At 62.2% G+C, this 44852-nt stretch carries 36 protein-coding genes and 1 pseudogene; 19 read left to right on the top strand and 18 right to left on the bottom strand.

All coding sequences use genetic code 11. From position 1 onward, the window contains the following. A partial coding sequence (locus RUW20_RS10055; protein ID WP_313952065.1) for a response regulator occupies positions 1-2985 on the top strand: 2985 nt, incomplete at its 5' end. On the opposite strand, the gene RUW20_RS10050 is transcribed toward RUW20_RS10055, so the two are convergent. Further along, entirely contained in the window at positions 2963-4414 is a 1452-nt protein-coding gene (locus RUW20_RS10050; RefSeq protein ID WP_313952064.1) for a deoxyribodipyrimidine photo-lyase, read from the bottom strand. The two genes, RUW20_RS10055 and RUW20_RS10050, sit on opposite strands and share 23 nt — an antisense overlap. A 47-nt stretch (positions 4415-4461) precedes the next feature. Here RUW20_RS10050 and RUW20_RS10045 point away from each other — a divergent pair, with 47 nt between their 5' ends. Genes RUW20_RS10045 through RUW20_RS10025 form a run of 5 tightly spaced genes read left to right on the top strand, consistent with a single transcriptional unit; the run spans position 4462 to position 8223 of the window. Beyond that, the gene (locus RUW20_RS10045; protein WP_313952063.1) at positions 4462-5022 is read left to right on the top strand and encodes a YqgE/AlgH family protein; all 561 of its coding nucleotides are present in this window, start codon (positions 4462-4464) and stop codon (positions 5020-5022) included. Beyond that, entirely contained in the window at positions 5015-5521 is a 507-nt protein-coding gene (gene ruvX, locus RUW20_RS10040; RefSeq protein WP_313952062.1) for a Holliday junction resolvase RuvX, read from the top strand. The genes RUW20_RS10045 and ruvX overlap by 8 nt, the downstream gene beginning before the upstream one ends. Next, the gene (gene pyrR / locus RUW20_RS10035) at positions 5493-6014 is read left to right on the top strand and encodes a bifunctional pyr operon transcriptional regulator/uracil phosphoribosyltransferase PyrR (protein WP_313952061.1); all 522 of its coding nucleotides are present in this window, start codon (positions 5493-5495) and stop codon (positions 6012-6014) included. The genes ruvX and pyrR overlap by 29 nt, the downstream gene beginning before the upstream one ends. Then, on the top strand, positions 6007-6966 hold the full coding sequence (locus RUW20_RS10030; protein WP_313952060.1) for an aspartate carbamoyltransferase catalytic subunit: 960 nt from the start codon (positions 6007-6009) through the stop codon (positions 6964-6966). The genes pyrR and RUW20_RS10030 overlap by 8 nt, the downstream gene beginning before the upstream one ends. A 3-nt stretch (positions 6967-6969) precedes the next feature. After that, positions 6970-8223: a dihydroorotase gene (locus RUW20_RS10025; RefSeq protein ID WP_313952059.1), complete on the top strand. Its 1254-nt coding sequence runs from the start codon at positions 6970-6972 to the stop codon at positions 8221-8223. 8 nt (positions 8224-8231) lie between these two features. Here the strand turns inward: RUW20_RS10025 and RUW20_RS10020 are convergent, their stop codons facing one another. Genes RUW20_RS10020 through RUW20_RS10005 form a run of 4 tightly spaced genes read right to left on the bottom strand, consistent with a single transcriptional unit; the run spans position 8232 to position 10566 of the window. Beyond that, the gene (locus RUW20_RS10020; protein WP_313952058.1) at positions 8232-8522 is read right to left on the bottom strand and encodes a DUF167 domain-containing protein; all 291 of its coding nucleotides are present in this window, start codon (positions 8520-8522) and stop codon (positions 8232-8234) included. 3 nt (positions 8523-8525) lie between these two features. Further along, positions 8526-9065: a YggT family protein gene (locus tag RUW20_RS10015; RefSeq protein WP_313952057.1), complete on the bottom strand. Its 540-nt coding sequence runs from the start codon at positions 9063-9065 to the stop codon at positions 8526-8528. Beyond that, positions 9065-9880, bottom strand: coding sequence for a pyrroline-5-carboxylate reductase (gene proC, locus RUW20_RS10010; protein ID WP_313952056.1), 816 nt, complete (start codon positions 9878-9880; stop codon positions 9065-9067). The genes RUW20_RS10015 and proC overlap by 1 nt, the downstream gene beginning before the upstream one ends. Next, positions 9877-10566: a YggS family pyridoxal phosphate-dependent enzyme gene (locus tag RUW20_RS10005; protein WP_313952055.1), complete on the bottom strand. Its 690-nt coding sequence runs from the start codon at positions 10564-10566 to the stop codon at positions 9877-9879. The genes proC and RUW20_RS10005 overlap by 4 nt, the downstream gene beginning before the upstream one ends. A gap of 68 nt (positions 10567-10634) precedes the next feature. On the opposite strand from RUW20_RS10005, the gene RUW20_RS10000 reads away from it, so the two are divergent. Next, the gene (locus RUW20_RS10000) at positions 10635-11681 is read left to right on the top strand and encodes a type IV pilus twitching motility protein PilT (protein ID WP_313952054.1); all 1047 of its coding nucleotides are present in this window, start codon (positions 10635-10637) and stop codon (positions 11679-11681) included. Positions 11682-11708: 27 nt separating this feature from the next. Beyond that, a complete protein-coding gene (locus tag RUW20_RS09995) occupies positions 11709-12845 on the top strand; it encodes a PilT/PilU family type 4a pilus ATPase (protein ID WP_313952053.1) in 1137 nt (378 codons plus the stop codon). Here RUW20_RS09995 and RUW20_RS09990 read toward each other — a convergent pair. From RUW20_RS09990 to RUW20_RS09980, 3 genes are read right to left on the bottom strand one after another with little or no spacing between them, the layout of a single operon-like run. Further along, positions 12838-13986, bottom strand: coding sequence for a class I SAM-dependent RNA methyltransferase (locus tag RUW20_RS09990; RefSeq protein ID WP_313952079.1), 1149 nt, complete (start codon positions 13984-13986; stop codon positions 12838-12840). The two genes, RUW20_RS09995 and RUW20_RS09990, sit on opposite strands and share 8 nt — an antisense overlap. A gap of 20 nt (positions 13987-14006) precedes the next feature. Next, positions 14007-14423, bottom strand: a complete 417-nt coding sequence (locus RUW20_RS09985) for a CopD family protein (RefSeq protein ID WP_313952052.1) — start codon at positions 14421-14423, stop codon at positions 14007-14009. After that, positions 14414-15322: an SDR family oxidoreductase gene (locus RUW20_RS09980; protein ID WP_409559340.1), complete on the bottom strand. Its 909-nt coding sequence runs from the start codon at positions 15320-15322 to the stop codon at positions 14414-14416. The genes RUW20_RS09985 and RUW20_RS09980 overlap by 10 nt, the downstream gene beginning before the upstream one ends. A gap of 39 nt (positions 15323-15361) precedes the next feature. Here RUW20_RS09980 and RUW20_RS09975 point away from each other — a divergent pair, with 39 nt between their 5' ends. Together RUW20_RS09975 and RUW20_RS09970 are read left to right on the top strand one after the other, a co-directional pair. Next, positions 15362-16432, top strand: coding sequence for a CDP-6-deoxy-delta-3,4-glucoseen reductase (locus RUW20_RS09975; RefSeq protein WP_313952051.1), 1071 nt, complete (start codon positions 15362-15364; stop codon positions 16430-16432). A gap of 11 nt (positions 16433-16443) precedes the next feature. After that, positions 16444-17604 (top strand): HDOD domain-containing protein, encoded by a 1161-nt coding sequence (locus tag RUW20_RS09970; protein WP_313952050.1) that lies wholly within the window; start codon positions 16444-16446, stop codon positions 17602-17604. A gap of 12 nt (positions 17605-17616) precedes the next feature. Here the strand turns inward: RUW20_RS09970 and RUW20_RS09965 are convergent, their stop codons facing one another. The 7 genes from RUW20_RS09965 to ilvD form a co-directional block, all read right to left on the bottom strand. After that, on the bottom strand, positions 17617-18321 hold the full coding sequence (locus tag RUW20_RS09965; protein WP_313952049.1) for an ABC transporter ATP-binding protein: 705 nt from the start codon (positions 18319-18321) through the stop codon (positions 17617-17619). Positions 18322-18337: 16 nt separating this feature from the next. Beyond that, the gene (locus tag RUW20_RS09960) at positions 18338-19114 is read right to left on the bottom strand and encodes an ABC transporter ATP-binding protein (RefSeq protein WP_313952048.1); all 777 of its coding nucleotides are present in this window, start codon (positions 19112-19114) and stop codon (positions 18338-18340) included. Between the two features lie 2 nt (positions 19115-19116). Continuing rightward, a complete protein-coding gene (locus tag RUW20_RS09955; RefSeq protein WP_313952047.1) occupies positions 19117-20193 on the bottom strand; it encodes an ABC transporter permease subunit in 1077 nt (358 codons plus the stop codon). Continuing rightward, positions 20190-21113, bottom strand: coding sequence for a branched-chain amino acid ABC transporter permease (locus RUW20_RS09950; RefSeq protein WP_313952046.1), 924 nt, complete (start codon positions 21111-21113; stop codon positions 20190-20192). Before RUW20_RS09950 ends, RUW20_RS09955 begins: the two co-directional genes overlap by 4 nt. Before the next feature lie 175 nt (positions 21114-21288). Then, positions 21289-22557: a branched-chain amino acid ABC transporter substrate-binding protein gene (locus RUW20_RS09945; RefSeq protein WP_313952045.1), complete on the bottom strand. Its 1269-nt coding sequence runs from the start codon at positions 22555-22557 to the stop codon at positions 21289-21291. 170 nt (positions 22558-22727) lie between these two features. Beyond that, positions 22728-23036 (bottom strand): c-type cytochrome, encoded by a 309-nt coding sequence (locus tag RUW20_RS09940; protein WP_313952044.1) that lies wholly within the window; start codon positions 23034-23036, stop codon positions 22728-22730. A 234-nt stretch (positions 23037-23270) separates the two neighbouring features. Next, a complete protein-coding gene (gene ilvD, locus RUW20_RS09935; protein ID WP_313952043.1) occupies positions 23271-25127 on the bottom strand; it encodes a dihydroxy-acid dehydratase in 1857 nt (618 codons plus the stop codon). An 82-nt stretch (positions 25128-25209) separates the two neighbouring features. Here ilvD and lgt point away from each other — a divergent pair, with 82 nt between their 5' ends. From lgt to ppc, 6 genes are all read left to right on the top strand, one after another. Further along, positions 25210-26007 (top strand): prolipoprotein diacylglyceryl transferase, encoded by a 798-nt coding sequence (gene lgt, locus RUW20_RS09930; protein ID WP_313952042.1) that lies wholly within the window; start codon positions 25210-25212, stop codon positions 26005-26007. Positions 26008-26046: 39 nt separating this feature from the next. Further along, complete coding sequence (locus RUW20_RS09925) at positions 26047-27432, top strand: malonyl-CoA decarboxylase (protein ID WP_313952041.1); 1386 nt, start codon at positions 26047-26049, stop codon at positions 27430-27432. Between the two features lie 51 nt (positions 27433-27483). Beyond that, the gene (locus tag RUW20_RS09920) at positions 27484-27957 is read left to right on the top strand and encodes a VOC family protein (RefSeq protein WP_313952040.1); all 474 of its coding nucleotides are present in this window, start codon (positions 27484-27486) and stop codon (positions 27955-27957) included. A 911-nt stretch (positions 27958-28868) separates the two neighbouring features. Continuing rightward, on the top strand, positions 28869-29723 hold the full coding sequence (gene ppk2 / locus RUW20_RS09915) for a polyphosphate kinase 2 (protein WP_313952077.1): 855 nt from the start codon (positions 28869-28871) through the stop codon (positions 29721-29723). A gap of 161 nt (positions 29724-29884) precedes the next feature. Beyond that, on the top strand, positions 29885-30826 hold the full coding sequence (locus RUW20_RS09910) for a pyridoxal-phosphate dependent enzyme (protein ID WP_313952039.1): 942 nt from the start codon (positions 29885-29887) through the stop codon (positions 30824-30826). Positions 30827-31027: 201 nt separating this feature from the next. Beyond that, positions 31028-33790: a phosphoenolpyruvate carboxylase gene (ppc, locus tag RUW20_RS09905; RefSeq protein WP_313952038.1), complete on the top strand. Its 2763-nt coding sequence runs from the start codon at positions 31028-31030 to the stop codon at positions 33788-33790. Positions 33791-33918: 128 nt separating this feature from the next. On the opposite strand, the gene RUW20_RS09900 is transcribed toward ppc, so the two are convergent. The 3 genes from RUW20_RS09900 to RUW20_RS09890 form a co-directional block, all read right to left on the bottom strand. Next, entirely contained in the window at positions 33919-37701 is a 3783-nt protein-coding gene (locus tag RUW20_RS09900) for a PAS domain S-box protein (RefSeq protein WP_313952037.1), read from the bottom strand. A gap of 191 nt (positions 37702-37892) precedes the next feature. Further along, positions 37893-39032 (bottom strand): ABC transporter substrate-binding protein, encoded by a 1140-nt coding sequence (locus tag RUW20_RS09895; RefSeq protein WP_313952036.1) that lies wholly within the window; start codon positions 39030-39032, stop codon positions 37893-37895. A 168-nt stretch (positions 39033-39200) separates the two neighbouring features. After that, a complete protein-coding gene (locus RUW20_RS09890; RefSeq protein WP_313952035.1) occupies positions 39201-41414 on the bottom strand; it encodes a putative bifunctional diguanylate cyclase/phosphodiesterase in 2214 nt (737 codons plus the stop codon). 338 nt (positions 41415-41752) lie between these two features. Here RUW20_RS09890 and RUW20_RS09885 point away from each other — a divergent pair. The 3 genes and pseudogenes from RUW20_RS09885 to RUW20_RS09875 all read left to right on the top strand — a co-directional run. After that, positions 41753-42313 (top strand): annotated as a pseudogene (locus RUW20_RS09885) (phosphoenolpyruvate carboxylase); the annotation flags it as partial. A 220-nt stretch (positions 42314-42533) separates the two neighbouring features. Further along, a complete protein-coding gene (locus tag RUW20_RS09880; protein ID WP_313952034.1) occupies positions 42534-43871 on the top strand; it encodes an ArsB/NhaD family transporter in 1338 nt (445 codons plus the stop codon). A 96-nt stretch (positions 43872-43967) separates the two neighbouring features. After that, the gene (locus RUW20_RS09875; protein WP_313952033.1) at positions 43968-44432 is read left to right on the top strand and encodes a CBS domain-containing protein; all 465 of its coding nucleotides are present in this window, start codon (positions 43968-43970) and stop codon (positions 44430-44432) included. Positions 44433-44852: the final 420 nt, after the last annotated feature.

Raw genomic sequence — 44852 nt, 5'->3', positions numbered from 1 at the left:
CCAGCGGCCGAATCGCCACCAGCGGTCGAGACGCCTGCAGCGGCGGACGCCGTCGCCGCGGATGAGGTCGCCGCTCCGCTTGCCGCCCAGGCGACTGCCGTGACCGAGGAAGCGGGGGTACGGGAACTCGATGAGCCGAGCGTGCGTGCGCGGCTCTCGATCGCCCCCGATCTCGCAGAGATCTTCAACGAAGAAGCGGGCACTCACCTGGCCACCCTGCACCACGAGTTTTTGGTGCTGGAAGCCAACCCTCTTGCTCCCACCGCACACGAAATGTACCGCGCGGCCCACACCCTTGCCGGGATCGCCGGAACGGTTGGTATCGAGTCGGTTAACCGCCTGTGCCTGGCACTCGAACACGCGCTGTTACGGCACAACCAGGCGGCCCATCCCGACAGCCTCGAAGCACTGGAAACCATCCGCCAGGCGATCGCCGTAGTCGCCCTGATGCTCGCGGATGTCGCCAGCGATCACGAGCCCAACGCAGAACCCTCGGTCGTCGAAGCGCTGGATGCGCTCTACCCGGAGCGCTCGGTCGAGCAGCTGGAAACACTTGCCGAGGCGGACGCCGCCGAGCGGGAATCAGCGCTGCCAGAACCGCCGACACCGATCGCCCCGGCCGAGCCGGAAGCCATGTCGGTCGCCGGCCCCGTCGCCATCGCGCCCCCGGAAATGCAGGACGAACTCGACGAGCAGCTGCTACCGCTGTTTCTCGAAGAGGCCGTCGACCTCACCCAAAGCATTGCCGCCCAATTGCGCGCCTGGCGAAGCAATCCGGCCGACGGCGAGGCGGTCCGGCGGCTGGCACGTTTGTTCCATACCCTCAAGGGCAGCGCGCGCATGGCCGGCGCGATGAATCTCGGTGAACTGACGCACGCCATCGAAACACGCATGGCCGAGGTGGAGGAGTCGAAGAGCGCGCCGCTGGAGCTGATTGACGACGTCGACAACGCCCTCGACGTGATGGTGCAGATTGTCGAAAGGTTGCAGCGCGGCGAATCTTCCGATGCCCCGGTCGAGGTACCCGATGAGGCGGCTCCCGATCAGGCGCCAACGCCTGTTGCGGGGGCCGATACCAGCGCCGTGGCTGCAGATCAGGGGGCACCCGCTGGCCAGCCGCAGCTACCAGAAAGCGAAACCGAGACCACCGAACAGCGAGCACTGCTGCGTGTACGTGCCGATCTGATCGACCGCCTGGTCAACGAAGCCGGGGAATTGTCGATTGCGCGCTCCCGGATTGAAGGCGAGATGCGTGCCATCAAGGGCTCCTTGCTGGACCTGACCGAGAACGTGATCCGTCTGCGCCGGCAATTGCGCGACATTGAGATCCAGGCCGAGTTGCAGATGCAGTCGCGCACGGCGCAGGTCGACGAGCGCCGTCAGAGCGATTTTGATCCGCTCGAGTTCGACCGCTTCACGCGTTTTCAGGAGCTGACGCGGATGATGGCCGAATCGGTCAACGACGTAGCCACCGTGCAGCAGAATTTGCTGAAAAATCTTGACGATGCCAACGCTGCCATCCTTGCTCAATCGCGTCTGAACCGTGAGGTGCAGCAGGAGCTGATGTCTGTTCGCATGGTGCCGTTCGCCACCATTGCCGATCGTCTTTACCGCATCGTCAGGCAAGCGGGCAAGGAAACCGGCAAACGGGCTAACCTGGAAATCAATGGCGCCCAACTACAACTCGACAGAACCGTCCTCGACAAAATGTTGGCGCCACTGGAGCACATGTTGCGCAACGCCATCGCGCACGGGCTCGAAGAAACGAAGGTACGGCTGGCCAAGGGCAAGCCGGAAATAGGCGAACTGACGCTGACGCTGACCCAGGAAGGAAACGAGATCATTCTCGTTTCCTCCGATGATGGAGCCGGGCTCGACCTGCAGCGATTGAGGGAGAAAGGCCTGGCCGCCGGCCTGTTGACCGCAGAGGATGCCGCGGACGAAGCGCAGGTCGTGGAGATGATTTTTGCCCCGGGACTGTCGACCGCCAGCGGCGTGTCGCGCCTGTCTGGTCGTGGCATCGGGATGGATGTCCTGAAGAGCGCGGTGACCAGCCTCGGCGGACGTATTGAAGTACTGTCGACGGCGCACCAGGGAACCACCTTCCGCCTTTATCTGCCGCTCACGCTGGCGGTTACCAAAGCCTTGCTGGTTCGCTCCGGCCACAACGAATACGCGATTCCCGCGGCCATGATCGAGCAGGTGCTCGATCTCAAGGAGAAAGGCCTGACCCGTATCCGCGAGGCCCACGCCGCCGAGTGGGCCGGGACTCAGTATCCCTTCCACTACTTGCCTCACCTCCTCGGCGACTCCCAGGCACTGCCCGAAAAACACACCCAGTACTGGGTGCTGCTGCTACGTAGCGGCGCCCGGAGAATCGCGCTGCAAATCGATGAAGTGGTGGGTAACCAGGAAATCGTGGTCAAGAACATCGGGCCGCAGCTGGCCCGGGTGATCGGTGTGGCGGGAGCCACAGTTCTCGGCAACGGCCAGGTCCTGCTGATCCTGAACCCGGTGGCACTGGCCAGTCGGACGCGCACGGCACACCCGGTCGCGCCGGTACCGACGGCACGCAACCCGGCCAGCACCGGCAGTACTATCGCCACCCTGCCAACGGTGATGATCGTCGACGACTCGCTGACAGTGCGCAAGATCACCAGCCGCTTGCTGGCGCGCGAAGGCTACCAGGTCATGACGGCCAAGGATGGCACTGACGCACTTGAGCAACTGGTCGCCGTGGTCCCCGACGTGCTCCTGGTCGACATTGAAATGCCACGCATGGACGGTTTCGAGTTCACCAGGAACGTACGCGCCGACAAGCGCCTGAAGAAGATTCCAATCATCATGATCACCTCGCGGACGGCCGACAAGCACCGCCAATACGCCTTCGAACTCGGTGTCAACCAATACCTCGGCAAACCCTACCAGGAAGACGAACTGGTACGCCTGGTGGCGGGACACGTCAAGGAGCAGCGAGGCGCTTGACGACCGCGTAGCGCGCCAGTGTTCGGCGCCTCGCCTGCTGATGGTCGACCATTGGCGCCGGCGTATCGCGCCCGACGATCACTGCGCAAGCGGCCTGTTCCAGCGCCGTCATGCGCCACGGCGCGTGAATGAACCGCTCCGGCACAGCGGCCAATTCCGGCAGGTAGCGGCGGATGAACCTGCCGGCCGGGTCAAAGCGCTCCGACTGGGTCACCGGGTTGAAAATGCGGAAATAGGGTTGCGCATCGCAGCCGCTTGACGCCGCCCATTGCCAGCCACCATTGTTCGCCGCCAGATCGAAATCATTCAACCGCCCTGCGAAGTAAGCCTCGCCACGCCGCCAGTCGACGCCCAGGTCCTTGGTCAGAAACGAGGCGACAAGCATGCGCAGGCGGTTATGCATGTAACCGGTGCTGTTCAGTTGCCGCATTGCCGCATCGACCAGTGGGTAGCCAGTTCGTCCTGCGCACCAGGCGGCGAACGCCTCGTCCGCGTCGGGCCCCTGCTCCCACTCGATCGCGTCGTAAGCCGGCTTGAATGCACGCTCGGCAACGTGCGGAAAACGGTCAAGAATCATGAAGTAGAAGTCGCGCCAGACCAGTTCGGAAAGCCAGGTCGCAGCGCCTTCACCGCCTTCGCGCAAGGCGCCCGCAGCAATTGCTTTCGCCACCAACTGACGAATCGACACCGTCCCGAAACGCAGGTGAAGCGAGAGATAGGACACTCCCTTCAGCGCCGGAAAATCACGTTGCTGGTGATAGCGCGCAATACGCCCGAGGAAGTCGGTCAGCAGTTTCTGGCCGCCGGACATTCCGGGCACAATGCCCAGCGCGCGCAAGTCGGTGCTGGCGAAGCCAATGTTTGCCAGCGAAGGCACGCCTGTGGCGGCCTGGTCCGGCGCCAGAGCTCCACAGGCTCGTCCTTCGTAAGACTGCCAGTCATCCTCGCTCAGCCGTTTGAGCCAGGCGTTCTTGTACGGCGTGAATACGGTAAACGGGCGCCCGGCGAGGGTCAGCACTTCATCCCCGTCAAGCACGGCCTGATCCTTGAACGACTCGAAGGCGATTCCGTCGGCGGCCAGGGCGTCGCGCACCGCGGCATCGCGTCGCTTCGCCTGCGGCTCGTAGTCGCGATTGACAAACACTGCCGACACGCCAAGTTCTTTTGCCAGTTGCGGAATCTCAGCAGCGGCCCAGCCATGGCGCACCAGCAAAGCGCCACCACGCTGGCGTAGCGCAGTGTCCAGCTCGACCAGCGACGCGCCGATGAACTCGACGCGGCGATCGCTGCGCTGCTCGAGCGCGTCGAGAATCTCGCGTTCGAAAATGAAAGCGCAATGGACGCGCCGTCCGCGCCGCAGCGCTTCGCCAAGAGCGGCGTGATCGGTGTCCCGCAGATCACGCCGAAACCAGACCAGAATCGAGTCCAAGATGGATTACCTTTGTGTCCGCCGCCGCCGCCGATTAGAATGAGACCATGCCAAGCATCAATCTGACTGATCATTTTCTCATTGCCATGCCGGCAATGGCGGATCCGTATTTCGCGAGGACATTGGTCTACATCGCCGAACACAATGAGCGCGGCGCGCTCGGGGTGATCGTCAATCGGCCGATCGACATGAGCCTGGGGACGCTGCTCGACAAGATCGAAGTTCCCCTTGAAGCTGAAGGCGTGGCCAACCTGCCCGTTTTCTTCGGCGGACCGGTGCAGACCGATCGTGGTTTCGTCCTGCATCGACCAGTCGGCCAATGGCAGTCTACGCTGGTCGTCAACGAGGACGTCGGCCTGACCAGTTCACGCGACATCCTGCAGGCGGTCGCCCACAGCGGGCAGCCGCAGGACGTCATGGTCACGCTTGGTTACTCGGGCTGGTCTGCCGGCCAACTCGAACACGAACTGGCCGAGAACGCCTGGCTGACGGTGGCGGCCAAGCTCCCCATTCTCTTCGAGCTGCCGTACGAAGAGAGACTCGCCTCCGCACTGGAACTGCTTGGAGTGAGCCTGACCAATCTTGCCGACCAGGTCGGCCATGCGTGAGCCGGACGGCCAACCGACAGGCGCCGTCCTCGCCTTCGACTTCGGTCAAAAGCGCATCGGCGTCGCGGTTGGCGAATGGCAGCTGTTACAAGCCCATCCGCTGACCACCATTCATGGCGAGTCCAACGATGCACGTTTCTCCGCCATCGCCGCGCTAATCCAGGAATGGCGGCCGCGCACGCTGATCGTCGGGCGACCGCTCGCGCTCGACGGCAGCGCGCACGCCATGACCGCTCGCTGCCAGCGCTTCGCCAAGCAGTTGCACGGCCGCTTCGGCTTGAGCGTCGATTACGCCGACGAACGGCTTTCGTCGATTGCGGCGCAGGAACAGCTGCGCGCGGCCGGCCACAACAGCCGCAGCGCCAGCAAGCATCTCGATGCCGTTGCCGCCCAGTTGATTCTGCAGGGCTATTTTGACAGCGTCGGCAGCAACGGCCCACACCTCCCTTCCACCGACCCCAAACCCGCCGATGACCGCCAAACCGCTGCCTGCAATTGAGCTCCCCGACGCCGAAGCACAATGTGTCGAACTCGCCGAACTGATCCGACCCCGGCTTCGCCCGGATACGGTACTGGTCGGCATTCACAGTGGTGGCGTCTGGATTGCCCGTCGCCTGCACCAACTGCTCCAGCAAGCCAACGAAATCGGCCTGATCGACGTCTCCTTCTACCGTGACGACTACGGCGAGAAAGGCCTGCATCCCCGGGTCAAGCCGACCTCGATTCCCTTTGATGTCGAGGGCCGGCCACTGATTCTGGTCGACGACGTACTGTACACCGGGCGCACGACGCGGGCGGCGATCAACGAACTGTTCGACTATGGCCGTCCGGCCAGCATCCAGCTCGCTGTTCTGGCGGACCGCGGCCAGCGACAATTGCCGATCAGCGCCGACTTCTGCACCTGGCGGGTCGATCTCGATCCATCGCAAGAGCTGGTGCTCTCGGCGGATGATGACGCTCACCTGCAATGGAGCCTTGGCGGGAATGCGTAACCCACAACTCAACGCCAACGGTGATCTGACGCACCTGCTGTCGATCGAAGGCTTGCCGCGTGAAGTACTCACCCAGATCCTGGACACCGCCTCGAGCTTCATCGAAGTGTCCGACCGCGACGTCAAGAAGGTACCCTTGTTGCGTGGCAAGAGCGTCTTCAACGTGTTTTTCGAGAACTCGACCCGCACCCGCACCACCTTCGAGATCGCCGCCAAACGCCTGTCGGCTGACGTCATCAACCTCGACGTGACTCGTTCCTCGACGGCCAAGGGCGAGACCCTGCTCGATACGGTGGACAATCTGATTGCCATGCACGCCGACATGTTCGTCGTCCGCCACGCGGCCAGCGGCGCACCGCACCTGATCGCCGATCATCTACGCCGCCTCGGACGGAACGACGTGCATGTGGTCAATGCCGGCGACGGAAGGCATGCCCACCCGACGCAGGGCCTGCTCGACATGTACACCATCCGTCACTACAAGAAGGATTTCGCCAATCTGACGGTGGCGATTGTCGGCGACATCCTGCACTCACGCGTCGCCCGCTCGGACATCAACGCGCTGATCACGCTGGGCGCTGCCGAAGTGCGCGCCATTGGTCCGCAGACGCTGCTGCCGACCGCGATCGATGGAATGGGCGTCCGTGTCTGCCATGATCTGCGCGAAGGCCTTCGCGACTGCGATGTAATAATCATGCTCCGCCTGCAGAACGAACGCATGAATGGCGCCCTGCTGCCTTCGGCCCGTGAGTACTTTCGCTGTTACGGGCTGACGCCGGCGATGTTGGCTTTGGCCAAGCCGGACGCCATCGTGATGCACCCCGGGCCGATGAATCGCGGCGTCGAAATCGACTCCGACGTCGCCGACGGACCACAAGCGGTGATCCTGCCACAGGTCACTTTCGGTATCGCGGTGCGCATGGCGGTAATGGGCATTCTGGCCGGGAACTGAGTGATGAACAGGCAAAATCTCCATATCCGGAATGCCCGGCTGATCGATCCGGAAAGCGGCCTTGACGCCCTCCTCGACCTGTTCATCGCCGACGGGCGCATTGCGGCGATCGCTCAGCCGCCTGCCGGCTTCTCGGCTGAGCGCAGCATTGATGCGACAGGGCTAATCGTCTGCCCGGGGCTGGTCGACCTGTCGGCTCGGCTCGGCAGCATCGAACCGGAACTTGGCGCCGCGGTAGCCGGTGGCGTCACTTCTCTCGCCTGCCCCCCCGACACCAACCCGCCGCTCGACGAACCCGGCCTGGTCGAGCGCCTGGTGCGGCGCAGCGAAACGCTTGGCTTGGCACACGTCTATCCGATCGGCGCCTTGACCCAGCAATTGGCAGGCCGGCGCTTGGCAGAAATGAACAGTCTGGCGAGCGCCGGCTGTATCGGTTTCTCGCAGGCCAACCAGCCGATCGACACTCAATTGCTGCTGCGCGCGATGCAGTACGCCGCCACTTTTGGTTACGCCGTTCGCCTACGGCCACAGGATCAGTTTCTCGCCCGCGACGGTGTCGCGCACGATGGCGAGGTCGCCTCGCGGCTGGGGCTGACCGGCGTTCCGGTATCCGCGGAGACCGTCGCCATCGCGACGGCTCTGCTACTGGCGTCTGAAACCGGCGTCTGCCTGCATCTTTCCCGGCTGTCATCAGCTGCCGGGATCTCCCTGATTGGCGAAGCGAAGCGTTCCGGAATGCAGGTCAGCTGCGATGTGTCGATTCATCATCTGCACCTGTCGGAGGCCGATATTGGCTACTTCGACAGCAATGCCCGCTTCGACCCACCCCTGCGCGCGGCGGGCGACCGTGACGCGCTGCGTGCCGCCGCCCGCGAAGGTCTGGCGGCAATCTGCTCCGACCACACCCCGATCGACGCCGATGGCAAGCAGCTGCCGTTCGCAGAAGCGTTGCCGGGCGCCACCGCGCTGGAGCTTCTGCTGCCATTGACGCTGCTATGGGCTGAGCAGGAAAACCTACCACTCGCCGACGCGCTGGCCCGCGTGACCAGTGATCCGGCAGCGATCCTTGGTATCGACGCCGGATCGCTGCGTATCGGCAGTCCCGCCGACGTTTGCGTCTTCAACCCCACGGAAACCTGGCGCGTGACGCCGGAGGCCTTGCGCAGCCAGGGGAAGAACAGTCCGTACCTGAATCGTGAGCTAAACGGCCGGGTGCACATGACGCTGGTCGGCGGACGGATCGTCTTCGAGGCCTGAACGTCCGCTCATTCCCCGAGCAGGCGCTGTTCCGCATCCGCCGGCGCACCCGTCACCAGCAGCAGTTTGCGCCGCGATTTCTGGCCGCTTTTGAGCTCGACCAGCGACTTGCGCAGATCCAGCCGCTGCGCGACGAACGCAATCAAGGCAGCATTGGCCCGACCGTCAAGCGCCGGCGCGGCGAGGCGTACTTTCAACGCGTCGCCATGCAACCCAGCGACTTCGCTGCTCTTGGCTCCGGGTTGGACATGAACGGTGAGGGTGATCGAGCCGTCATTCCGGCACAGCCAGTCGGCCACGGCTTACAGGAACATCAAGACCAGCTGCGCAAGGACAATGGCGATCAGCGGCGACAGGTCTACCGAGCCGATGGTCGGCACCACCCGCTGGATCGGCCGCAGGAAGGGCCTGGTCAGCTGCGAGACCGGCTGACTCAATGGCGAGTACGGACTGACCCAGGAGAGGACGGCCTGCACCAGCAAGGCACCAATCAGCAGGTAGATGCTGAAGCGTAAGGTCGCCAGTACAGCGTGCCAAAGCAACAGCGGAAGAAAAGGCCCGAGAGACCAAATCTCCACGCCGCCCTGCAGTGAAGCCGCAGCGAAAGCGAGCACCAGCTGCAACAGATAGGCGGGCAACAGACTCGCCAGATCCAGACCCCAGAGCCCTGGCAGCGCCTGGCGCAACGGCTTGACCAGCCAGTTGGTCAGGTCGACGACGAAAGCACCGACCTGATTGTTGAAGGAGACGCGAAAAACCTGCATGTAAAAGCGCAGCAGCAGCGCAAAGGTGAACAGGCCGGTCACCACCTGGAGCAGGAACAAGCCAGCCTGCGCCGCCATCAACTATCCTTTCCCAGCAGTTCGCCCAGCTCGCGGCTACGCGTGTTGGCGGCGAGGACGCCGGCGATGAAACCCTCCCGCACGGCAAGCTCCTCCATCGTCCGCAGGGCAGCCTCGGTGGTCCCGCCTTTCGAGGTGACGCGCTCTCGCAGCACGCCGGCCGCTTCATCGGACTGTACCGCGAGCTTGGCCGCACCGAGCACGGTTTCGATCGAAAGCTGGCGCGCCTGCGTCGCTGTGAGACCGAGTTCCTTGGCTGCCTCCTGCAACGCTTCAATGAACAGAAAGACGTAAGCCGGGCCACTGCCCGAGACGGCGGTCACGGCATCCATCTGGCTCTCCTCGGCCACCCACAGGGTGCTGCCAACGGCCTGCAGGATGCGCTCGGCGCCCAAGCGCTCGGCCATCGATACGGCCGGCAGCGCGCACAGCCCGGTGATCCCGGAACCGATCAGTGCCGGCGTATTGGGCATCGCTCGCACGATCTTTCCATACCCCCCCAGCCAGCGTGAGATGTCGGCGAGGCGGAGGCCGGCTGCAATGCTGATGATCAGTTGATTCCTGAGTCGCTTGGGGAGCGACGCACAGGCATCCCGCATCTGCTGTGGCTTGACTGACAGCAGCAGCGCATCGCAGTCGAGCGCGGCCGCCGTCGGTGATTCATAGCACCGAACGCCGTACACCAGCCGCAGCTTGGCGCGCCCCTGTGCACCCACTTCAATAACGGCGATGTCGGCGGTCGAGAAACCCGTCTTTACCAAACCACCGATCAGGGCATGGGCCATGTTGCCACCGCCCAGGAAAGTAATTCTCATGCTGTGCTTCTCTCACCAAAAATCGCGGTGCCGACACGCACCAGTGTTGCGCCCTCGGCGATCGCGGCTTCGAGGTCATGCGACATGCCCATCGACAGTGTATCCAGCGCGAGGCCGTCGGCCTGTAGTTGTTGGGAAAGTTCCCGCAGACGGCGGAAAGGGCGGCGTTGCTCCAGGAAGTCGTCAGAACGCGCCGGGATGGTCATCAGGCCCCGCAAACGCAGCCTCGGCAGTCCGGCAACAGCCTGCGCCAGCGCCGGCGCTTCCGCCGGAGAAACTCCACCTTTGGTCGCCTCACCGCTGACATTCACCTGCAGACAGACCGACAACGGGGGTAGCGATGCCGGGCGCTGCTCGGAGAGACGCTCAGCGATGCGCAGGCGGTCCACAGAATGCACCCAGTGGAAAGTCTCCGCAAGGACGCGAGTCTTGTTGCCCTGTAACGCACCAATGAAATGCCATTCAAGCCCCAGCGAACTTAGTTGAGCGACCTTTTGCACGGCTTCCTGGACAAAGCTCTCGCCAAACGCCTTCTGTCCCGCGACAGCCGCCTCGCGCACCCGGGTAGCCGGCCAGGTCTTGCTGACAGCGACCAGGCGAACGTCTCCGGGATCACGTCCATACTGCCGCGCCGCGTCGGCGATTCGCGCGAGAACGGCTTGCAGCTTAGCGGAAAGTGGGATCATAATCTGGCGTCGTGCAGTTACCCGGAGTATAGCACTGCGCCCAGCCCACCACCCGAGGACCGAACCGGATGGACATCACAGAACTACTGGCCTTCAGTGTCAAGAACAAGGCTTCCGACCTGCATCTGTCGTCCGGGCTACCGCCGATGATTCGTGTGAATGGCGATGTGCGCCGTATCAACCTGCCCGCCATGGAGCACAAAGACGTCCATGCCATGGTCTACGACATCATGAGCGACGGTCAGCGCAAGCAGTACGAAGACATTCTGGAATGCGACTTTTCCTTCGAAATTCCCAATCTGGCACGCTTTCGCGTCAACGCTTTTGTCCAGAACCGTGGGGCCGGCGCGGTCTTCCGGACCATTCCATCGAAAGTGCTCACCCTCGAAGATCTGAATTGCCCGAAAATCTTCAAACCCATTTCGGAGTATCCCAGAGGGATCGTTCTGGTCACCGGACCGACCGGCTCCGGCAAGTCCACCACCCTGGCTGCGATGGTCAACCACGTCAATGAGAACATGTACGGCCACATTCTCACCGTCGAGGATCCGATCGAGTTCGTTCATCAATCGAAGAAATGCCTGATCAACCAGCGTGAAGTCGGCCCGCATACCTTGTCGTTTCAGAATGCACTCCGCTCGGCACTCCGCGAGGACCCGGACGTGATCCTGGTTGGCGAAATGCGCGATCTCGAAACCATCCGCCTGGCGCTCACCGGCGCGGAAACCGGCCACCTGGTGTTCGGCACGCTGCATACTTCAAGCGCAGCCAAGACCATAGACCGGATCATCGACGTATTCCCCGCCGCGGAAAAAGAGATGGTGCGATCAATGCTTTCCGAGTCGCTACGGGCGGTCATTTCGCAGACCCTGCTCAAGACCAAGGATGGATCGGGACGTGTCGCCGCCCACGAGATCATGATCGGCACGCCGGCGATTCGCAACCTGATCCGGGAGGCCAAGGTGGCCCAGATGTATTCCGTCATCCAGACCGGGCAGCAACACGGGATGCAGACGCTCGACCAGAATCTGCTCGAGCTCGTCAAACGCAACGTCGTTGCAGCGCAAGAAGCCCGCAGCAAGGCCGCCAACAAGGATAGTTTCGCCGGCGTCTAAGCGCGACGGCCGATCAAGAGGACCAGCATGGAACACGATCAAGCCATAAACTTCATGCACGAACTGCTGCGCCTGATGACGCAGAAGAATGGCTCGGATCTCTTCATCACCGCCCATTTTCCTCCGGCAATCAAGGTCGACGGCAAGGTGATGCCGGTTTCCAACCAGCCACTCCTGCCGCAGCACTCGGCTGAGCTGGCGCGCTCGATCATGAACGACCGCCAGGCGACCGAGTTCGAAGAGAAGAAGGAATGCAACTTTGCCATCTCGCCGGCGGGAATCGGTCGCTTTCGGGTCAATGCGCTGGTCCAACAAGGCCGTGTCGCGGTGGTCTGCAGGACGATCAATCTAATCGTACCGACGCTGGATGATCTTGGACTGCCGCAGGTACTCAAAGACGTCGCGCTCACCTCGCGCGGTCTGGTGATCTTCGTTGGCGGCACCGGCACCGGCAAGAGCACTTCGCTGGCAGCACTGGTCGATCATCGCAACCGCAATACGCAAGGCCACATCATCACCATTGAAGACCCGATAGAGTTCGTCCACGAACACAAGAAATGCATCGTTACGCAGCGCGAAATTGGCGTAGACACCGACTCCTGGGAAGCAGCGCTGAAGAACACGCTACGGCAGGCGCCGAACGTGATCATGATGGGCGAAATCCGCGACCGAGCGACCATGGACTACGCCGTCGCCTTTGCCGAAACGGGGCATCTGTGCCTCGCCACGCTTCATGCCAACAGCAGTAACCAGGCGATCGACCGAATCATCAACTTCTTCCCCGAGGAGCGCCGCCACCAACTGCTGATGGACCTCTCGCTGAACCTGCGCGCCCTCGTCTCGCAACGTCTGCTGCCAAAGAAAGACGGCAAGGGAAGGGTGCCGGCGATCGAGATCATGCTCAACTCGCCACTGATCTCAGACCTCATCTTCAAGGGCCACGTACTCGAAATCAAGGACGTCATGAAGCGCTCGCGCGAACTAGGTATGCAGACCTTTGACCAGGCGCTCTTCGATCTCTACGAAGGCGGTCAGATCAACTATCAGGATGCCTTGCGCAACGCCGACTCACTGAACGACCTGCGCCTGCAGATCAAGCTGAATGGCAAGGAATCGCAGGACAGAGACCTGACCGCGGGCATCGGCCACCTGGACATCATCTAGACCCGCGATTGCTGCCGGCCACCATCTTGAATTCGTAAAGCCGGCATTCCAGCGCACCGTTGAACAGCGGTGTCTTCTTGCTGGGCGTCAGGCGAACCATTTTCGGCAAGCGCGTGTCCGCACTGATCAGGTAGCACTGCCAACCCGCAAACCTGCGTTTCAGCGCATGGCCAAGGAGCGGATAGAACGCCGCCAGTTCGTCCTCGCTGGACACACGCTCACCGTAAGGTGGATTGCTGACCATGATGCCACTGGCAGCAGGCGCGTCAATCTCGAGCAGGTCACCCGTGCCGAGGGTTACCGCCGGCAGCAGCCCTGCACGATCCAGATTGGCCAGCGTCGCGCGCACGGCTACCGGTGAGATATCGCTGCCAAAAATCCCTGCCTTGGCAAGCGGTTTCTCGGTCGCCTGCGCCGCATCATGCAGCTTTTTCCAGGCCGTCGGATCGAAGTGGCGCAGTCGTTGGAAAGCGAAATCACGCCTGCTGCCGGGCGCCACGCCCAGCGCCATCTGGGCAGCCTCGGCCAGGAAAGTGCCGCTGCCGCACATCGGATCGAGCAGGGCGATGCCGGGCTGCCAGCCGCTGAGGCGGAGAATGCCTGCCGCCAGGTTTTCCCTCAGGGGAGCCTCGACGGTTTTCTGGCGAAACCCGCGCTGGTATAAGGGCGCACCGGAGGTATCAAGGTAAAGCGTGCACTCGTCGCTACTGATGAAGCCCTGAACGCGCACGTCTGGCTGACGGGTGTCCACGCTTGGACGGCGCCCGAAATCACGACGAAAGCGATCACAAATGGCATCCTTGATGCGCAGGGTCACGAAGTCGATGCTCTTCAGTGGGCTTTTCACCGCATTGACGTCAACCCGGATGGTCTGTTCCGGAACGAACCACTTCGGCCATGGCGTGTCCAGGGCCAGGCGGTAGATGTCCTCCTCCTTGTCATAACCGGCCTGCGCCACCCGGCAGAGAATTCGCGTGGCGATGCGTGAGTGGAGATTGGCACGGTAGCAGTCCGGCCACTCGGCGATGAAATGCACCCCGCCGGAGATCTGCTTCAGATCACGCCCACCGGCTGCCACCAGGTCTTCCGCCAGCAGGGTCTCGAGGCCGCGTGGGCAGCTCGCAAAAAATGTTTCCACAATTGTCTCCCGAGGCGTGTGGACTAGAAGGGCTTCATTACGGCGAGGTAGATCGCCGCCAGCAGCAGCAGCACCGGCAACTCGTTGAACCAGCGGAACCAGACGTGGCTACGCGCGCAGCGACCAGCCCGGAAGTCGCTCAGCAGTCGACCGCAGTAGAAGTGATAGGCGATCAGCACGACCACCAGAGCCGTCTTGGCATGCAGCCATCCGCCGGAAAATCCGTAGCCAAACCACAACCACAGACCGAGAGCGACCGCCAGAAAACCGATTGGGGTCATGAATCGATAGAGCTTGCCGGCCATCAACAACAAGCGCTCACGCTCGGCGCTACTGCCGGCCTCGACCATCGCCAGATTGACAAAGATGCGCGGCAGGTAGAACAAGCCGGCGAACCAGCTGACCACCATCCACAGATGCAAAACCTTAACTACAAGCACTGACTATTCCTTTCAGCCCAGGCCGCAGCAACACCATCATCGACCCGTGCGTAGCGAAGTTTCACTCGCAGTTCCTTTTTGGCGCGCTGGCTGGTCAGTCGACGTGATTCACTCATGAACGATAACTGCAGGGGCGACAGCTTCTCCTGCGCCTCGCCACGCGACAGACGAGGCACCCTGGGCAAGCCGAAACGATCGGCAACGAGATCAAAATACTCACCCATCTTGATTTCAGAATCGTCACAGGCATTGTAGATGCGGTTGCTGCGCCCATAACGCAACGCGGCACAGGTCATCGTCGCCAGGTCTTCGGCATGAATATGGTTGGTGTAGACGTCGTCCGTCGTTCGGAGCGCCGCCGTTCCCTGCCGCAGGCGGGCGATCGGCAAGCGGTCAGGAGCATAAATTCCGGGCGCGCGCAGGATACTCACGACAACACCACGGCGGCCAAGAGCACGCAGTTGGCGCTCGGCATCGACACGCCGATGGGCACGGGCGGTGGCGGGCCGGACAGGGCAAGTCTCATCAATGCGCGCACCGGCGCAATCGCCATAGACGCCGCTGGTACTTATATACACGATTCGCTGTGGTAGACTCATTCCGCGAGCCAGTGCGGCAAGCAGCCAGCGGGTTCGGGTGTCGCGCCGATCACTTGCGGCACCGCTCCGGTTGACGGCGGGAGGCGGCGCGAGATGGACGACGATCTCGGCAAGACCGGCAATGCGCTGCAGGCTTTGCGGCTGATCCAGGTCAGCAAGGACGGGCTTGGCGCCCCTGTCGCGCCAGAAGGCGAGTTGTTCCGGGTCGCGCACCAGTGCAAAAACGCGGTAGTGGCCGAGCAGACGGGGCAGGAGACGGCGGGCAATATCTCCACAGCCGACGATCAATAGTTTTTGCACTGCGCAATTTTACCGGATTCGGCCATCCGCGGAGAGGCAATGGGTTTCGAGGTCAGCGTTCAGCCGAGCGATCACCGCTTTCGGGCCGAGCCCGGAGAGACGGTTCTTGATGCCGCCTTGCGGCAGGGGCTGAGCCTGCCGTACGGTTGCCGTGATGGCGTTTGTGGCTCCTGTCGGGGCGAGGTATTGAGCGGGCAGATCGACCACGGGAAAGCGCCTCTCGAGGTCCTCAGCACCGCCGACCGTCAGGCCGGCTTCGCCCTTTTCTGCTGTGCCACCGCCAAGAGCGACCTGCGCATCGAGAGCAGAGAGGTTCGCTCGCTCGACGACATTCCGGTCAGGACCTTGCCGGCGCGCGTTCAGCGTCTCACGCGGGCAGCTCCGGACGTGATGCTGATCGAGCTCAAGCTGCCGGCCAACGAGCGCCTGCAATTTCTCCCCGGGCAATACGTGGACATCCTGCTCAAGGAGGGCAAGCGCCGGGCTTTTTCCCTGGCCAACCCACCACACCAGGACGACTTCCTCCAACTGCATGTCCGCCACGTGCCTGGCGGGCAGTTCACCGGCCACGTCTTCAACACCATGAAGGAACGTGACCTGCTGCGTCTAAGGGGGCCGCATGGAAGCTTTTTCCTGCGTACCGACTCCGAAAAGCCGATGCTTCTGGTTGCTGGTGGAACGGGTTTTGCGCCGATCAAGGCCATTGTCGAGCAGGCCATCGCGGAGGGTTGCAAGCGACCGATGGACCTTTACTGGGGAGGCCGTGGTCGCGCCGATCTCTACCTCCTGCAGCTTGCCGAACAATGGCCCGCGCAGCATGCAACGATTGATTTCATCCCGGTGCTATCGGACCCGCCGGCGGGAGATCACTGGAACGGTCGAACCGGCCTCGTCCATCAAGCGGCGATGACGGACCATCCTGACCTCTCCGGCTATCAAGCCTATGTCTGCGGGTCACCGGCGATGGTTGCCGCCGCCAGGCGGGATTTCCTGACGCGCTGCCACTTGCCGGCAGACGAATTCTTCGCTGATTCCTTCGACTATGCCGCCGATGTGCGCGAGGCGATCGATACGCTCACCTCTTTGGATACAACGGTCGGCCACCTATGAATAACTTCGTCATGTCCCGTCAGCCCCTGCTCAATCGCCAGAGCAGGATAATCGCCACACGTCTGACGCTCCATCTCGGCACCGCAGCAAGCATGCAGGATGCGGCAGCCGCCCTCGGCGCCCTGGATGATGTCTGGCCCCGCAGTGAAAAACCGATCTTCGTCAATTGCGGGCACACCGACTACAACGCAGGCTTGCTCGACTGGACGCCACCCGAGAACGCTACCATTGAACTGCCGGCAGCCAGTCTGGTCGGCCCCAACGGGCCTGACCTGATCAGTGCGCTGCAAACCTGGCAACCGACCGTCTGCCTGAATTTCGATCCCGAAGCGGCACAAGCACTGTCAAGCGGCGTACCGTTTCGCTTCATCGGTTTCGATGCTCAGCGGTTTACGCTTGAGCAACTCAAGCTGTTGGCCGCCCGCACGAAAACCTACGGAATGGGCGTCGCTTTCAATGTCGCCAGTACCCAGGATTTTCTCGCGTGTCTGGATGCCGGCATCACCTCCGCCAGCGGATGGTTTTTCACGTCCCCGACAAGCGTACCGGCGAAGAAGCTCAACCCGGCACAGACGAACATCGTGCACGTACTCAACCTGGTGCGCGGAAACGCCGAAGTCAAGGAAATCGAAGCGGCACTCAAGAACGATGTCGCGATGTCGTACAAACTGCTGCGTTACATCAATTCTGCCGGTTTTGGCCTTTCCTGCGAGATTCAGTCATTCCGCCACGCGGTGAGCATGCTCGGCTACGACAAGCTCAATCGCTGGCTGTCGCTGTTGCTGGCGACAGCGAGCAAGGACCCGATGGCACCGGCCTTGATGTACACGGCCCTGGTAAGAGGGCGACTGATGGAACTGCTGGCCACCGACCTGGTCGACAAGTCCGAGTACGACAACCTGTTCATTACCGGCGCTTTTTCGCTGCTCGACGTACTGCTCGGCGTCGGTATCGAGGATGCGCTCGAGGCGATGCGACTCCCCGAGCCGATCTGCGACGCCCTGCTTGGCAACGGAGGGCGCTATCAACCCTTCCTCGAACTAGCACTGGCCAGCGAGCAGAACGATGGCGAGGTAGTCGCAGAACAGGCGGCAATGCTTGGCCTGACAACCGACCAGTTCAACCGGGCACAGCTGCAGGCCCTGTCCTTCGCCGATGCGATGGACTTCTAGAACCGCCCTCCCCTACTCGCCGAGATAGGCCGCCCGAACCTTGGGATCGGCGAGTAGCTTTTTCGACTCGTCGGTCACCGTTATCTCGCCGCTCTCCATGACGTACCCACGCTGACTGACTTCCAGCGCCAGCTTGGCATTCTGCTCGACGAGCAGAATGGTCATTCCTTCAAGAGCGACCGTACGAATCACCTCAAAAATCTTCTGCACCATGATCGGAGCCAGACCCATCGAAGGTTCGTCGAGGAGCATCAACCTGGGCTTGCTCATCAGCGCACGGCCGATCGCCAACATCTGCTGCTCTCCTCCGGAAAGCGTTCCCGCCATTTGCTGCGCCCGCTCCTTGAGGCGTGGAAAGTGCCCAAACACGTGCTCGAGGTCGCGCTCGATCGCCGCCTTGTCGTTGCGCGCGTAGGAGCCCATGCGCAGGTTCTCGACGCAGCTCATGCGCGGGAAAACGCCTCGCCCCTCGGGAACCAGGGCGATCCCTTCGCTCACCAGCTGATGCGGCGGCAAGGACACCAGCTCCTTGCCTCGATAGCGAACACTGCCGCCAGCTGGCGTGAGCAGTCTCGCCAGGGCGCGCAAGGTACTGCTCTTGCCGGCGCCGTTGGCACCGATCAGAGCTACCATCTCGCCTTCATTGACATGAAAAGTGATGCCGCGAACGGCCTGGATCCCACCGTAGGAAACGCGCAACCCGGTAACTTCAAGCATGATTTGTTCGGTCCCTTCAGGCCACCGAGCCGCCGAGGTAGGCCTCGACGACACGCGGATCGTTCTGCACCACTGACGGCACGTCTTCGCAGATCTTTTCGCCGTAGTCGAGTACCGCGACCCGGCCGCACAGGCCCATGACCAGTTTGACGTCGTGCTCGATCAACAACACCGTCACACCATCCTTGCAGATGCCCTCGACCAACACCCGCAGGGCTTCGGTTTCCGTACCGTTCATGCCCGCAGCAGGTTCATCGAGCGCCAACAGCTTCGGCTCGGTGGCCAAAGCGCGGGCGATCTCAAGTCGACGCTGATCGCCGTAAGACAGGTTCTTGGCGTAATCATGCGCCCGTTCATGGATACCGACATAGTGCAACAACTCCTCGGCGCGGCGAGCAATCTTCGCCTCCTCCGCCATAGTCGCCCGGTTGCGGCTTATCGCTCCAATCACTCCGGCATGCGTGCGCAGATGGCGACCGACCATCACGTTCTCGATCGCGGTCATATTGCCGAACAGGCGGATGTTCTGAAAGGTCCGGGCAATGCCGACTTCAGCCGCCTTGTGCGGCGCGTCGGCTGCGAGTAATACGCCGTCAAAGATGAAGTGACCGCTCTCATTCTTGTAAAGACCCGTAAGACAGTTGAAAAACGTCGTCTTGCCGGCGCCGTTGGGGCCGATCAGGCCGTAGATCTCGCCCCGCCGAATGGTCAGCGAAACGTCGTGCAATGCCTTCACGCCGCCAAAATGCTTGGCAACTGCATGTGCCTCGAGAAGTACCTGGTGTTCGCTCATGGTCAATCCGAACTCTCTGCAAGTTCGCGCCGACGCTGCGGCGACGGCCATAGACCCGCCGGCCGGAAGCGCATGACAAGCACCAGCGCCAGCCCGAAGATCAGCATCCGCAGGCTTTCCGGATCAATGATGCTGCGCCCGAAGATGGCGTCTTGCAGCGGTTCGATGCCATAGCGCAAGACCTCGGGAAGAGCGGTCAGCAGGATGGCTCCGAGAATTACCCCGGGAATATGTCCCATCCCACCCAGAACGACCATCGCCAGAATGGTGATCGATTCCATCAGCGAGAAACTCTCGGGACTTACGAAACCCTGCATCGCCGAGAAAACACCACCGGCGACGCCGCCAAACGAAGCTCCCATGGCAAAAGCCAGCAGCTTGATGTTGCGGGTATTGATCCCGCAGGCCTTGGCAGCGACTTCGTCCTCACGAATGGCTTGCCAGGCCCGACCAATGCGCGAATCCTGCAAGCGCACGTTGACAATGATGACCACGATCGCCAGGGCTACCAGGAAGAAGTAGTACTTCTGCGGGCCAGAAATCTGCAGGCCGAGGAGGGTACTGGTCTCGGCAAACGAGAAATCTCCGATGCGAATCGGATCGATGAGGGTGATCCCCTGCGCGCCATTGGTGACATTGATCGGCGCATTCAGGTTATTCAGAAAGATGCGGATAATCTCACCAAAACCGAGCGTGACGATCGCCAGATAGTCACCACGCAACTTGAGCGTCGGCGCGCCAAGCAACATGCCGAAGAGGCAGGCGATGGCAGCCCCGATCGGCAAGATTACCCAGAATGGCAAGTGAATCCCGAAGTGTGGCGATGCCAGCAAGGCATAGACATAGGCACCAACCGCGTAAAAAGCGACGTAACCCAGATCGAGCAAGCCCGCGTAGCCGACGACGATGTTCAGGCCAAGTGCCAGAAAGACGTAAAGAATCGCGAAATTTGCGATGCGCACCCAGGCCTGGCCGCCAAGAGCGGCAACGAAAGGCACGGCCAACAGGACCACGCCGATCAGCAAAATGCCCAGCCAGTGGCGCTGCCAAGGAACCGCTTTTCTGACTTGGCCGTTCATGCGCGGTCTCCCTCACGCTCGCCAAACAGGCCGGAAGGACGAAACATCAGAACGACGATCAGAACAATGAACGCGAAAATGTCCTGGTAGTGGCTGCCGAGGAAATCACCCGTCAGCTGACCGATGTAACCGGCACCGAGAGCCTCAATCACCCCCAGCAAGATCCCACCGGCCATGGCGCCGGCGAGGTTGCCGATACCGCCCAGAACGGCCGCTGTGAATGCTTTCAGGCCAAGCATGAAACCCATCTGATAATGCGCAATCTCGTAGTAGGAACCGACCATGCAACCAGCGACGGCGCCCAACGCCGAGCCGATGATGAAGGCCATGGCAATGACGCGATTGATATCGACACCCATCAACGAAGCGACCTGCGGATTCTGCGACGTCGCGCGCATGGCCATGCCGATACGCGTACGGTGCACCAGGTAAATCAAGCCGAGCATGACCAGGCCGGCAAGGGAAACTATGGCCACCTGCACGTTGGTGAAAGTTGCTCCGCCGATGCTGTAGATGTGTTTCTCGATCATCGGCGGGAAAGTGATGTAATTGCGACCCCAGATGATCATCGCCACGTTCTGCAGGACCATCGACATGCCGATTGCCGTGATCAGCGGCGTCAGTCTCGGGGCACCTCGCAAGGGACGATAGGCAACACGTTCCAGCAAGAACCCGAGCACCATGCAGACCAGCACCGAAACCAGCAGACCGATGCCAAGAATGAGCAGCGGCGCCATGCCGGAGCCCGCCAGGGAAACAATGACCGTGAAAGCGACCATCGTTCCGATCATCACCACCTCGCCATGAGCGAAGTTGATCAGACCGATGATGCCGTACACCATCGTGTAACCGAGAGCGACGAGCGCATAAACGGCGCCCAGAGTGAGGCCGTTGATCAGTTGCTGGAGGAGAGTGTCCATGGTCGGGCTTTCCGCAACAAGGTGCTTGTGGCGAACCAGAGGTTCGGACTCATGGCGCCAGGAACCGGGCGCTCTGGCGCCAGGCCCGGCTCATGGTGAGCGGATGCGGATGCAGATGCAGGAAAATCGAGGGAATGGCAGCACAGCCGCCACTCCCTCGACAACAGATGCCCGATTACTGCTTGGCTTCCGCAGCGGGCGCTGCCGCCGGCATCGGGGCTGCGGCTGGCATCGGCGCTGCCGCTGCCGAGGCGCCACCTTCGCTCTTCAAAGTAACCAGCTTGCCATCCTTGATTTCGAAAACCGTGATCGCGCCGTTCTTGATGTCACCTTTTTCGTCGAACTCGATCTTGCCGGTGACGCCATCGTATGAGGTCTTGGAGACTTCCGGCAGATACTTGGCCGGGTCGACCGAATTGGCGCGTTTCATCGAGTCGATCAGGACCATCACCGCATCGTAGCTGTACGGCGAGTAGATCTGGATCGGGCCGTACTTGCTGGTGAACTCGGCGAGGAACTTCTGGCCATTCGGCAGCTTGTCTGCCGGCAGGCCCGCTTGCGTACAGATCACACCTTCCGACGCGGCGCCGGCCAGTTTGATCAGCTCGGGCGAGCAACCGCCGTCACCCGTGGTGAATTTGGCCTTGATGCCCAGTTCCTTCATCTGCTTGAGCATCGGGCCGCCAACGGCATCCATGCCGCCGAGGAAGATCACGTCAGGATTCTTGGCCTTGATCTTGGTCAGAATCGCCTTGAAGTCGATCGCCTTGTCATTGGTGAACTCACGGGCGACCACCGTCGCGCCGTTAGCTTTGGCAGCTTTCTCGACCTCGTCCGCCAGCCCCTGACCATAGGCCGTACGGTCGTCGATGATGGCAATTTTCTTGGCGCCCATGTCCTTGGCCGCGTAGGTCCCGATCACCGAACCCTGCTGAACATCGTTGGCCATCACCCGGAAAGCGGTAGCGAAGCCCTGCTGGGTATACTTGGGATTGGTTGCCGACGGTGAAATCTGTGGCAAGCCGGCCTGATTATAGATCGACGAGGCAGGAATGGTAGTCCCCGAGTTCAGGTGACCGACAACGCCGGCGACGTGGGCATCAACCAGTTTCTGGGCCACGACAGTGCCCGTTTTCGGGTCGGCCTGATCGTCCTCGCCGAGCAGTTCGAAGGTGATCAGCTTGCCGTCAATCGTGATCTTCTGGGCGTTGGCGTCATCGACCGCCAGACGAGCGCCATTCTCGTTGTCCTTGCCGAGGTGTGCAATCGGTCCGGTCAGCGGCGCGACGTGGCCAATGGCGACAACCATTGCCGGCACCGCCGCCGGCGCAGCTGCCACGGGAGCCGGAGCTGCTGCTTTGGGCTCTTCCTTCTTGCCGCAACCAATCACGGCCACCGACGCGGCCAGAGCGATGAGTACACCGGGTATACGTACTTGGTTCATAGGTTTCATCTCCGATATTGTGTTTTTAATGGGGTAGCCAACGGGCGATTGTCCAAGCACGCCAGCACCTTGTCAACATGCATATTTCCTGCCCGCGATGCATAGTCGATGTCCTGCGGCCTCGCACAAAAAAGAAAACCGGCGCCTGGCCGGTTTTCTTCATTCAACCACTACTTCAGGCTGAGGATCCACTTGGCCAGCTTGTTGGCCTCCTCGGGAGTAACCTTGTTAGGCGGCATCGGGACCGGACCCCAGGTGCCCTTACCACCCTTGATGATCTTCTCGGCGAGCATGGGCTCATCCGCGGCGGTGTACTTCTTGGCCACATCCTTGTAGGCCGGGCCAACGACCTTCTTGTCCACCTGGTGGCAGGTCAGGCAGTTCTTCGATTTGGCCAGCGCTTCGGCGTCTTGCGCCTGTACGGCGCCAGCAGACATGACCCCGGCAGCAGCCAGCAGACTCACGTAGATTGCTTTCATGCTCTTACTCCGTTCAGAAAAATGGTTTGAAACGTTTCGATAGTATTTCACTTTGGCAAGCTTGCAAAGTCTCTTGATTCGTATCGCCAATACGTCAAGCGGCAGCAAGCATCTAACGCATCGGCGGGACAGACCGTTGACAGCGCTACCAGTTGGTCTCCGGTGTCGATACCGGGACCGCAGCCATCGCGGCCAGAGGCCAAGCCGGAAATCGACGATCACGACCCGCGGGAGTCAGCGTTTTTTCAATTGCTCGAGATCACGCACAGCACCGGTTGCGGCCGAGGTGGCCATCAGGGCATACGCCTGCAGCGCTTTTGAGACGACCCGCTGGCGCTCGGCCACCGGCTGCCAGGCAGAATCGCCTCTGCCGTCCATCTCGGCCCGACGCCTGCTCATCTCGGCATCGGAAATGGCCAGATGAATGCGACGTCCCGGGATGTCGATCTCGATCGTATCGCCCTCCTGAACCAGCCCGATGGCGCCGCCTTCTGCTGCCTCCGGCGAAGCGTGCCCGATCGACAGCCCTGAGGTGCCGCCGGAAAAGCGGCCGTCGGTAAGCAGCGCGCAAGCCTTGCCCAGCCCCTTGGATTTCAAATAGGAAGTCGGATAAAGCATTTCCTGCATGCCGGGGCCGCCTTTCGGCCCTTCGTAGCGGATGACCACCACATCACCCGCCTTGACCAGATCGGCAAGAATCGCCTGCACGGCGTCATCCTGGCTTTCGAATACCCGCGCCTGGCCGGTGAATACCCAGATACTCTCGTCAACGCCAGCCGTTTTCACGATGCAGCCGTCGGTGGCCAGATTGCCATAGAGCACGGCCAGACCGCCGTCCTGCGAATAGGCGTTGGCCTGACTGCGAATGCAGCCGTGTGCGCGATCGAGGTCCAGATCGGGATAGCGCCGATTCTGCGAGAACGCCGTCTGCGTCGGGATGCCCCCGGGAGCAGCCCTGAAGAAATCAATCAAGGTCGGCGCCTTGGAACGGACCACATCCCAGGTGTCGATTGCCTCGCCAAGCGTTTTTGTGTGCACCGTCGGCTGGTCGCGATGGATCAGTCCGGCACGGTCGAGTTCGCCGAGAATCGCGAAGATGCCGCCGGCACGGTGCACGTCCTCGATATGGTAATCGGGCGTCGCGGGTGCGACCTTGGCCAGGCAGGGCACGCGGCGCGAAATACGGTCGATGTCATCCATGGTGAAGTTCACCCCACCCTCCTGTGCCGCCGCCAGAATATGCAGCACGGTGTTGGTAGACCCACCCATCGACACATCCAGCGTCATCGCATTCTCGAACGCTTCGAAACTGCCGATCGAGCGCGGCAGCACCGACGCATCTTCCTGCTCGTAATAGCGACGGCACATGTCGACGATCTGGCGCCCCGCCCTCAGGAAAAGATCCTTGCGGTCGGCGTGGGTGGCGAGAACGGTACCGTTGCCGGGGAGCGAAAAGCCGAGCGCTTCAGTCAGGCAGTTCATCGAGTTGGCGGTGAACATCCCGGAGCACGAACCGCAGGTGGGGCACGCCGAGCGCTCGAACGCTTCGACCTCGTCGTCTGAGCAGTTGCTGTCGCCGCCCTTGACCATCGCATCAACGAGGTCGATGGCGATCACCTTGCCACCCCAGTCGACCTTGCCGGCCTCCATCGGACCACCGGAGACAAAGATGGCCGGGATGTTCACCCGCATCGCCGCCATCAGCATGCCCGGGGTAATCTTGTCGCAGTTCGAGATGCAGACCATGGCGTCGGCGCAGTGCCCATTGACCATGTACTCGACCGAATCGGCGATCAGGTCGCGCGAGGGCAGTGAATAGAGCATGCCGTCGTGCCCCATGGCAATGCCATCGTCGATGGCGATGGTATTGAACTCCTTGGCGATACCGCCAGCGGCCTCGATCTCGCGCGCCACCAGTTGCCCCATATCCTTGAGATGTACGTGACCCGGAACGAACTGGGTGAACGAATTGACCACCGCGATGATCGGCTTGCCAAAATCGCCATCCTTCATGCCGGTAGCGCGCCACAGAGCGCGTGCGCCGGCCATGTTGCGGCCGTGGGTCGAGGTGCGGGAACGATAGTCAGGCATGGCCGATCTCCAATCCAGAACGCGCCCAAGAGTGGCGCGATATAATTCCGATTCTATCCGAAAGCCCTCTGGTGTTCGTGCCGTGTTGATCCACCCTCAGTTCGACCCCATCGCACTTTCGCTCGGCCCGCTCAAGGTTCACTGGTACGGGCTGATGTACCTGGCGGCCTTTCTCCAGTTCTGGTGGCTTGGCCGGCACCGCATCCGGACCCATCGCCAGTTGTCGACAAGCGGGTGGACCGTGCGCGAACTTGACGATCTGCTGTTCTATGGTGTGCTTGGCGTGATCGCCGGTGGCCGTCTGGGCGAGGTGCTGTTCTACCAACCGAGTTACTACCTCGCCCATCCACTGGAGATTCTCGCCGTCTGGCAGGGGGGCATGTCGTTTCACGGCGGCTTCCTCGGCGTACTTGTCGCGATGTGGCTGTACGCGCGGAAGACCAGCAAGACCTGGCTCGACATCACCGATTTCATCGCGCCCCTGGTGCCGCTCGGGCTAGCCGCCGGACGCATCGGCAACTTCATCAATGGCGAGCTGTGGGGGCGTGTGGCTGATCCGTCCCTGCCATGGGCAATGGTGTTTCCGTGGGTCGACGACCTGCCCCGCCATCCGTCGCAGCTCTATCAGGCGGGGCTCGAAGGTGTCGTTCTGTTTGTTCTCCTGTGGCTGTATTCAAGCCGGGAACGCCCGCGTGGTGCCATTTCGGGCGTCTTTTTGATCGGTTACGGCTGCCTGCGCTGGGTCGCCGAGTATTTCCGCTCACCCGATGATGGTATCCTTGGCCTGTCGTACACCGTCAGCATGGGGCAGTGGCTCTCACTGCCGATGGTCATGGCTGGCCTCGTCTTTGTCGTTCTCGCTCATCGCCAACGCATCTGAATCGGACGCACCGCTTGTCGCGGGACGAAGGAGAAAGGAATGTCAGAAGGTTTTGTTGTCCGAGGGCTGCGTCGGGTGCGCAAATTCCTCGGTAATGCTAGCGGACCGCAGGCGCTCGAGGGCAAACACCTGGGCCGCGTTCGCGACCTGCTTAGTGAATGCGCCGGCGGCACCGGTGGTGAGGTTTCGGTCAGGCAGCGCGCCGCCCTGCTGTGCGAAACTTATCTGCACCTCAATGACGAAGGTCGCGCCACTTTTCTGCGCACCATTGCCAACGAATTCGGCCCAGACCCGCAAAGTGTCGGCCAGGCACATGCCGACTATCAGGCGGCCATCGGCACCGACCGCCAATGGCAAGCCGAGTCCGCTCTGCGCAACGCCATGCGCTCATCGCGACTGCGCATCCTGACCCAGTTCAATGCCTTGCCGCAGGGCGTCAAATTCCTCGTTGATCTGCGCGCCGACCTGCTGCGTTTCCTGCATACCGATCCTGCCTTGCGCCCGCTCGACCGGGAACTCGAGTCGCGACTGAGCGCATGGTTCGACGTCGGCTTTCTCGAACTGCAACGCATTACCTGGAACTCGCCGGCAGCGCTGCTGGAAAAACTGATCCAGTACGAGGCGGTGCATGAAATTCGCTCATGGAGCGACCTCAAGAATCGACTCGATTCCGATCGTCGCTGCTACGCCTTTTTCCATCCACGGATGCCGATGGAGCCGCTGATCTTCGTCGAGGTCGCGCTGACCGACCACCTTGCCGACAACGTCCAAACGCTGCTCGACGAACAGGCACCGGTGTTCGATGCGCACCAGGCCAGCACGGCCATCTTCTACTCGATTTCCAACACCCAACCGGGCCTGCGTGGGGTCTCATTCGGCAATTTCCTGCTCAAGCGGGTGGTCGACGATCTCAAACGCGACTACCCGCGTCTCGACAGCTTCGCGACGCTTTCGCCGTTACCGACCTTCCGGCGCTGGGCGGAGAAGACTCCGGAAGCCTGGCGAACGGCTTTCAGCGATGCCGACCTGGAACGGATCAAACGCCGTGTGCCGCCCGAAATGGCGCCGATTGCCGACATCAGCGACCTGGTCAAACTGTTTTCCGTGGATCGATGGGCCGACGACGAACGTCTGGCACACGCCATGCAAAACGGCTTGACGCGTCTTGCGGCGCGCTACCTGCTGACCGCCAGCAAGGGTGACCAGCCTTACGACCCGGTCGCCCGCTTCCATCTCGGCAACGGTGCACGCATCGAACGGCTCAATTATCTGGCCGACACGTCGGCACGTGGCAGCCAGCAGTCATACGGGATGATGGTGAATTATGTGTACGACCCTGATAGTATCGAAGAGAACTTCGAAGCTTTTTCACGCGGTGGCGAGATTGCTGCAGCCACCGCCATACGCCGTTCTGCTCGCGACTGATATCGCGTGACGAGAACTCCTTTACCCCCTGTCACAGAGAAAGCACACCCTATGACCTCACGCCCCTTCAAAGTCCTCGGCATTCAGCAAATCGCCATTGGCGCCCCTGACAAGATGAAACTGCGCAAACTATGGGTCGACATGCTTGGCCTCACTATCACCGGCAACTTCGTCAGCGAGCGCGAGAACGTCGACGAAGATATCGCCGCGATCGGCTCCGGCCCGTTCAAGGTCGAAGTCGATCTGATGCAGCCGGTCGACCCGGAAAAGAAACCGGCCGTGCATGTGACGCCGCTCAATCACATCGGCCTGTGGATCGACGATCTGCCAAAGGCGGTGGAATGGCTGTCAGCCAACGGCGTGCGCTTTGCGCCTGGCGGAATCCGCAAAGGTGCCGCCGGCTTTGACATCACGTTCATGCATCCAAAGGCGAACGACGAGTTCCCGATTGGTGGCGAAGGTGTGCTGATCGAAATGGTCCAGGCCCCGCCAGCGGTGATCGAAGCATTCGCCAAACTCGGCTGAGCGCAGCCTCGGCGACACCGCCTGCCAGCGGAAGCGGCCCGGCAAGCGTCGTTGCGTCAGCTAGAGCGGTCCGCAAGCGCCAGCCCCCGGCTGGCGCTTTTTTGTGCACTTGCCGACGGGCGCGGCACGGTGGGCGACGGCGGCGATCATCTTGTCGCCCGCAACGGACCCCAATGGCGCTCGCTCACGCCAAGTCTCGACTCGAACCGTGCCTGCAGTCTTCCCGCAGCTATTGACAGCGGAGCGCTTTCCGGCGCACATGTCGTCATATGACAAACGACCCGCCACCGCTTTTCCCGCGACACAGAGCCTGTTGCACGTTTTGTGCGCAACACTGTTCATTTTTGCAGAGGAATGCATGATAATTGCCGGCCACCGCCATTCCGGCGCCAAGAGGAAACGAAGCATGCCGACAGTTCATGGCCGCATCGAGTTGTCCGCGCTCCCCGAGCATGTGGTCGCGACGGTGGCCCGAGTCCCTGCGTCCAGGTCGTTCACGGAACCGTGATCCGAGCGGGAAAGCCGCGTCGTAGCGGATGGCCTCGGCCGTCGCCGCCCCTACGGTTTTCCGCTGCAGCGTCACTGGCCAGGAAACAATACATCCTCATGAGCTGCGGCTCCCTGCCAGGACGCGCTTTCATCTCTTACCCGTTTCTAGCCACACCAAGGAGGCATCAATGAGTGAAGAAGTCAAAGCCGTGCCAGCAGAGGTCCTACCCCCGAGCGACCCCGCCAAAACGGAAAGCGTAACCGCGGCGCAACCCGCGCCTCCACAAACGACCCCGGCCAAAGCTACAACCAAGGCAGCACCCAAGACAGCTGCCAAACCGGCTGCAAAAGCCGAAGCAAAGGCCGACCAGCCGAGCAAGGCGGCGAAGAAAGAACCCGTAAAAGGCAAGGAGGGAAAAGCAGTGAAAGAGAAACCGGAAGCGCCCGAAGCCGGCACCCAGAAGAACAAAGAGAACGAAAGCGTTCTCAGCACGCGCAAGAAGCCGCTCAAGACGAAGGATTACGAAAAGGCCCTCGGCAAACTGCAGGTCGAACTCGTCAAGCTGCAGGAGTGGATCAAGTTCAAGAAACTGAAGGTGGTCGTGCTCTTCGAAGGGCGCGACGCTGCCGGCAAGGGCGGCACCATCAAACGCATCACCGAGAGCCTCAGCCCGCGGGTCACCCGGGTCGCCGCACTGCCGGCACCGACCGACCGCGAGACGGGCCAGTGGTATTTCCAGCGCTACGTTCAGCACCTTCCCGCCGGCGGCGAAATGGTGCTCTTCGATCGTAGCTGGTATAACCGCGCCGGCGTCGAACGGGTGATGGGTTTCTGTACCGACGAGGAATACCGCGAGTTTCTGCGCAGCTGCCCGGAGTTCGAGCGCATGCTCGTGCGCAGCGGCATCATCCTGATCAAGTACTGGTTCTCGGTCAGCAACGAGGAGCAGGAACGACGTTTCCAGAAACGGATTTTCCATCCCGAGAAGCACTGGAAACTGAGCCCGATGGATCTGCAGTCGCGCGCGCGCTGGGTCGAATACTCGAGGGCCAAGGACAACATGTTCGCGCACACCGACATCAAGCAGGCCCCCTGGTATGTGGTCGACGGCGACGACAAGAAGCGCGCCCGCCTGAACGTGATCACCCATCTGTTGAACATGGTCGACTACGAGGATCTGACGCCAGAGCCGATCGTCCTGCCGCCCCGGCAGGAAGAACGCGGCTATGTGCGTCCGCCGATGTCGGATCAGACCTTCATTCCCGAAGTGTATTGAGGAACTGAGCTACCGACTCACCGTCTTGCCGTCGCCCCCGGTTTGCAGAGTCGGCCGGCAAGACGGCAGGCGGTGAACAAACCCGGAGCGGCGACGGCAGACTCCAACTCCGCCGAATGCACGCCGTCGTTCCGGGAACTCCTCGCCAGACCACACCCATCGTGCCCCTTCACATTGCAACGCCGCTGATCGAGTCGCGAGCGCTGAGCACCGCGGCGCGCTGTTCGGCGTGGCTGAAGCTCGAAGCAGTGCAGCCGCCGGGATCGTTCAAGATTCGCGGCATCGGCGCCGCCTGCGAAGAGTACGAGCGGCGCGGCGCGCGCCGCTTCGTTTCTTCTTCCGGGGGCAATGCCGGCCTGGCGGTCGCCTATGCGGGCCGCTGTCTGTCGATTCCGGTCACCGTCGTGGTACCGGAAAGCACCTCCGCACGAGCCAGGGAACTGCTTCGACTGGAAGAAGCGGAAGTCATCGTTCATGGCGACTCCTGGCATGAGGCCAACGTCTTCGCCTTGTCGATCGTCGAGGAATCCGACGCCTTCCTCCATCCCTTCGACGATCCCTTGCTGTGGCATGGACATGCCAGCCTGATCGACGAGGTCGCGCGGTCGGCACTGGTGCCGGATGGTGTCGTTTTGTCGGTCGGCGGAGGCGGCCTGCTCTGCGGTGTTGTCGAAGGGCTGCGTCGAAACGGTCTCGCCCATGTCCCGGTGGTCGCGGTCGAAACCGAAGGCGCCGCGTCCTTCAACCGATCGCTGCACGCAGGTCAGCAGGTAGCACTCGAGCGCATCACCAGCGTCGCCACTTCGCTCGGTGCCAAACGCGTTTGCGACAGGGCGTTTTACTGGTCGAAGGAACATGACGTGCGCAGCGTCGTCGTCTCGGATCTCGCCGCGCTCGAGGCCTGCGAGCGCTTTCTCGCGGATCACCGGCTGCTCGTGGAGCCTGCCTGTGGCGCAAGCCTGGCCTTGGCATACGACACCTCGCCAGCGCTCGCCGGCCTGGGCCAGGTCTTGTTCATCGTCTGCGGCGGCGTAACGACCACCATCGATCAGATCCGCGAATGGTTGGTGAGTGCACGGCGCAGTCAGCACGGGACGCAATAGGCGACGCGCATTGCGCGCCGCATCCAGGACGTCGCACAGGCTGCGCTGGTCGCACACCCTGCACGTCCCCTGCGCCGCTTGCCGCAAAGCACTGCCGCGCAAGCGAGACAACAGGAATGGTTATAATCTTCGCTGTCCCCCGCGCCATCTGCGATCGCCGTCGGCGCCCTGCCTGACCCCTTCCCGCGAAAAGATCGAGACATGAGTTCTAGCCCTGCCCAACCCGACAAGGACCTCCCCCTGCGCGACGACATCCGGCTGCTTGGCCGCATTCTCGGCGACACCGTGCACCAGCAGGAGGGAAGCGACGTATTCGACGTCGTCGAGCGCATCCGCCAGAATTCGGTCCGTTTCGATCGCGAGCTGGACGAAGCTGCCCGCGCCGAGCTCGATGTCATGCTCACCGAGCTGCCGCGCGACACCATGCTCGCGGTCATCCGCTCGTTCACCTATTTCCTGCACCTGGCCAATATCGCCGAAGACGAACACCACGTCCGCCGCCGCCGCGCGCACGAGATGATCGGATCGCCACCGCGTGACGGCAGCCTGGCGCTTACCCTGAACCGGCTGCAGGCTGCCGGCATCAGCGCCGAAGCGCTGCGCGGCTGCCTCGAACACGCCCTGATCTCGCCGGTGCTGACCGCGCACCCGACCGAGGTCAGCCGCAAGAGCATCCTTTTCTGTCAGCACGAGATCAGGGGCCTGCTCGACGACCGTGACCGCCTGCGTCTGACGCCGGCCGAACTGGCGCAGAACGAAGTGGCGCTGCGCCGCGCCGTGCTCACCCTGTGGCGAACGCGCATGGTGCGCTCGACGCGCCTGGCGGTGATCGACGAGGTGAAGAACGGCATCAGCTATTTCGACGAGACGTTCTTCGTCGAACTGCCACGCCTCTACTGCCAATTCGAAGACCAGCTCGGCCAGGCATATCCCGACCAGGACTGGTCGCTGCCGAGCTTCTTCCGGGTCGGCTCGTGGATCGGCGGCGACCGCGACGGCAATCCCTTCGTCACCGCCGAGATCCTGCGTGAAACCGTGCGCCGGCAGTCGATCGCCGCCTTCGATTTCTACCTTGGCGAGATCCACGCACTCGGTCGCGAACTGCCGCTGTCGCATACCCTGGTGGACGTCTCCGACGCACTCGCAACTCTCGCCGAAGATTCGCCCGACCACGCGCCACAGCGCCTGGACGAACCCTACCGGAGGGCGCTGACCGGCATCTATGCACGGTTGGCAGCAACCTCCACGAATCTCGACCAGCACGAGTCGCCGGAGCATGCCGTCGGCGTCGCTGAAGCCTACGCCGTTCCCGCCGAGCTGGTCGCCGACCTGCGGGTGCTGGTCGATTCACTGACCGCCAATGGTGCCGAACTGGTGGCCGGTGGCCGCCTGCGCAACCTGGTCCGCGCCATCGGCGTTTTTGGTTTCCACCTGGCGCCGATCGATCTGCGCCAGAATTCCGAGGTGCATGCGCGTACGGTCGGCGAACTGCTGGCGCGGGCACAGCGTTGCGCTGCCTATGGTGAGCTCGACGAGGCGGCACGAATCGAGTTGCTGAGCGCCGAAATCGGCAACACAAGACCACTCTACTCGCCCTATCTCGAGTACTCGGCCGAAACCGTCGGCGAGCTGGCGATCTTCTTCGCCGCACGCGAACTGCGCCAGCGCTACGGTGACGCAGGCTTGCCGAACTGCATCATCTCGAAGACCGACGGCGTCTCCGACCTGCTCGAAGTCGCCCTGCTGCTCAAGGAAGCCGGGCTGCTCACGCCAGGCGAAGGGCCACAACTCGCAGTCAACATCATCCCCCTGTTCGAAACCATCGACGACCTGCAGCGCGCGCCCGAGGTCATGCGGCGACTGTTCGCGCTGCCCGCCTACCGCGCGCTGGTCGCCTCACGCCACGACGAACACGAGGTCATGCTTGGCTATTCGGACAGCAACAAGGACGGCGGCTTCCTGACTTCCGGTTGGGAGCTGTACAAGGCTGAAATCGGCTTGACGCAGGTATTTGCCGAACACGGCATTCGCCTGCGCCTCTTTCACGGCCGCGGCGGCAGCGTCGGCCGGGGCGGCGGACCGAGCTACGACGCGATCCTGGCCCAGCCACCAGGGGCGGTGGCCGGCCAGATCCGGATCACCGAGCAGGGCGAAGTGATCGCCTCCAAGTACGCCAACCCGGAAGTCGGCCGCCGCAACCTCGAAATCCTCGCCGCAGCGACCCTCGAAGAAACCCTGCTCGGCATCGACCGCGACGATCTGCCGACCGCCGATTTCCATCAGGCGATGGAAGAGCTATCGACGCTGGCCTTCCGCGCCTATCGCGAGCTGGTTTACGAGACGGACGGATTCACCCGCTACTTTCGCGAATCGACGCCGATCCTCGAAATCGCGACGCTCAACATCGGCAGCCGGCCGGCATCGCGCACGGCATCGGAACGGATCGAAGACCTGCGCGCGATTCCCTGGGTGTTCTCCTGGGCGCAATGCCGGCTGATGCTGCCCGGCTGGTACGGCTTCGGCAGCGCCGTCAAACGCTGGCGCGAGCAACAGCCCGGCGGCCTGGGACTGCTGCAGGAGATGCACCGGCACTGGCCGTTCTTCCGGACGCTGCTATCGAACATGGACATGGTGTTGGCCAAATCCGACCTCGCCATCGCCTCGCGTTACGCCGAACTGGTCAGCGATGCCGAACTGCGCACGAGCATCTTCGCGCGAATTCGTGAGGAATGGCACCTCACCCGCGACGCCCTGCTGGCGATCAACGGCCAGCATGAACTGCTCGCCGATAACCCGCTGCTGCAGCGCTCGATGCGCAACCGTTTTCCGTACATCGACCTGCTCAATCACCTGCAGGTCGAAACCCTGCACCGGCTGCGCGCCGGAGAAGACGACATCCGCCTGCAGCGGGGAAGCCTGATCACCATCAACGGCATCGCCGCCGGGCTGCGCAACAGCGGCTGACCTGACCGTGGCATCGCAGGCCATCGACACTCTCCCGCGCGAAGCTCAGCCCCGTGCAGCTCTGGCGGCAGGCATCGGCGCCGTTCGCCCTCGCCACAACAGCTCCACCGTTCGAGCAAGCAACCCGTTCAAGCATGCGTTGATGATGGCGGCGCAGCGGCGCTGCGCGGCAGTGTGAAGGTAAAGACGACGCCACCCCCGGGTGGGCTGTCGAGCTCGACCGTCCCGCCAAGCACGCCGGTCACCAGATTGTAGACAATGTGCAGCCCCAGACCACTGCCCCCCTGGCCCAGCCGGGTGGTAAAGAAGGGCTCGAAGACGCGCTTGGCGTGGTCTGGCGGAATACCTACCCCGTCATCGACATACTCCAGCCGGACGTGCGCGGGATCGACCGCGCGGGCGCGAATCCGAATGCATCCCGAGGCCACCCCTTGGAAGCCGTGGAGCAGGGAATTTTCTACCAGGTTGGCGATGACCTGCTCAAGCGGGCCAGGGTAGCTGTCCAGTTCCAGGTCGGGCGGGATGTCCAGCTCAATGCGATGGGCGGTCCGCTTGAACTGCGGTCGCAGCGCGATGACCAAACCCTCGACAGCTTCGTGCAGGTCGAAGCGCCGGCGGCGCACACTGGTCTGATCGACGGCAACCTGCTTGAAATTGGTGATCAAGTCGGCGGCGCGGGCGGTATTACGTTCCAGGAGATCGACCGCCTCTCGGCCCCGCTCCAGAAAAGTGCTCACCTGGGAGCGGCGAAGTGAGCCGCTTTGCGCAGCGACAGCGAAGCTGTTCAGCTCCTTGCCCAGTGCACTGGCAACCACGCGGGCGTTACCCAACGGCGTATTGAGCTCGTGGGCCACGCCGGCCACCAGGTGGCCGAGCGCCGCCAATTTTTCCGATTGCACCAATTTCTGCATCGCCTGACGCAGTTCGTCGGTGCGCTCGCTCACCAGTTCCTCGAGATGTTCCCGATGCTGCTGCAACTCCTCTTCCGCGTGCTTGCGTTCGGTAATGTCCGAACCAACGCTTAAGACTTCGACTCCCTTCCCGTGCTCGTCCAAGACCGCCTTGTTGGTCCAGGCAACCCAGACGCGCTCCCCGTCGCTACGCATGTTCTCGTTGACGTTGTAGGCGTAACTCTCCGGGTGCAGGCAAATATCGTCCATCAGCGTGCTTAGATCCGGACCCGTGCCGTCGTCTGATGGCACGATCGTTCCCACCACGTGGCGGCCAACAATTTGCTCCTGTGCATAGCCAAAGAACTTCAGACCAAATTCGTTAACGAAGGTAATCACGCCTTGTGGTGTCCAGCGCAGGATGATGCTGCTGGCGTTTTCGACCAGCTCTCGGTATTTGTGCTCACTCTCCCGGAGCGCCTTGTCAGCCTGTTCGCGTTCGCTCCGGAGGCGAAGCGTGGCGATACCAAAGGCGAGGTCACCGGCCAGTTCGCAAAGGAAACTGACCTCGTCGGGAGCAAATGCGTCGGGCACGGACGAGTAGATGGCCAGGGCCCCGAAGATGCGGTCGCCGGCCCTCAAGGGCAGCGCACATACGGCAGCATAAGCAAGCGCAGCCGCTTCGTCGCCGCGGGACCCGTGCCCTGAATCGTCGGAAGGATACCGAACGATACGGGGCTGTCCGCTACGAATGGCGCTGCCGACGGAAGCGCTGCCAGGCTCGTCGTCAGCGCGGCTGATGCTTGTCAATTGCAAGTAGCTGTCCTCGCATCCAGCATGGGCCACCGCCCGAACGCTTCGCGACTCGTCGTCCTCGGCGTAGGCCACCCACGCCATCCGGTAAGAACCCAAGCGCACGGCGATATCGCAGACTGCGGTCAGCAACTCGACTTCCTCGTCGATCCGAATCAAGGCCTGATTGCAGTCACTGAGCATGCGCAGTTGCCGGTTGCTGCGCTGGAGCGCCTCGTCTGCACGTTTGCGCTCGGTGATGTCCCTGCCGACGCCGACAACGGCGGTAATGTGACCGTCTTCGTCCACCACCGCCTTGTCGGCCCAGCCGAACCAGCGCCAACCCGCTTGTGTCAGCGCACGTTGCTCGTGGTAGTCGCGGTAGGGTGGCCGAAAAAGGTCGTCCATCGCCTTGGCCGTCGACTCCCGGTCGTCTTCATGAACCAGCGGCATGAAGGTCCTGCCCAGCAGTTCCTCTTCGCTCTTGCCGAAGGCCTGGCAATACGTCGGACTGACGAACAGGAAGCGGGATTCTGGATCGATCTTGACGATCAGGTCGGTCTGATGGTCAACCAGCAGGCGGTATTTCTCCTCGCTCAGGCGCACGGCTGCCTCGGCCCGCTTGCGCTCGGTAACGTCGAGGACGGCCCCAACCGTACGTACTGCGTGGCGCGCGGCGTCTTCGCCGGCAAAAAAGGTTCGCGAACGTCGGATCAACCAGTGGATCTCGCCATTCCGGATGATCCGATGCTCGACCTCGTATAGCCCATCACCGGCCGGGTCGTGGGCGCGGCGAAACGCAGCGCCGATGATCGCGCGATCGTCTGGATGCACGCTGGCGAGGAAGGCAGGCAAAGTCACCGGATCATTGGCGCCCAAACCGTGGAATTCCCGCAGTTCGGGCGACCAATAGATGACACCATTGACGTGGTCGTGATCGAGAATCCCCAGTTGGGCAACGCCGACGACCTGGCGCAAGCGCTCCTCGCTCTTCTCCAGCGCTTCCTCGGCCCGCTTGCGCTCGGTGTTATCCACCGCTACACCGGTCACCAGCCCCTGCTCACGGCCTTCCATCTGCGGCATGAAGTAGATGTCGAAAAAAATGTCGCCCACCCACGTGCTGAATTGCTGCGCCTGGCCGGCAATGGCGCGGCGAGCAGGCGCGCAGATCTCCGGATAGGCCCGGTAAAGCGTGAACAACGACTGGCCGACAGCTTCTCCCGCAGCCACCCCGATGCGTGCCAGGCCCTTGCCTTCACTGAGAGTGAAAATGCCTTGCGCGTCGATCTGGAAAATGACCAGCGGGGCGTTGCTGATCACCGACCGATAGCGCGCCTCGTTGCTTGCCAACTCCCGCTCGCGCTGGTGAATCGCCAGCGACATCCGTTCGAGGTCAGCCGCCAGATTGTCGAACTCCCGGATATTTGAAAGCGGCCACGGCTGATCGTAGTTGCCTTCGGTGATCGCATGCGCCTGATCCGCGTAGCGTCCGATGCGCCCGGCGAGACCGCGAGCCAGTGCCAAAGCGACGAAGAGGGTCAGCAACAAGGCCACCGCCGCGCCGACGGCCAACAGCCACAGAGTCGACCGAAACGGCCGGAAGGCCTTGGCCCGCGGCTGCGCAACGAGAACGACCCAGTCGACTTGGGGAACGCTGACCGGAGTACCCACAAAGGCCTCCCCGTCCACCTCGAAGCCGCGCGTCTCAAGGTGCCCGCGCAGGGCATCACGCACCATGGGCAGGTGGCCGAGACTGAGCTGCTGACCACTCAGACCCACTTGTGAATGGGCGACGATCTGTCCCTGGCGATCGAGAATCATCGTCAATATCCCCGACTCGGCGGGCAAGGTGCCGATGAATCGCGACAATTGGTTGAGCGCAATTTCGCCGACCAGCACTTGCCTGTCCACCGGGATCGCCAAGCTCACGGCCTGGTGGCCACTGACCGCGGAGAGAAAGGTATCCGACCACATCGCTTGATTCCGCTGGCGCGCCTCCAGCAGGGCTGCCGACCGGGAAAGGTCGAGCTTTAGCAGATCGCCACGCCGGCCGCGCTCCGCCTGTGGCAGGCCAACTGCCGAGACAAGGTCGTTGACGTCGGCAATGTAAATCGCTGCGAAAACGTCGCCCGTACCGGCGTGGGCGTCGAGCGGGCCGAACCAGTGCGCTGGCGGCTGATCGCCGCGCTCGCGCAGGTCCTCGGCAACGGCGCGCAGTTCGCGGCCCACGCCGAGCAGGTGGGCCTCGATTCGACCGGCGATCGAGTGCGCCAGCCCCTATCTCGGCTTTCGAGGTCAGCCTGCAGTTGCGGCAGAAGCACCAGCAGAATGAGCACTGCGACGACGGTCAGCGGCACCACTGCCACCAGAACGATTCGCTGCGCCAGCCAAAGCCGGAGCGCTCGCGCAGCAGGCATGGTTTACTCGACCATCACGAACTGGCCATCGCGCACGACAGTGATGGTGAGGCTTCGCGTCACGTCACCAAAGTCGTCGAAGACGATCGGCTCCTGGACTCCCTCGAAACGTCGCGCCGCGAGAACGGCGTCCTTGACACTCTGCCCCGCCAAGCGCTGGGCAAGGGCATCGAGCACCACGTTGGCGGCGTCAAAAGCGATGACGCCACCGAAGCCCGGTTCGCGATGAAAGCGATCGCGGTAGGCATGGGAGAAAGCCTGGTAGCCCGGCGCGCTACTGTTACGGTCGAAATTCTGCGCCACGATTACGCCCTCCACGGCCCTGCCTCCCAGTTCGATCAGCCGTTCCGTGGCTGCCCATTCAGAGGTGATGATTGGCACGCGACTATCCAGTTTGCGGAGTTGCTGGCAAAGCAATGCCGTATCCATCGAGTTGGCAACGATCAGCAGGCCGTCGGCTTGCGCTGCCAACAGTTCTTTCGCCAGAGGTAACAGAGCCAGATCTCCCGCCGACTCGAAGCCGACAAGCTTGACTATCTCGCCCCCGCCTTTGCCGTAGGCAGCGCGGAACCCGGCCAGCCAGCTTTCCGTATAGGACTTGTTGCGCAGATCATAGGCCACTGCCAGGCGTCGAGTCGTCTGCTGGCCGACGTGGTAGGACGCGAAGCGGCTTGCGTTGACCGGCGCCGCGGCATTGACTCGGAAAAAGTAGTCGTCGAGGCCGGAGAGATCGCTGGTCGAAGCGGTCGGACTCATCAGCAGAACCTTGGCCTCGCTGACGATGGGAACCACGGCGACGGCCATGGCGCTGGTCATCGGTCCGACGATGGCGAGCACGCCGGCAGCGATCAGTTCGCGTACGGCGCGCTGCGCCTCCTGCTCTTGCTGTTTGTCGTCTTTGACCAGCAGTCGTACCTGGCGCCCGGCGACGCCACCCGCCTGATTGCGAAGCTCAACTGCCAGCAGAACAGCGTCTCGCCCCGCGATACCGAGGTCGGAAACCCTGCCGGAGGTGCCACCGACAAAGCCGATGATGATCGGTTCCGGCGGTGCGCAACTCGCCAGCATCAACATACCGACGACGATCGTCGCAAGAGAGCGCAGGCTGGCTTGCACTCGTCCCACAAATCGTTCTCTGGTCACGGTTCGCTCCCCACGTTCACTACGCACCGCTACGCGGAAATCCACGGCGGGCGAACACGCGCGAAGAAGCAGATGCACTGACCACGCGCACAATCACGTCACCAACGGCCCAAGCTAGGTAACGGCCCTGACATAAAGAACCCTGGGGCTCGTTGCCTGCGCTGGCTTCTAGGCGCGCTGGCGCAGCCACGTCATGAGTTCTTCCGCGGGCATTGGACGCGCGTACAAATAGCCTTGCGCGGTGGTGCATCCCAGAGCGTGCAGGAAGGCTGCCTGTTCATCCGTTTCCACCCCTTCGGCCACCAGGGCGACGCCCAGCCTCTTGCCAAGACCGACAATGGTTTCTGCAAAGAGTCCGCCTTGACCGTCGTCGATTCTGCTAACGAACGAGCGGTCAATCTTCAAGCAGTCAAAGGGTAGCGCCTGCAATTGCCCCAGCGACGAGTACGAAGTACCGAAGTCGTCGATAGCGATCTGAATGCCCAGGCGCTTGAGTGCTTGCATGCTTTCCAGGACCACCTTGGGTTCGTCCATGGCGATGCTTTCGGTAATTTCCAGTTCCAACAGCGACGGTGGTACGCGATGGCTGGCGACGATATGTGCCACTTCGCCAACGAAGTCAGCTTTGCGAAACTGCGGCATGCTGACGTTGACCGCCATTCTGAGCTGCGCGAATCCCGCCGCCGCCAGCTCAACGTGCTGGGCACAAGCCTGGTCCAGCACCCAGGCACCAATCTGGACGATCAGGCCGGAGTATTCGGCAAGCGGGATGAAGACGTCCGGCCCATGGACGAAACCGCCGTCATCGTCGGGCCAGCGCACCAGGGCCTCGACGCCGCTGACCGTGCCACTGGCGAGCGAAATCTGTGGCTGATACCAGACCTGCAACTTGCGCAGCTCAAAGTCGCGACGCAGACTGCGAATGACCTCGAGCCGCCAGCGGGTGTTGTCTTCCATTTCCGCCAAATAGTACTCGTGGTACGTAGAGTGGCTGCGCTTCGCACGATTGAGGGCGATGTTGACCCGTTTGAGCAAGGCGACGCCGGAATCGGCGTCGCTCAACTGGCGACACAGGCCGACGGTGACGGTAACCGGGAGTTCATACTCCCGAACCGCGAACGGGACCAGGAACAAGGCGCGCAGCGCGCTGACGTTGACCGCGTGCTCGGGGCCGAGCACGCCGAAAACATCGGCACCAATGCGCGCCACTCGGCACCCCGGTTCCAGGGTGGCCTGCAGGCGCGTGGCCACTGCCCCCAGCAGCAGGTCGCCGGTATCCGGACCGAGGCCATCGTTGAGATCGGCGAAATGGTCGATGTCGACCAGGGCGACGACGGCGTCGGACGGCGCGCACCGGGCGCCATCGAGCTCGATGATGAATTGCTGACGGTTGGCCAGACCGGTCAGCGGATCGTGATAGGCTAGATGATGGAGGCGCTCGACCAGCCTGACATTGCGAAAGCAGGCGGCGATATTGGCCACGAAAATTTCCAGCAACGGGCGATCCAGGGTATTGAGTGCCTGCCCGGAGTCGAGGAAGATGGCCGCGTCCTGGTGGGGCGCCGCTTTGAGGTAAAGCACGGTGTAGTCAGGGCCAAAAACGTGTTGGCCACGGGTCACGCTGCTCATGATCGCCGAGACGATGCGTTCGTCGGGCAGCGTCTCCAGCGGCTGGGCGATATGGCGTGCATGCCGGCCAGCGGCGGCGACGACGAAGCAGCGCTCGCCCTCGCCGCCGAAGAGCCCGCCGCGCTGGGTGCAGACCACACCATCTACCGACAGTTTGAGCAGCGCAGCCAGTTGGGTGAGGATGCCTTCGGCGAGGCTGGTGACGGCGCGTTGTTCCATCAGATCGGCAGCGGCACCGACGATCAATTCGAGGCCTCGCCGGTGCTCCGCCAGCGAATGCAGCTGGTCGTAGGAGCGCAGGGCGGCGCTGACCATGGTAATCAGCCGGGTATGCGTCAGCTCGGCCTTGGTACGGTAGTCGTTGATGTCGTATTCGTGGATCACCGTCACTTCGGGCGCGTAGCCGGGTTGACCGGTGCGCAGGATGATTCGGCATTCGGACAGATCCATCTGGTCACGGATGAATCCCACCAGGTCCAGGCCGGCGCGCTCGGTTTCCATGACGACGTCCACCAGCGCCACCGCGACATCCTGATGCTTCCGCAACTGCTCCCGCGCCTGAAGTCCATCATGGGCGTGCAGCAGCTGCAGCGGCCGCCCGAGAACGTGCAGATCGTGCAAAACGAAGCGCGTGGTGCTGTGAACTTCAGGGTCGTCGTCAACGACCAGTAGCTTCCAGGGTAGCGGGGCCGTACCGGGGTGGCCTTCGGGCGGCTCAACGTCGTCTATCAGGGTGATCAACTCGTCGATCATTTCGGCTGTCCCAGGGCGGCGGTTCGCTTGCGCTGCAGCGTTGCGGGTGGAGGCACGGAAAAGCGGAAGGACAGCGCGCCCACAGCCAAGCTGCAAGTCCCCTTGTTGCATCAACCGCCGTCAAACGTGGCGCTGGACCCGCCAAAGCTCTGATTCCCCTGCACCGACCGGCCAGCTCAGCGCTGGCTGTCGAGCATTTTAGCAGAGCGTCGATTTCACTCTCAAGGAACTTCCGCGGCAGACATTCATTCCCCGGCGTCCACCCAACGAATCGCCTCGCTCATCGTTCGCAACTGGTCAATGGAGGTTATTCTCGCGGCGATTTGCCAAGGCAAATCATCGGCAGCCGGCCGGCATCGCGCACGGCATCGGAACGGATCGAAGACCTGCGCGCGATTCCCTGGGTGTTCTCCTGGGCGCAATGCCGGCTGATGCTGCCCGGCTGGTACGGCTTCGGCAGCGCCGTCAAACGCTGGCGCGAGCAACAGCCCGGCGGCCTGGGACTGCTGCAGGAGATGCACCGGCACTGGCCGTTCTTCCGGACGCTGCTATCGAACATGGACATGGTGTTGGCCAAATCCGACCTCGCCATCGCCTCGCGTTACGCCGAACTGGTCAGCGATGCCGAACTGCGCACGAGCATCTTCGCGCGAATTCGTGAGGAATGGCACCTCACCCGCGACGCCCTGCTGGCGATCAACGGCCAGCATGAACTGCTCGCCGATAACCCGCTGCTGCAGCGCTCGATGCGCAACCGTTTTCCGTACATCGACCTGCTCAATCACCTGCAGGTCGAAACCCTGCACCGGCTGCGCGCCGGAGAAGACGACATCCGCCTGCAGCGGGGAAGCCTGATCACCATCAACGGCATCGCCGCCGGGCTGCGCAACAGCGGCTGAAACGTACTGCGCGCCGGCGATGTGACGATGCCAGCGCGCTGTGGGCGTAGCCAGGATCTGGCGCCCAAACGCCGGAAGCCGCGTCCTCTTGTCGCCGCGATAGCGCGCCCCAACGAAACAAATTGCCGCCTCCAGACAGCCGTCAAGGTGCTGTTTACCTGACGGTATTAGTACCTGCTATCATTCTCGCCGCCTTCAGTGAGGTCCCTTGGGAGTGAGCATGGAAACGCTTGTCTGGAATACACCGATGCTGGTATCGGCCCTCATCCTCGCTACCACATTCGCGGGAATTTTTACCGAAGGCGTGCATCACATGCACCGCACCAAGGTCGGCATGGCAGGCGCCCTGGTCATGGTTTTGAGCGGACAGATTTTCGGCTTCTACGGGCCCGAGCAGGCGCTCCACGCCATCGACTGGAACGTCGTCTTTCTCCTCGGCTCGATGATGGTAATCATTGCCATCATGATCCCGACCGGCGGCTTCCAGGCCTTGGCCTTCTGGATCGCGCGCATCTCCGGAGGGCGCCAGTTTCCACTGATGGTGATGCTCGGAACCGCCGTGACGCTGCTGTCGCTAATCTTGGACAACGTCACGACGGTAGTCATCTTTGGGCCACTGATCATCCTGATCTGCCAGGTGCTCAAGATTTCTCCGATCCCATACCTGCTGGCAGCAGCCCTGCTGAGTGACACCGGTGGTGTCGCCACCCTGGTCGGCGACCCCCCCAACCTGATGATCGGCTCGGCAGCCAACATCGACTTCAACACCTTCTTTCTGCGCATGGGCGGGGTAGTGTTCGGCGCCTGGTTGGCGACGATCATCGCCCTGCGCTTCCTGTTCCGGAAGGAACTGGCGGTCAAGCCGGCCGACGTCAAGTTCGCCGAAGACATCAAGCTGGACGACCCCAAGACCTGGCGGCTGGCGTTGATCGTGCTCGGGCTGATGGTGGTGCTGTTCGTCTTCCACCGCCAGCTTCACTGGGAGGCCTGGGTGGTGGGGACGGTGGGTATGGTGACGCTGTTTCTGGTGGGCCGCCATCTGCAACTCGATCCTTACCTGGAAAAAGTCGAATATTCCCTGCTGCTGTTCTTCATGTCGCTGTTCGTGATGGTCGGTGGTGTGGAGCACAGTCATTTCCTTGAGTACATCGGCCAGCACATCGTGCCTTTCGTGCGCGACGATCTGCTGCTCGCCAGCTTGACACTGCTCTGGGGTTCCGCCCTGCTCTCGGCCGCCATCGACAACATCCCGTTCACCGCGGCGATGATCCCCATACTGCTGAGTATGGAAACACAGGGACTGAACGTCACGCCGCTGTGGTGGTGTCTGGCCATGGGCGTCGGCATGGGTGGAAACGGTACGCACATCGGCTCTACCGCCAACGTCTTCATCGTCACGCTCTCGGAGCGCCTGGCGCAGAAGGAGCGCGATCCGTCCCTGGCCATCACCCCAGGCCTGTGGTTCCGCAAGGGAACACCGGCGATGCTGGCGACGCTGTTGGTCTGCACCGTGCTGCTGGTGGTGTTTTTTGGTTTCTTCTCGGCCCCGATCCACTGAAGTGATACGCTGATCGATGCTCGCTTCGCTTTTCCGATCGGATCGCCACCCGGTTTCCACCATGAAGGGGGTCAAGCCATGCTCTGTCGCCATGCGATGATAACCAACGTCATCTCGGCGGGTCCGCAGCAAACCGTCGGAGACGCTCTGGAGCTTTTCACCAAGCACCGTATCCGCGCGATTCCCATCGTCGACGGGGAAGGTCGCCTGGTTGGGCGGTTTGCTCTCAAAGGCATTCTCTCCAGGCTGTTGCCTGCGGCACTGACCGTCGATCACCATGACCTCATGGACATCAGATTGCGCCTCGACTACCTGCTGAATGCCACGCCAGACGTGGCCAGGCATTTGCGCGACCTGCTGCCGGTGAAGATCGCCGAGCTGATGGACAGCGAGGTCCACGTAGTGCATCTGGATACACCGCTGTGGGAAGGCATCCGGCTCCTGGTCCAGCACGGCAGCCCGATTCCCGTCGTCGAAGAACAAAGCCACAAGCTGCTCGGCCTGGTGTCGATCCAGGCCGCGACGGGACGGCTGATGGAACTGGTGGGCGAGCTGGACTGATTCCCGGGCCCGAAAAGGCCCTGTCGGTTCCATGAAACTGCTGGCGGCCGTGCTGTTGGCCGGTCTTTTACCTGTCTTTGCAAAACCGCGACGGCACTTAACCTCGCAGTGGCGATAATGTCGGCCTGATCCCGAGGAACACCGTTCATGTTTGAGCTACGCTCTTACCCGACCAACCACGGTCGCGCCAAACACCGCCGGCCAGACGGCTCGCGGTGCCACCCCACCCTAGACGCCAGGGAGGCGGCTCTCGTCGCGCCACTCCGGACGAGCTGAATTCCGATGCCCGCAACCACTCCGACGTGCATACGCCTGCTGGTGCCATGCAGCGTGCTCGCACCCTTCGGCTGCGCCGCCGTCGGAGCCGACTATCGTGCGTAACGCGATCAAGGAAGTCGAGCAGGCGCTGGTCCGGCGCGA

Source organism: Accumulibacter sp., assembly GCF_032229525.1.
Lineage (GTDB): Bacteria > Pseudomonadota > Gammaproteobacteria > Burkholderiales > Rhodocyclaceae > Accumulibacter.
The sequence above is the reverse complement of the archived record's forward strand: the minus strand, read 5'-3'. Positions and strand labels throughout refer to the sequence as shown.

Excerpts from the sequence above, each read along its gene's own strand:
- RUW20_RS10045 (WP_313952063.1), top strand. The coding sequence starts at position 4,462 with ATGCCAAGCATCAATCTGACTGATCATTTTCTCATTGCCATGCCGGCA.
- ruvX (WP_313952062.1), top strand. The coding sequence starts at position 5,015 with ATGCGTGAGCCGGACGGCCAACCGACAGGCGCCGTCCTCGCCTTCGAC.
- pyrR (WP_313952061.1), top strand. The coding sequence starts at position 5,493 with ATGACCGCCAAACCGCTGCCTGCAATTGAGCTCCCCGACGCCGAAGCA.
- RUW20_RS10030 (WP_313952060.1), top strand. The coding sequence starts at position 6,007 with ATGCGTAACCCACAACTCAACGCCAACGGTGATCTGACGCACCTGCTG.
- RUW20_RS10025 (WP_313952059.1), top strand. The coding sequence starts at position 6,970 with ATGAACAGGCAAAATCTCCATATCCGGAATGCCCGGCTGATCGATCCG.
- RUW20_RS10015 (WP_313952057.1), bottom strand. The coding sequence starts at position 9,065 with ATGGCGGCGCAGGCTGGCTTGTTCCTGCTCCAGGTGGTGACCGGCCTG.
- proC (WP_313952056.1), bottom strand. The coding sequence starts at position 9,880 with ATGAGAATTACTTTCCTGGGCGGTGGCAACATGGCCCATGCCCTGATC.
- RUW20_RS10005 (WP_313952055.1), bottom strand. The coding sequence starts at position 10,566 with ATGATCCCACTTTCCGCTAAGCTGCAAGCCGTTCTCGCGCGAATCGCC.
- RUW20_RS10000 (WP_313952054.1), top strand. The coding sequence starts at position 10,635 with ATGGACATCACAGAACTACTGGCCTTCAGTGTCAAGAACAAGGCTTCC.
- RUW20_RS09995 (WP_313952053.1), top strand. The coding sequence starts at position 11,709 with ATGGAACACGATCAAGCCATAAACTTCATGCACGAACTGCTGCGCCTG.
- RUW20_RS09975 (WP_313952051.1), top strand. The coding sequence starts at position 15,362 with ATGGGTTTCGAGGTCAGCGTTCAGCCGAGCGATCACCGCTTTCGGGCC.
- RUW20_RS09970 (WP_313952050.1), top strand. The coding sequence starts at position 16,444 with ATGTCCCGTCAGCCCCTGCTCAATCGCCAGAGCAGGATAATCGCCACA.
- RUW20_RS09965 (WP_313952049.1), bottom strand. The coding sequence starts at position 18,321 with ATGCTTGAAGTTACCGGGTTGCGCGTTTCCTACGGTGGGATCCAGGCC.
- RUW20_RS09960 (WP_313952048.1), bottom strand. The coding sequence starts at position 19,114 with ATGAGCGAACACCAGGTACTTCTCGAGGCACATGCAGTTGCCAAGCAT.
- RUW20_RS09955 (WP_313952047.1), bottom strand. The coding sequence starts at position 20,193 with ATGAACGGCCAAGTCAGAAAAGCGGTTCCTTGGCAGCGCCACTGGCTG.
- RUW20_RS09950 (WP_313952046.1), bottom strand. The coding sequence starts at position 21,113 with ATGGACACTCTCCTCCAGCAACTGATCAACGGCCTCACTCTGGGCGCC.
- RUW20_RS09945 (WP_313952045.1), bottom strand. The coding sequence starts at position 22,557 with ATGAACCAAGTACGTATACCCGGTGTACTCATCGCTCTGGCCGCGTCG.
- RUW20_RS09940 (WP_313952044.1), bottom strand. The coding sequence starts at position 23,036 with ATGAAAGCAATCTACGTGAGTCTGCTGGCTGCTGCCGGGGTCATGTCT.
- ilvD (WP_313952043.1), bottom strand. The coding sequence starts at position 25,127 with ATGCCTGACTATCGTTCCCGCACCTCGACCCACGGCCGCAACATGGCC.
- RUW20_RS09925 (WP_313952041.1), top strand. The coding sequence starts at position 26,047 with ATGTCAGAAGGTTTTGTTGTCCGAGGGCTGCGTCGGGTGCGCAAATTC.
- RUW20_RS09920 (WP_313952040.1), top strand. The coding sequence starts at position 27,484 with ATGACCTCACGCCCCTTCAAAGTCCTCGGCATTCAGCAAATCGCCATT.
- ppc (WP_313952038.1), top strand. The coding sequence starts at position 31,028 with ATGAGTTCTAGCCCTGCCCAACCCGACAAGGACCTCCCCCTGCGCGAC.
- RUW20_RS09890 (WP_313952035.1), bottom strand. The coding sequence starts at position 41,414 with ATGATCGACGAGTTGATCACCCTGATAGACGACGTTGAGCCGCCCGAA.
- RUW20_RS09880 (WP_313952034.1), top strand. The coding sequence starts at position 42,534 with ATGGAAACGCTTGTCTGGAATACACCGATGCTGGTATCGGCCCTCATC.
- RUW20_RS09875 (WP_313952033.1), top strand. The coding sequence starts at position 43,968 with ATGATAACCAACGTCATCTCGGCGGGTCCGCAGCAAACCGTCGGAGAC.